The organism is Pseudothauera nasutitermitis, from assembly GCF_004801295.1.
GTDB classification, from domain to species: domain Bacteria; phylum Pseudomonadota; class Gammaproteobacteria; order Burkholderiales; family Rhodocyclaceae; genus Pseudothauera; species Pseudothauera nasutitermitis.
Genome location: NZ_SSOC01000005.1, coordinates 115,344 through 173,014 on the forward strand (window position 1 = coordinate 115,344; position 57,671 = coordinate 173,014).

General features: G+C 70.8%; 47 protein-coding genes (2 of these 47 cut by a window edge). 18 read left to right on the plus strand and 29 right to left on the minus strand.

What is annotated here, in order from left to right; translation table 11 throughout:
* From E6C76_RS13705 to E6C76_RS13745, 9 genes are all read left to right on the plus strand, one after another.
* Positions 1-224, plus strand: the 3' end of a protein-coding gene (locus E6C76_RS13705; RefSeq protein WP_211090229.1) for a GNAT family N-acetyltransferase. The gene continues 517 nt to the left of window position 1, outside the view; 224 of the gene's 741 nt are visible here — the last part of the coding sequence; the start codon falls outside the window, past its left edge; its stop codon occupies positions 222-224.
* Entirely contained in the window at positions 185-1,348 is a 1,164-nt protein-coding gene (locus E6C76_RS13710; RefSeq protein ID WP_136348804.1) for a hypothetical protein, read from the plus strand. Before E6C76_RS13705 ends, E6C76_RS13710 begins: the two co-directional genes overlap by 40 nt.
* A gap of 98 nt (positions 1,349-1,446) precedes the next feature.
* On the plus strand, positions 1,447-3,036 hold the full coding sequence (locus E6C76_RS13715) for an acyl-CoA ligase (AMP-forming), exosortase A system-associated (protein ID WP_136349232.1): 1,590 nt from the start codon (positions 1,447-1,449) through the stop codon (positions 3,034-3,036).
* Between the two features lie 18 nt (positions 3,037-3,054).
* Positions 3,055-4,293, plus strand: coding sequence for a pyridoxal-dependent decarboxylase, exosortase A system-associated (locus tag E6C76_RS13720; RefSeq protein WP_136348805.1), 1,239 nt, complete (start codon positions 3,055-3,057; stop codon positions 4,291-4,293).
* Between the two features lie 192 nt (positions 4,294-4,485).
* Positions 4,486-6,279 (plus strand): asparagine synthetase B family protein, encoded by a 1,794-nt coding sequence (locus E6C76_RS13725; RefSeq protein ID WP_136348806.1) that lies wholly within the window; start codon positions 4,486-4,488, stop codon positions 6,277-6,279.
* Positions 6,276-7,724: a lipopolysaccharide biosynthesis protein gene (locus E6C76_RS13730; RefSeq protein ID WP_136348807.1), complete on the plus strand. Its 1,449-nt coding sequence runs from the start codon at positions 6,276-6,278 to the stop codon at positions 7,722-7,724. The genes E6C76_RS13725 and E6C76_RS13730 overlap by 4 nt, the downstream gene beginning before the upstream one ends.
* A 21-nt stretch (positions 7,725-7,745) precedes the next feature.
* Positions 7,746-8,513 carry a class I SAM-dependent methyltransferase gene (locus tag E6C76_RS13735; protein ID WP_136348808.1) on the plus strand — a complete coding sequence of 256 codons (768 nt, stop codon included), beginning with the start codon at positions 7,746-7,748 and terminating at the stop codon, positions 8,511-8,513.
* Entirely contained in the window at positions 8,510-9,442 is a 933-nt protein-coding gene (locus E6C76_RS13740; protein ID WP_136348809.1) for a glycosyltransferase family 2 protein, read from the plus strand. Before E6C76_RS13735 ends, E6C76_RS13740 begins: the two co-directional genes overlap by 4 nt.
* Entirely contained in the window at positions 9,439-10,626 is a 1,188-nt protein-coding gene (locus E6C76_RS13745) for a glycosyltransferase family 4 protein (protein ID WP_136348810.1), read from the plus strand. The genes E6C76_RS13740 and E6C76_RS13745 overlap by 4 nt, the downstream gene beginning before the upstream one ends.
* A 64-nt stretch (positions 10,627-10,690) precedes the next feature.
* Here the strand turns inward: E6C76_RS13745 and E6C76_RS13750 are convergent, their stop codons facing one another.
* The 20 genes from E6C76_RS13750 to E6C76_RS13845 form a co-directional block, all read right to left on the minus strand.
* On the minus strand, positions 10,691-11,053 hold the full coding sequence (locus tag E6C76_RS13750) for a DUF1016 N-terminal domain-containing protein (RefSeq protein WP_136348811.1): 363 nt from the start codon (positions 11,051-11,053) through the stop codon (positions 10,691-10,693).
* 305 nt (positions 11,054-11,358) lie between these two features.
* Positions 11,359-12,345, minus strand: coding sequence for a glycosyltransferase family 2 protein (locus E6C76_RS13755; RefSeq protein ID WP_136348812.1), 987 nt, complete (start codon positions 12,343-12,345; stop codon positions 11,359-11,361).
* Positions 12,342-13,313 (minus strand): glycosyltransferase family 2 protein, encoded by a 972-nt coding sequence (locus E6C76_RS13760; RefSeq protein ID WP_136348813.1) that lies wholly within the window; start codon positions 13,311-13,313, stop codon positions 12,342-12,344. The genes E6C76_RS13755 and E6C76_RS13760 overlap by 4 nt, the downstream gene beginning before the upstream one ends.
* Positions 13,310-14,278 (minus strand): polysaccharide deacetylase family protein, encoded by a 969-nt coding sequence (locus tag E6C76_RS13765; RefSeq protein WP_136348814.1) that lies wholly within the window; start codon positions 14,276-14,278, stop codon positions 13,310-13,312. The genes E6C76_RS13760 and E6C76_RS13765 overlap by 4 nt, the downstream gene beginning before the upstream one ends.
* The gene (locus E6C76_RS13770) at positions 14,275-15,615 is read right to left on the minus strand and encodes a putative O-glycosylation ligase, exosortase A system-associated (protein WP_136348815.1); all 1,341 of its coding nucleotides are present in this window, start codon (positions 15,613-15,615) and stop codon (positions 14,275-14,277) included. The genes E6C76_RS13765 and E6C76_RS13770 overlap by 4 nt, the downstream gene beginning before the upstream one ends.
* A 15-nt stretch (positions 15,616-15,630) precedes the next feature.
* Positions 15,631-17,010: a phenylacetate--CoA ligase family protein gene (locus E6C76_RS13775; protein ID WP_136348816.1), complete on the minus strand. Its 1,380-nt coding sequence runs from the start codon at positions 17,008-17,010 to the stop codon at positions 15,631-15,633.
* A 2-nt stretch (positions 17,011-17,012) separates the two neighbouring features.
* Positions 17,013-18,122 carry a glycosyltransferase family 4 protein gene (locus tag E6C76_RS13780; RefSeq protein ID WP_136348817.1) on the minus strand — a complete coding sequence of 370 codons (1,110 nt, stop codon included), beginning with the start codon at positions 18,120-18,122 and terminating at the stop codon, positions 17,013-17,015.
* Positions 18,119-19,324 (minus strand): TIGR04063 family PEP-CTERM/XrtA system glycosyltransferase, encoded by a 1,206-nt coding sequence (locus E6C76_RS13785; protein WP_136348818.1) that lies wholly within the window; start codon positions 19,322-19,324, stop codon positions 18,119-18,121. The genes E6C76_RS13780 and E6C76_RS13785 overlap by 4 nt, the downstream gene beginning before the upstream one ends.
* Before the next feature lie 2 nt (positions 19,325-19,326).
* Positions 19,327-21,267, minus strand: a complete 1,941-nt coding sequence (locus E6C76_RS13790; protein ID WP_136348819.1) for an XrtA/PEP-CTERM system amidotransferase — start codon at positions 21,265-21,267, stop codon at positions 19,327-19,329.
* Positions 21,268-21,287: 20 nt separating this feature from the next.
* Positions 21,288-22,439: a TIGR03088 family PEP-CTERM/XrtA system glycosyltransferase gene (locus E6C76_RS13795; RefSeq protein ID WP_136348820.1), complete on the minus strand. Its 1,152-nt coding sequence runs from the start codon at positions 22,437-22,439 to the stop codon at positions 21,288-21,290.
* A complete protein-coding gene (gene xrtA, locus E6C76_RS13800) occupies positions 22,436-24,013 on the minus strand; it encodes an exosortase A (RefSeq protein ID WP_136348821.1) in 1,578 nt (525 codons plus the stop codon). Before xrtA ends, E6C76_RS13795 begins: the two co-directional genes overlap by 4 nt.
* Positions 24,010-25,296 carry a TIGR03087 family PEP-CTERM/XrtA system glycosyltransferase gene (locus tag E6C76_RS13805; RefSeq protein ID WP_230976282.1) on the minus strand — a complete coding sequence of 429 codons (1,287 nt, stop codon included), beginning with the start codon at positions 25,294-25,296 and terminating at the stop codon, positions 24,010-24,012. The genes xrtA and E6C76_RS13805 overlap by 4 nt, the downstream gene beginning before the upstream one ends.
* 259 nt (positions 25,297-25,555) lie before the next feature.
* A complete protein-coding gene (locus tag E6C76_RS13810) occupies positions 25,556-26,596 on the minus strand; it encodes a FemAB family XrtA/PEP-CTERM system-associated protein (protein ID WP_136348822.1) in 1,041 nt (346 codons plus the stop codon).
* A gap of 7 nt (positions 26,597-26,603) precedes the next feature.
* On the minus strand, positions 26,604-27,443 hold the full coding sequence (locus tag E6C76_RS13815; RefSeq protein ID WP_408003486.1) for an XrtA system polysaccharide deacetylase: 840 nt from the start codon (positions 27,441-27,443) through the stop codon (positions 26,604-26,606).
* Positions 27,444-28,589, minus strand: a complete 1,146-nt coding sequence (gene wecB, locus E6C76_RS13820; protein ID WP_136348823.1) for a non-hydrolyzing UDP-N-acetylglucosamine 2-epimerase — start codon at positions 28,587-28,589, stop codon at positions 27,444-27,446.
* The gene (locus tag E6C76_RS13825) at positions 28,579-29,682 is read right to left on the minus strand and encodes an XrtA/PEP-CTERM system-associated ATPase (protein ID WP_136348824.1); all 1,104 of its coding nucleotides are present in this window, start codon (positions 29,680-29,682) and stop codon (positions 28,579-28,581) included. The genes wecB and E6C76_RS13825 overlap by 11 nt, the downstream gene beginning before the upstream one ends.
* 38 nt (positions 29,683-29,720) lie before the next feature.
* Complete coding sequence (locus E6C76_RS13830; RefSeq protein ID WP_168734342.1) at positions 29,721-31,253, minus strand: TIGR03016 family PEP-CTERM system-associated outer membrane protein; 1,533 nt, start codon at positions 31,251-31,253, stop codon at positions 29,721-29,723.
* Positions 31,222-32,154 (minus strand): XrtA-associated tyrosine autokinase, encoded by a 933-nt coding sequence (locus E6C76_RS13835; RefSeq protein ID WP_136348826.1) that lies wholly within the window; start codon positions 32,152-32,154, stop codon positions 31,222-31,224. The genes E6C76_RS13830 and E6C76_RS13835 overlap by 32 nt, the downstream gene beginning before the upstream one ends.
* Positions 32,155-32,167: 13 nt before the next feature.
* Positions 32,168-33,712 carry an XrtA system polysaccharide chain length determinant gene (locus tag E6C76_RS13840; protein WP_136348827.1) on the minus strand — a complete coding sequence of 515 codons (1,545 nt, stop codon included), beginning with the start codon at positions 33,710-33,712 and terminating at the stop codon, positions 32,168-32,170.
* Positions 33,713-33,777: 65 nt separating this feature from the next.
* Positions 33,778-34,398, minus strand: coding sequence for an XrtA/PEP-CTERM system exopolysaccharide export protein (locus tag E6C76_RS13845; protein WP_136349235.1), 621 nt, complete (start codon positions 34,396-34,398; stop codon positions 33,778-33,780).
* A gap of 218 nt (positions 34,399-34,616) precedes the next feature.
* On the opposite strand from E6C76_RS13845, the gene E6C76_RS13850 reads away from it, so the two are divergent.
* Positions 34,617-35,381: an N-acyl amino acid synthase FeeM domain-containing protein gene (locus tag E6C76_RS13850; RefSeq protein WP_136348828.1), complete on the plus strand. Its 765-nt coding sequence runs from the start codon at positions 34,617-34,619 to the stop codon at positions 35,379-35,381.
* A gap of 16 nt (positions 35,382-35,397) precedes the next feature.
* On the opposite strand, the gene E6C76_RS13855 is transcribed toward E6C76_RS13850, so the two are convergent.
* Entirely contained in the window at positions 35,398-36,693 is a 1,296-nt protein-coding gene (locus tag E6C76_RS13855; RefSeq protein WP_136348829.1) for a DUF1302 family protein, read from the minus strand.
* A 14-nt stretch (positions 36,694-36,707) separates the two neighbouring features.
* Positions 36,708-37,454, minus strand: a complete 747-nt coding sequence (locus E6C76_RS13860; protein ID WP_136348830.1) for an ABC transporter ATP-binding protein — start codon at positions 37,452-37,454, stop codon at positions 36,708-36,710.
* A gap of 46 nt (positions 37,455-37,500) precedes the next feature.
* Here E6C76_RS13860 and E6C76_RS13865 point away from each other — a divergent pair, with 46 nt between their 5' ends.
* Positions 37,501-38,271, plus strand: a complete 771-nt coding sequence (locus E6C76_RS13865; protein WP_136348831.1) for an outer membrane lipoprotein-sorting protein — start codon at positions 37,501-37,503, stop codon at positions 38,269-38,271.
* Positions 38,272-38,291: 20 nt separating this feature from the next.
* On the opposite strand, the gene E6C76_RS13870 is transcribed toward E6C76_RS13865, so the two are convergent.
* Positions 38,292-38,900 (minus strand): TetR family transcriptional regulator, encoded by a 609-nt coding sequence (locus E6C76_RS13870; RefSeq protein ID WP_136348832.1) that lies wholly within the window; start codon positions 38,898-38,900, stop codon positions 38,292-38,294.
* A 10-nt stretch (positions 38,901-38,910) separates the two neighbouring features.
* A complete protein-coding gene (locus tag E6C76_RS13875; RefSeq protein ID WP_136348833.1) occupies positions 38,911-39,708 on the minus strand; it encodes an IclR family transcriptional regulator in 798 nt (265 codons plus the stop codon).
* 263 nt (positions 39,709-39,971) lie between these two features.
* Here E6C76_RS13875 and E6C76_RS13880 point away from each other — a divergent pair, with 263 nt between their 5' ends.
* From E6C76_RS13880 to E6C76_RS13895, 4 genes are all read left to right on the plus strand, one after another.
* Positions 39,972-41,111 (plus strand): efflux RND transporter periplasmic adaptor subunit, encoded by a 1,140-nt coding sequence (locus E6C76_RS13880; protein ID WP_136348834.1) that lies wholly within the window; start codon positions 39,972-39,974, stop codon positions 41,109-41,111.
* 10 nt (positions 41,112-41,121) lie between these two features.
* The gene (locus tag E6C76_RS13885; protein ID WP_136348835.1) at positions 41,122-44,274 is read left to right on the plus strand and encodes an efflux RND transporter permease subunit; all 3,153 of its coding nucleotides are present in this window, start codon (positions 41,122-41,124) and stop codon (positions 44,272-44,274) included.
* Complete coding sequence (locus E6C76_RS13890) at positions 44,271-45,683, plus strand: efflux transporter outer membrane subunit (RefSeq protein WP_136348836.1); 1,413 nt, start codon at positions 44,271-44,273, stop codon at positions 45,681-45,683. Before E6C76_RS13885 ends, E6C76_RS13890 begins: the two co-directional genes overlap by 4 nt.
* A 194-nt stretch (positions 45,684-45,877) precedes the next feature.
* Complete coding sequence (locus E6C76_RS13895) at positions 45,878-46,333, plus strand: universal stress protein (RefSeq protein WP_136348837.1); 456 nt, start codon at positions 45,878-45,880, stop codon at positions 46,331-46,333.
* Positions 46,334-46,367: 34 nt separating this feature from the next.
* On the opposite strand, the gene E6C76_RS13900 is transcribed toward E6C76_RS13895, so the two are convergent.
* Positions 46,368-47,375: an NAD-dependent epimerase gene (locus E6C76_RS13900; RefSeq protein WP_136348838.1), complete on the minus strand. Its 1,008-nt coding sequence runs from the start codon at positions 47,373-47,375 to the stop codon at positions 46,368-46,370.
* Between the two features lie 82 nt (positions 47,376-47,457).
* On the opposite strand from E6C76_RS13900, the gene E6C76_RS13905 reads away from it, so the two are divergent.
* Together E6C76_RS13905 and rfaE2 are read left to right on the plus strand one after the other, a co-directional pair.
* On the plus strand, positions 47,458-49,176 hold the full coding sequence (locus E6C76_RS13905; protein WP_269140169.1) for a Na/Pi cotransporter family protein: 1,719 nt from the start codon (positions 47,458-47,460) through the stop codon (positions 49,174-49,176).
* A 75-nt stretch (positions 49,177-49,251) separates the two neighbouring features.
* Positions 49,252-49,740, plus strand: a complete 489-nt coding sequence (rfaE2, locus tag E6C76_RS13910; protein WP_136348839.1) for a D-glycero-beta-D-manno-heptose 1-phosphate adenylyltransferase — start codon at positions 49,252-49,254, stop codon at positions 49,738-49,740.
* Positions 49,741-49,750: 10 nt separating this feature from the next.
* Here the strand turns inward: rfaE2 and E6C76_RS13915 are convergent, their stop codons facing one another.
* The 4 genes from E6C76_RS13915 to E6C76_RS13930 are packed head-to-tail and all read right to left on the minus strand — an operon-like array spanning position 49,751 to position 56,126.
* Complete coding sequence (locus tag E6C76_RS13915) at positions 49,751-52,489, minus strand: PAS domain S-box protein (protein ID WP_136348840.1); 2,739 nt, start codon at positions 52,487-52,489, stop codon at positions 49,751-49,753.
* Complete coding sequence (locus tag E6C76_RS13920; protein WP_168734344.1) at positions 52,486-53,610, minus strand: ABC transporter substrate-binding protein; 1,125 nt, start codon at positions 53,608-53,610, stop codon at positions 52,486-52,488. Before E6C76_RS13920 ends, E6C76_RS13915 begins: the two co-directional genes overlap by 4 nt.
* A 7-nt stretch (positions 53,611-53,617) precedes the next feature.
* Entirely contained in the window at positions 53,618-55,834 is a 2,217-nt protein-coding gene (locus E6C76_RS13925) for an EAL domain-containing response regulator (protein ID WP_136348842.1), read from the minus strand.
* Positions 55,835-55,862: 28 nt separating this feature from the next.
* Positions 55,863-56,126 (minus strand): hypothetical protein, encoded by a 264-nt coding sequence (locus E6C76_RS13930; RefSeq protein ID WP_136348843.1) that lies wholly within the window; start codon positions 56,124-56,126, stop codon positions 55,863-55,865.
* A gap of 116 nt (positions 56,127-56,242) precedes the next feature.
* Here E6C76_RS13930 and recQ point away from each other — a divergent pair, with 116 nt between their 5' ends.
* Positions 56,243-57,671 carry the 5' portion of a DNA helicase RecQ gene (gene recQ / locus E6C76_RS13935; RefSeq protein ID WP_136348844.1) on the plus strand. The gene runs 404 nt beyond the window's last position, so only the first 1,429 of its 1,833 coding nucleotides appear in the window; the start codon lies at positions 56,243-56,245; its stop codon lies off the right edge, out of view.

Consider the following 57,671-nt stretch of genomic DNA (forward strand, 5'->3'; position numbering starts at 1 on the left):
CGCTGAAGTCCCACGCCCGCCTCGGTGCCCGGCGGCTCGGCAGCGTCAGCTTCCTCTGTATGGGAAGCGCGCAGCTCACCGTCGCGCGCGCGTTGCCGTTCCCCCACGTGCATCTCTCCCTGTCCGATCGGTCCCGCCCCCGCCTGGACCTGCGCCCCCCCGATCACGAGGAGTACTCCAGCGGATGGTTCCACCCCACCAGACTCCAACACCCGCCGTCGTAATCGGCCTGTGCGCGCACGGCCTGGGTCTGGTCCGCGACCTGGCCAGGGCCGGCGTCCCGGTCATCGGCCTGGAAGCGAACGCCGGCCTGCCGGGCATGCGCAGCCGGTATGGCGACTTCCGGCTGATCCCCGACATCAACGGCCCCGCCCTGCTCGACAGCCTGGACGACCTGGCCGACACCTTGCCCGCCGGCATCCGCCCGGTATTGATCCTGACCAACGACCGCATGGTCCGCACGGTGGGCGAGGCCGCCGCGCGGGTCGCCCGCCGTTACCGCTTGTCCTGGGCGGCGAGCGCCGAACGGCTGCTGCCGCTGCTGAACAAGGACGCCATCGAGGCGCGCTGCCTGGCGACCGGGCTCGCCTACCCGGCATCCCGCCTCGTCACCGGGCTGGACGCTTTGGCGAACGCGGCCGGCGAACTGGGCTTTCCGGTGATCGCCAAGCCCGTCCAGCCGCTCTCCGCGCTCAAGACCCTGGTCGCCGCCTCTGCCGACGAACTCGCCGCAGCCAGCACTCAACTGCGGGAATGCCTGCCGCTCTTGCTGCAGACCTACATCCCCGGCGGCGACGAACGGGTGCGCTTCGGCGCCCTCTACCTCGACCACGGCCGCATCGTCGCCCGCTTCGAAGGCCGCAAGCTGCACTCCCGCCCGCTGGGCCACACCACCATCGCGCTCTCCGAGCCCGACGACGCCATCCACGAACTCACCCGGCGCTTCTTCGACGGACTGGCCCTCTCCGGCCCCGTCTCGCTGGAAGTCAAACACGCGCCGGACGGTTCGCCATGGGTCATCGAGCCCACCGTCGGCCGTACCGACTTCTGGTCCAGCCTGTGCAGCGCCAACGGCGTCAACCTCGCGCTGATCGAATACCGTTGCACACTCGGGCAGCCCATCCCGCCCGCTACGCAGAGCGGTTCCCGCGTATGGATCAACGGCGAACGCTTTCCCGCCGCCCTGCCGTGGCTGGCCCGGCACGCCCCGCAGGCGCTGCGCCAGGGCGCGCGCGGCGTGTATCTCGACCTGCGCGACCCCATGCCCTTCCTGGCCTCCGCCGCCCTTGCCCTGGGCGCCCTGCCGCAACGGGCCGGCCGAAAGCTGCGCAAGCTGCTGGCGAATTGAGCCGGCCCGCGCCCCAGCGGACATTTTCCGCACGAATCCGCCCGTCTGTTCGCTAGACTCGCCCCTCTCACCGCGTCGAACCCGGACACCCCATGCCGATGAACGCCACCCACCTGCTGCACGACCTGATCCTGTCCGCCGCGCGGCGCGCGCCCGACGCCCCCGCGCTCACCCAGCCGGGCGGCACGCTCAACTACGGCGAACTGGCCGGCGCGCTGCGCGCCTTCGCCGACGGGCTGCGCGCCCTCGGCCTGGAGCGCGGCGAGCGCGTCGCGGTCTTCCTCGACAAGCGCTTCGAGACGGTCATCGCCAGCTTCGGCGCCAGCGCCGCCGGCGGCGCCTTCGTGCCGGTGAACCCGGTGCTCAAGGCCGAGCAGGTGGCCTACATCCTGCGCGACTGCAACGTGCGCGTGCTGGTCACCAGCGCGGAGCGCCTGCACGGGCTGCGCGCCGAACTGGCGCACTGCCACGACCTGCGCCACGTCGTGCTGGTCGGCGGCGGCGAACTGCCGCCGCTGCCGCCCGGTATCGCCATGCACCGCTGGGACGCCCTGCTCGACGCGCCCCTGCCGGCCAACGGCCACCGCGTCATCGACGGCGATCTCGCCGCCATCCTGTATACCTCCGGCAGCACCGGGCGCCCCAAGGGCGTGGTGCTCTCCCACCGCAACATGGTGGCCGGCGCCCAGAGCGTCGCGCAGTATCTGGAAAACCGCGCGGACGACACCCTGCTCGCCGCCCTGCCGCTGTCCTTCGACGCCGGCTTCTCGCAGCTCACCACCGCCTTCCATGCCGGCGCGCGCGTGGTGCTGCTCAACTACCTGCTGCCGCGCGACGTGCTCAAGGCCGTCGAACGCGAGCGCGTCACCGGCCTCACCGCCGTGCCGCCGCTGTGGATCCAGCTCGCCCAGTTGGACTGGCCGGCGGGCGCCGGCGAACACCTGCGCTACTTCGCCAACACCGGCGGGCGCATGCCGCTGGACACCCTGACCCGGCTGCGCGAGCGCCTGCCGCGCGCGCGCCCCTACCTGATGTACGGCCTCACCGAAGCCTTCCGCGCCACCTACCTGCCGCCCGGGGAAGTGGACTGCCGCCCCGACTCCATCGGCAGGGCCATCCCCAACGCCGAGGTGCTGGTGCTGCGCGAGGACGGCAGCGAATGCGCGCCCAACGAACCCGGCGAACTGGTGCAGCGCGGCGCGCTGGTGGCGATGGGCTACTGGAACGATGCGGAAAAGACCGCCGAACGCTTCAAGCCGCTCCCCGCCCAGGCCCCGGGGCGCCAGCCCGGCCTGATGCTGCCGGAGATCGCCGTGTTCTCCGGCGACACCGTGCGCCGCGACGAGGACGGCTACCTGTACTTCATCGGCCGGCGCGACGAGATGATCAAGACCTCCGGCTACCGCGTCAGCCCCACCGAGGTGGAGGAAATCCTCTACGCCACCCGCCTGGTGGGCGAATGCGCGGCCTTCGGCGTGGCCCACGACACCCTCGGGCAGAGCATCGTCGTGGTGGCCAGCGCGCCGCCCGGCGGTGTGCTCGACCCCGCCGTGCTGCTCGCCGAATGCCGCGCGCGCATGCCCGCCTACATGGTGCCCGCGCAGGTGCATGTGCGCGCAGGCGCGCTGCCGCGCAACCCCAACGGCAAGATCGACCGCAACGCGCTGCGTGCCGAACTGCCGGCCTGAATCCACGGACCCCGCACGATGAATACCCCCGGCAAACCGGCGCACGCGCCGATGAAGCACTTCCACAGCGCCGACGGCGAACTGCTGATCGGCGGCATCCCGCTGCGCCGGCTGGCCGCGCGCGTGGGCAGCACGCCCTTCTACGCCTACGACCGCGGCCTGCTCGACGACCGCGTGCGCACGCTGCGCGCCGCGCTGCCGCCCGAAGTGCGCCTGCACTACGCCATGAAGGCCAACCCCATGCCGGCGCTGGTCGGCCATATGGCCGGGCGGGTGGACGGCATCGACGTGGCCTCCGGCGGCGAACTCAAGGTGGCCCTGGACGCCGGCACCGATCCGGCCGAGATCAGCTTCGCCGGCCCCGGCAAGCGCGCGGCCGAACTCGAACAGGCGGTGGCCGCCGGGGTGCTGGTCAATGTGGAATCCTTCCGCGAACTGCCCCTGCTCGCCGCTGCCGCCGAGCGCCTGGGCCTGCCAGCGCGCGTGGCGGTGCGCGTCAATCCGGATTTCGAACTGAAATCCTCCGGCATGAAGATGGGCGGCGGCCCCAAGCAGTTCGGCGTGGACGCCGAACAGGTGCCTGCCCTGCTCGCCGAAATCGCCGCCGCCGGGCTGGCCTTCGAGGGCTTCCACCTGTTCGCCGGCTCGCAGAACCTGCGCGCCGAGGCCATCGTCGAGGCCCAGCAGAAAAGCTTCGAACTGGCCCTGCGCCTGGCCGCGCAGGCCCCCGCGCCGGTGCGCGTGCTCAACCTGGGCGGCGGCTTCGGCATCCCCTACTTCCCCGGCGAGGAACGCCTGGATCTCGCCCCCATCGGTGCCAACCTGCAACAACTCGTCGAGCGCGCCGCCGGGGAACTGCCACAGGCCGCGCTGACCATCGAGCTGGGCCGCTACCTGGTGGGCGAGGCCGGGGTGTACGTCTGCCGCGTGCTCGACCGCAAGGTCTCGCGCGGGCGCACCTATCTGGTCACCGACGGCGGCCTGCACCACCATCTGGCGGCCTCCGGCAACTTCGGCCAGGTGATCCGCAAGAACTACCCGGCCGCCGTCGGCACGCGCATGGACGCGGCGCCCGGCGAAGACGCCAGCGTGGTCGGCCCGCTGTGCACGCCCCTCGACCTGCTCGCCGAACAGATGCCGCTGGGCCACGCGCAGGAGGACGATCTGCTGGTGATCTTCCAGTCCGGCGCCTACGGCGCCAGCGCCAGCCCGGAACGCTTCCTGGGCCATCCGGCGGTGGTCGAGGTGCTGGTTTAGCCGCCGGGATCGCCTTCCTCCCGTCCGTGGAGGCGTGCCGAGGTGGGGGCGTGATGCAGGGCCCCGCCCCCACCGGTACAACTTTGCACCGGATGAACAATGTCACGGCCGGCGCCATGTCGGCGCCGGCAGGCGGGGGCCTTTTGCTAACCTTGCCCAGGCATCCGTTTCGCATCGCCTGCCGGGGTTTCCATGTCCGCATCCCTCGTCGGCCTGTTGCAGGCCGACGCCGCTCCACTTCCCACTCTGCCGCCGGCACTGACCCGTACCCTGTTCGGCGGCGGCGCGCTGGGCAGCGCCCCGGGCTACGACCTCCTCACCGACGGCCCGCTGATCTGCGCCGCGCGCGGGCAAGCTGAACTGCCCGGCATCGATGCCGCCGGCGGGCAGGCGGCCGGCTGGCTGGCGGCCTGGCGCCGCCATGCCGAAGGCGCGGCCGACGGTGCGCGCGGGCGCTTCGCCGTGGCGATCATCGACACCCGCGCCGCCTCGGTATGGCTGGCGGTGGACCGCTTCGCCACCTGGCCGCTGTGCCATGCCGCCGACGCGCACCACTTCGCCTTTTCCGACCGCGCCGACGCGGTGCCGGGCGAAGCCCGCGCGCTCGATCCGCAGGCCATCTTCGACTACCTGTTCTTCCACGTCATCCCCGCCCCGCGCACGGTATTCGACGGAGTGGCCCGCCTGCCGGCCGGGCACTGCGCGCACTGGCACGACGGCCGCCTGAACGTGCGGCGCTGGTGGATGCCGCGCTTCGAGGAACCCGCCACCGACGACTTCGCCGCGCGCCGCGCGGAATTCCTCGGCCTGGTCGAACAGTCCGTGGCGCACGCCGCACAGGGCGCCGAATGCGGCGCATTTCTGTCCGGCGGCACCGACAGTTCGACGGTCTCCGGCATGCTGTGCAAGGTGCTCGGCAAGCCGGCGCGCACCTGGTCCATGGGCTTCGACGCCGAGGGCTACGACGAGATGGCCTACGCACGCATCGCCGCGCGCCATTTCGGCACCGAGCACCACGAGTACTACGTGACGCCCGACGACCTGCTCGACGGCATCCCGCGCGTGGCCACGCACTACGACCAGCCCTTCGGCAACTCCTCGGCGGTGCCGGCGTGGATCTGCGCGCGGCGCGCGCGCGAAGCCGGCGTGCAACGCCTGCTGGCCGGCGACGGCGGCGACGAACTGTTCGGCGGCAACACGCGCTATGCCCGCCAACGCATCTTCGGCCTCTACGAGCACCTGCCCGCCGCGCTGCGCGGCGGCGTGCTGGAACCGCTGCTGGGCGGCCCGCTCGGCCGCCTGCCGCTGGCGCGCAAGGGCGCCAGCTACGTCGAGCAGGCGCGCGTGCCGCTGCCGGACCGCCTGCAGAGGTACAACCTGCTGCTGCGCCTGGGCACGCGGGAGGTGTTCGAGGCCGATTTCCTGGCCCGCGTGGACACCGACGCCCCCTTCGCCCGCCAGCGCGAGGTGTGGGCGCACAGCGCCGGGGCCGCGCAGATCAACCGCCTGCTGGCCTACGACTGGGTGTTCACGCTGGCCGACAACGACTTGCCCAAGGTAGTCGGCACCACCGCGCTGGCCGGCCTGGAGGTGGCCTTTCCGCTGCTCTCCGACGATCTGGTGGATTTCTCCCTGCGCCTGCCGCCGTCCTGGAAACTCAAGGGGCTGAACCTGCGCTGGTTCTTCAAGGAAGCCCTGCGCGGCTTCCTGCCCGACGAGATCCTCGCCAAGAAGAAGCACGGCTTCGGCCTGCCCTTCGGCGTGTGGGCCTGCCGGCACGACGGCCTGCGCCGCCTGGCCGCCGACGCGCTGGGCACGCTGGCCGGGCGCGGCATCGTGCGCCCGGCGTTCATCGACGAACTGCTCGCCCGCCACCTGCCCGCCCACCCCGGCTACTACGGCGAGATGGTGTGGATTCTCACCATGCTCGAACTGTGGCTGCGTGCCCACCCCGGCGCGGCCCTGCCCGGGCACCCCGCGCCATGACCTCGGTGCGCCGCGCGCTGGCCTTCTCGATGGCCGAGCGCTATGCGCTGATCGCGCTCTCGCTGGCCGGCAACATCCTCGTCGCCCGCCTGCTCACCCCGGAAGAGATCGGCCTGTTCTCGGTCGCCCTGGCGCTGATCGGCATCGCCCAGGTGCTGCGCGACTTCGGCGTGGGCAACTTCCTGATCCAGGAGCGCGAACTCAACGACGAACACATCCGCACCGCCTTCGGCTTCTCGCTGGTCATCGGCGCCGCGCTGTTCGTGCTGGTGTTCGCCGCTGCGCCGCTGGCCGGCGGGTTCTACCGCGACGCGCGCATCGTGGACACCATCCGCATCGGTGCGCTCAACTTCCTGGTGCTGCCGTTCTGCTCCATCTCCGTCGCCCTGCTGCGCCGCGAGCTGCAGTTCAAGCGCCTCGCGGCGGTCAACCTGGTGGCCGCGCTGGTCGGCTTCGCCGTCACCATCACCCTGGCGCTGCGCGGCTTCGGCGCCAACGGCCTGGCCATCGGCGCGCTGGCCGGCAACCTGGCCACCGGCGCGGGCGCCTGGCTGGCGCGCAGCGAGCGCCGCGTGCTGCTGCCCTCCTTCGGCGAATGGCGCAAGCTGCTGCACTTCGGCGCGCGCAGTTCGGCGGCCAACGTGGTCACCAGCATCTCCATGGACATCAACGACCTGGCCATCGGCCGCATCCTCGGCTTCGGCCCGGTGGCGATGATCAGCCGCGCACAGGGGCTGATGAACCTCTTCCACCGCGACGTGATGAGCGCGGTGCGCAACGTGGCCTATCCGGCGTTCGCCCGCGCCTTCCGCGAAAACGACGACCTGGAGGCCCGCCATGCCCACGCGGTGGCGGCGGTGACCGTGCTGGCCTGGCCGTTCTATGCCTTTGCCGCGCTCCACGCGCTGGAACTGCTGCGCCTGCTGTTCGGCCCCCAGTGGGACGCCGCCGCGCCGCTAGTGCCGTGGTTCTGCCTGGCCGGCGCGGCGGGCGCCACCTGCTCGCTGGTCATTCCGCTGCTCACCGCGCGCGGGCGCATCGATCTGGCCACGCGCATCGATCTGGTCATCCAGCCCATCCGCGCGGTGGTGCTGGTCGGCGGGGTGATCGCCTTCCAGAACATGCTGAGCTTCGCGATCCTGTTCGCCGCCTTCTTCGTGCTCTCGGTGCCCTACATCTACCGCGTCAAGGCGCGCGGCCAGGCCAACGACCTGCCGGCCCTGTTCGGCGGCCTGAAGAAGAGCCTGCTGGTCACCGCCGCCTGCATGCTGCCGCCGCTGCTGGTGCTGCTCGCCCCCCAGGGCGGCGGCATCGCCCGCCTGCTGCTGTCCGCCACCCTGTGCGCGCTGGCCTGGGTGGCGGCGGTGGCCCTTTTCCGCCATCCGCTCGCCGACGAGCCCCTGTTCCGCCGCGCGCTGCGCATGCTGCGCCCCGGATGGAACTGATCCCGCTTCGAGTCCCTGCAAATGAACAGCGCCCTGCTCATTCCCGCCTTCCTCGTCCTCAACCTCGCCCTGGCGCTGTACCTGCTGCACAAGCTGCGCAAGGTGCATCTGGCCAGCTACCGCATCGAAAGTACACTGAACGCGCTGAAGGACGAATCGGACGCCTTGTTCCACCAGTTCCAGGCCTATCAGGCCCTCGTACAGCTGATCCGCCCCGAAAAACCCCTGCCGCCGCTGCGCGGCTGGGCCGCCTCGCCGGACTTCCTGCAGCACGTCGCCAGCCACGTGCTGGCCGCGGCGCCGCGCACCATCGTCGAATGCGGCGCCGGGTCGAGCACCGTGGTGCTGGCCTATTGCTGCCGCGCCAACGGACAGGGGCGCGTGTTCAGCCTGGAGCACGACCCGCGCCATGCGCGCCGCGTGCGCCGCCTGCTCGCCGCGCACGGCCTGGACCGCTGGGCCTGGGTGGTGGATGCCCCGCTGCAGGCCGACACGGAAGGCGGCGCGCCCTGGTACGCGCTGGACGCCCTCGAACTCGCCGAGCCCATCGACCTGCTGGTGATCGACGGCCCACCCGCCGCCATCGGCGCGCTGGCGCGCTACCCGGCGCTGCCCCGCCTGCACGGGCAGCTGTCCGCGCGCTGCCACGTCTTCCTCGACGATGCCGCGCGCCCCGACGAGCGTGCCGTGGTACGCCGCTGGCTGGCGGAATATCCCGGTTTCACCGCCCACGACCTGCCCGCCGAAAAAGGCTGCGTCCTGCTCTCGCCCACAGGGGCCGGAACATGACCGGCGCGACCGTCCTGCTCGCCACCTACAACGGCGCCGCCACGCTGCTGCGCGTGCTCGAAGCGCACACGCTGCTCGAAGCGCCGCGCGGCGGATGGCGGCTGGTGGTCATCGACAACGCCTCCACCGACGACACCCCGGCCATCCTCTCGCGCTACGCCGGGCGCCTGCCGCTCACCGTGCTGCGCACCGGGCGGCGCGGCAAGAACCTCGCCCTGAACCTGGGCCTGCAGCACGCCAGCGGCGATCTGGTCGTGTTCACCGACGACGACGCCCCGCCCGCGCCGGACTGGCTGGCCGCGCTGTGCCGCTGCGCCGCAGAGCAGCCGGACTACGACATCTTCGGCGGGCGCATCGAGGCGCTGTGGCCCCACGAGCCGCCGGAATGGATCGGCCGCCTGGTCAACCTGGGCGCCACCTTCGCCATCACCCCGGCCGGACTGGCCAGCGGACCGATCCCCGCCGCACAGGCCTGGGGCGCCAACATGGCCATCCGCCGGCGCGTGTTCGACCAGGGCCAGCGCTTCGACGAGGGCGTCGGCCCGGCCGCCGGCAACTACGTGATGGGCAGCGAGGTGGAATTCACCGGCCGCCTGGAGCGCCTGGGCCACCGCGCGTGGTTCTGCGCGCAGGCGCGCGTAGGCCATTTCATCCGCCCGCACCAGCTGTCGCGCGAATGGATCGTCGGGCGCGCCTACCGCCTCGGCCGCCACATGTTCCACCAGGAGCGCCCGGCCTTGCGCGCCGATGAGCGTCTGCTGCTCGGCGCGCCGCGCTGGAAGTACCGCCGCCTCCTCGACGAACAGCTGCGCCGCCTGCTTGCCCGCCTGCGCCGCGACCACGACGCCGCGTTCACCGCCGACTGGGAAGCTGCCCTGCTGCGCGGCTATCTCCACGAAGCCCGCCAAGCCACGCGGAGCGCGCCATGAAGATCGCCCTGCTGTGTTCCGGCCTGGGCCACGTGGCGCGCGGCCACGAAGTCTTCGCGCGCGGCCTGTTCGATCTGCTGCGCGGCGAGGTGGACATCACCTTGTTCAAGGGCGGCGGCGAGCCCGCCGAACGCGAGGTGGTGGTCGCCAACCTGCCGCGCCGCGCGGCCTGCCTAGAGCGCATCCACTTTACCGGCTCGCCGCACTGGGCCGAGGCCATCCGCGAACAGGAACGCTGCCGCATCGAGGCGCTCACCTTCGCCTACGCCGCGCTGCGCCCGCTGCTCGAAGGCGGCTACGACATCCTGCACTGCCTGGAGCGCGAGGTCTGCGAGGTGCTGTACGCCCACCGCCACCTGTTCGCCCGCGTGCCGCGCATCGTGTTCTCCAACGGCGGGGCCATCCCCGCCCGCAGCCTGCCGCCCTGCGACCACGTGCAGGAGCACAGCGCCTGGAACCTGCGCCAGAGCGCGCGCGGCAAGGCCTTCCTGATCCCCCACGGCGTAGACCCGCAGCGTTTCCACCCCGGCGTGCCGGCGGGCGATTTCCGCACGCGCCACGGCATTCCCGCCGACGCGCCGGTGGCGATCAGCGTGGGCACCCTCTGCTACTGGCACAAGCGCACCGACCACGTGATCCGCGAAGTCGCCGCGCTGCCCGGCTGGCACCTGATCGCCGCCGGCCAGGAAAACGAGGACAGCCCGGCGATCAAGGCCCTGGCGGAAAGGCTGATGCCGGGGCGCGCGCACTTCGTCACCCTGGCCCACGAGGACCTGCCGCAGGCCTACGCCGCCGCCGACGTATTCGTGCTCGGCTCGCTGTTCGAGACCTTCGGCATCGCCTACATCGAGGCGCTGGCGATGGGCCTGCCGGTGTTCTGCACCCGGCACCCCAACCAGCAGGCGATCGTGCAGGAAGGCGTGTTCCTCGACATGAAGCAGCCCGGCGCGCTCACCGCCGCGCTGCGCGACACCCCCGCCGCGCGCCTGGACGAACTGCGCGCGCGCGGGCCGCAGATCGTCCAGCGCGACTACGACCTGCGCGTGCTGCGCGCGCAGTACCTGCAACACTACCGGCGCATTGCCGCCACGCCCGCGCAACTGCCGGCCTGGACGCTGCGCCGGCGCATCGCCGCCAACCTGCGCAATCTGCTGGGGCGCGCGGGACGGGTGTTCGGGGTCTGAAGCGGGACGGGTTTTCCGGCGCCGTGTATTCCACGGGGGACTGCGATCCAGCCGGTTCCGGCGTTCATGGCACCGCCCGTCGGCTCATACGCGCCCGCCCCTCGGGTTCCCGCGCCGGAAACCGCTCCGCCGGCCGGGCCGGAACTCGGGCGCTGCGCGCCCTCAGACAGCCGGCCCGGACTTCCCCGGCAAAGCGGCTCCCGGCACGGCGGTCGCAAAATCGCCGACGAGCAGTGCCATGAACGCCTTGCATCGTCGCCCGCGCACGTTGGCGGACCAGGGCAACGGAAAGGCCGGGGCCTGCGTGCGCAGACAGTGTCTGCGCAATCGGCCACGCCAGGTAGAACTGGCGCATCTGCTCGATGTTGCGTCGAGAAAAGCCACGCCCGAATCGCTGCGTCAGATCTTTTGCCAGACGCTCGATCAACGATTCCCAATCGCCGGAATGGCACTACTGCACGTGGAGTTCATGGGTATGGACATCGGCGATTTCGCTCCCGCCGCGCCGGGGCGCTCTGCCGGAGAAGTCCGGGCCAGCTGTCCGAGGGCGCGCAGCGCCCGAGTTCCGGCCCGGCCGGCAGAGCGCCCCCCGGCGCGGGAACCCGAAGGGCGGGAGCGCATGAGCCGAGGGCCATGCCCATGAACGCCCCCTCGGACGACCTCCCACACAGGGCCGCCGTACCGGCGCACACCGGTCCAACCTGGCCGGCGAACGCCTCCGCAGCACGGGGTTCAGCGCCCGCCACCTCCACCCAGCGCCTTCAGACTCGCCGCCAGCCAATACACAGCGGCCCGCCAGCGCAGCGGATCGTGGCGCAAAGCGGTGCGATAGGCCTGTGCCGCCAGCCGGGGCGAGCCGCCGTGGTAATGGCCGTAGCCGAAATCCATCGCCAGCTTGGTCAGGCGCCGCGCCAGCGCGCGCGGCGCGACGCGGGTGCCGTCCGGCGCGGCCGCGCCCCATTCGCGCAGCGCGCGCTCGACCACCAAATACTCGTAATTGACCGGCTTGGGCCGGTTGGTCAGGCTGCCGGGCACGGCGCGGTAGAAGGAATACACCCCGGCCAGCTGGTCGATGCGGCACAGGCGCGAGGCGCACAGCCAGTAATGGTAGTCCTCGCCGTTCTTCAGTTCCGGGTCGAAGCCGCCCACGGCCTCGGCGATCTCGCGGCGGATCATCACCGTGGAGGTATGCACGATGCAGTCGAGCAGCAGTTGTGGATAGATCCAGCCGGAACGCGCCGCGTTGATCCCGCCGTCCACCACCTGCGGACGCGGCGGCGGACGATAGCCGCCGTCGGCGTCCGGCCGCCACACCAGCCAGCGGTGATACACCAGCCCGACTTCCGGGTGCGCGCGCAGGTACGCCACCTGCGCCGCCAGCTTGCCGGGGAACCAGCCGTCGTCGGCGTCCAGAAAGCAGATCAGTTCGCCGCGCGCCGCGCGCAGCCCGGTGTTGCGCGCGGCCGCCACGCCGGCGTTGTCCTGGCGGACGATGCGCACCTCGGGCGCGGCCGCGCGCACCAGTTCGGCCGTGCCGTCCTGCGAGCCGTCGTCGACCAGCACGATCTCCAGCGCCGCGTAGTCCTGCGCGCGCACGCTGGCGATGGCCTCCAGCACGTAATCGGCGGCGTTGTAGGCGGGGATCACCACCGACACCAACGGCAGGCCGGCGGCGGCCGTGCCGCGCGGTGCATCGGCGGGCAGATCGGCGGCGTTCACCGTTCCGGCTCCATGCCGCCGGACGGGCGCAGCGCCGCCAGCGGCAGCTTGGCGAGCGCCAGCAGGTTGCGCGCGCGCCGGCCGAAACGCAGCGCCTGCGCGTGGCGGCGCGCGGCCTCGCCCAGGCGGCGGTGCTGGCGGCAGCGCCAGCCCCAGTCGAACAGCACGCCGGCCATGTGGTCGCGGATGCACGCGCGCTCCGCGTCCGCCAGGCCGGGATAGTCCAGCATCAGGCGGTAGGCGGCCAGTTGCATGGGCGCATGCTCGGCGGCACTGGCCGAGGATTCGAAAGAGATGTTGGCGTCGTGCAGGCGGTAGCGGATGTGCTCGCCCGGCAGGCAGGCCGCCGGCCAGCGCCGCGCCAGGCGCACCCAGAACTCGTAGTCCTCGGCGATGCGCAGTTGCTCGTCCATCCGTTCGCGCGCGGCCTCGCGGCGCAGCACCACCGAGGACAGGTTGAAGTAGCAGCCGTGCTCCAGCAGATGGGCGAACCAGCCGGGGCCGTAGCCGCGCACGCCGCCGGCCTCGAAGGCCAGTGGGGCCTGCGCCAGCTTGCGCTCGAAGTTGGGGCCCATGTAGTCCACCGCCACGCCGTCCTGCTCATAGCGCGCGCGGCCGAACACCAGCCCGAGTTGCGCATGCGCGGCGAACGCGGCGGCGGCGGCGGCCAGGTGGCCGGGCAGGTAAGCGTCGTCGGAATCCAGCAGGGCCACCAGTTCGCCATCGGCGGCCAGCATGCCGGTGTTGCGCGCGCCGGCCGGGCCCTTGGCGCGCGCGTTGGCGAGCACGCGCACGGGTTTGCCGGCATACGCCTCGGCCAGCCATTCGAGCGTGCCGTCGGTGGACCCGTCATCGACCACGATCACTTCGACCTCCAGCCCCGGCTCGCCCTGCGCGAGCGCCGAGTCGATGGCCTCGCCGAGCAGGTGGCGGCGGTTGAAGGTGGGGATGACGACGGAGATCTTCATGCGTCCACCGTGACGGGCGCGCGCTGGCGCAGGTTGTCCAGCATGCGCAGGCCGAAGCGCCAGCGCGGGCGGTCCCAGGCGGTGAAGCGGGCGAGCTGGAAGAAATCCGCGCCGGCGGCATTCACCCCCGGCCGGGTGGACAGTGCGGCGTCGAAGCCCAGTTCGCGCACCATGTCCACGTGCGCGCGGCGGTAGTCCGCGCCGGGTTTGCCGTTGGGGTAGGCGAACAGCGCCACGCGCTCGCCCAGGATGTTCTCCAGCAACGCGCGGCCCTCGGCGATTTCGCGGCGCGCTTCGTCCGCATCGGTGCGTGCGAGGATGGGATGGGTGAGCGTATGCGCGCCGACGTCCATGCCGGCGGCACGCAGCGTGCGCAACTGGGTGCTGGTGAGCATCAGGTCGGTGGGCAGGTCGGCACCGCAACGCCCGGCCACGCGCTGCACCACGGCCGCGCGCTCGGGCGGCGGCAGGTGCTTCACCGCCGGGATCAGCCGGGCGAGCGCGGCGCGGCGGGCTTCCACGCCGTCCAGCGGCAATTCGGGCAGGTCGGCGATGCCGGCATCCAGCGCGGTCAGCCGGGTGGCGCGCACGGCCTCGATCAGCGTGTCGTTCCACATGCGCCCGCCGTCCAGGAAGCCGCTGGCGATGAAGAAGGTGGCGTGCAGGCCGTGGCGGCGCAGCAGCGGCACGGCCTGCAGCAGGTTGTCGGCGTAGCCGTCGTCGAAGGTGATCGCCGCGGCGCGCGCCGGCAGGCGGCCTGCGCGCAGGCGGACGAGCGCGTCGGCGAGCGGCAGCACGTTGAACCACTGGCGCAGCCAGCCGAGCAGCGCGTCGAAGCGGCGCACGTCGGGTTCGTCGGGGAACAGCGGGTCCGGCGCGGCCAGCACGCGGTGGAAGATCAGGATGCTGAGCGCGCCGCCCGGTCCCGGCGGCGCGGCCAGGCGCATCGCCAGGCGCAGGCTCATGAGGTACGGCTCCGCGCTGCCGTGCCGGCCGGAGAAGCGGGGGCCGGGGGCACGCGCCGGCGCAGGCCGGCGTATTCGAGCAGCGTGCCCGGCGGGTCGCGCTCCCAGCCGCGCGTTTCCACCCAGCGGCGCGCCAGCACCACCATCACCAGCATGTTGTAGGGCAGGTCGAAGTACGACAGGCTGAGGAAGGCGCCGCCCGCGGCGAAGCCGATCAGCGCCACCTGCACCATCGCGCCCAGGTCGGCGGCCCAGCGCGCCTGCGGCAGGTCGCGCGCGTTGCGGCGCAGCCAGCTCGCGCTGCGGTAGGTGGACAGCCACATCGCCAGATACAGGAACAGCCCGCCGAAGCCGTGATTGCCGAGGATCTGGAAGTAGATGCTGTGCGCGGCGATGACGAAGTTGTTGTAGGTGCCGTACAGATCGAAGAAGTGCTGGTGCTGATAGCTCATGCCGCCGCCGAAGAAATGCGCGCGCGCCACCTCGAAGGCGACGATCCAGCCGTTGATGCGGCCCATCGCCGATTCGTCCTCCTGGTACTCGGAGATGGTCGCCATGCGGTCCCACCACTCCTGCGGCATCATCGGCAGCATGATGAGCGCGACGAAGGCGATCAGCACGCCCATCAGCCCCTTCTTCTCACTGCGCCACCAGAACACCGCGCCCATGGCGATCATCGCCAGCAAGGCGCCGCGCGAATGCGAGCCGGCCGCCGCCGCCGCGCACAGCAGCATGGTCAGTGTGAGGCCGTGGCGCAGCCAGCGCGACTGCGCCTGCATCTGCAGGAAGTGCAGCAGCGGAATGGTGACGATGAGCGCCAGCGCGAAGGCGTTGTTGTCGTAGATGAAGGAGTCGATCGGCCCCCACACGCGATGGCTGCCGCCGGTGAGCACGGTGAACAGCCCGCCCTTGAGGCCCAGCAAAGCCAGCGAGCCGACGGTGACCCAGGCGAAGGCCATGATGTGGTGGCGGTTGTCGAGCAGCATCAGGGCGACGAAGGTCATCAGGTAGATCTTCATCACCTTGTCCCACTGCGGGTAGTCGCCCACCGGGTCCACGCCGAACAGCCAGGACAGCGTGACCCACACCGCGAAGGCGAGGAACCACCACACCGGCGCGCCCTTGAAGGGATGGCTGCGCTCGCGGGTGAACAGCAGGCCGATCAGCGTGACCAGCGCGGCCACCATGGCCACCGGCGCGGTGTAGGCGATGCCCCAGGCGTAGCGGTGCGGATTCATGATGCTCAGCCAGGTCCACAGCATCACGCCGATCCACGGCCGGCGCAGCGCCAGCAGCGCGGCGACGGCGACGATGGCGAGGATCAGCAGATCGCGCATGTCCGCTCCGGCTGCTCAGGCGGCCGCTGCGCCGCCGGCGGACGGCGCCACCTTGCTGACGATGTAGCGGAACTTGCCGGAGCGTTCGGCGGGAATCTCGCCGACCTCTTCCACCTGCACCGTGACGCCCTGGCCCAGGCGGCGGCGGAAGCCCTCGTCGATGGCGCGCCGCCCGCTCTCGCCGAAGCCTTCGCCCGGCACCACCAGCACGCGCACCCGATCCAGCGCTTCCTGCACCACCTTGAAGGCGCGCACGCCGGGCAGATCGCGCAGGATGTAGATCAGCGACAGGCCGTGCATCACCGTGCCGTCGGCGGCCACCACGAAGTCCGTGCTGCGCCCCTGGATCTCGCGCAGCAGCGGCAGGCCGCGCCCGCAGGCGCAGGGCGCGTCGTCGAGCACGCCGACGTCGCCGGTGCGATAGCGGATGAACGGGAAGTCGCGCGTGGCCAGATGGGTGACGACGATCTCGCCGGCCTCGCCGTGGGGCAGCACGCGGCCTTCGCCGTCGAGGATTTCCACCACCACGTCCTCGGCGCTCAGATGCATGCCGCCGGCCGGGCACTGATGGGCAATGAAGCCCGCGTCGCGCCCGCCGTAGCCGTTGGCCACCGGGCAGCCGAACAGGCGTTGCAGGGTTTCGCGCTGGTGATCGTAGAGGCGTTCCGAGGTGACGAACACCACGCGCACCCCCAGGTCGTCCAGGCGCTGGCCGCGCTGCTCGGCGTGCCGGGCGATCAGGCACAGCGCCGAAGGATAGCCGAACAGCATGGCCGGGCGGCGCGCGCGGATGCGCGCGACGAATTCGTCCAGGCGCGCGGCGGACATATCGAAGGCCGGCAGCAGCTCGGTGCGCAGCACGCGGTCGCGCAGCGCGCGCAGGCGATCCTGCGCACCCAGTTCGATGGGCGACCCCCACACGACGATTTCCGGGTCGCCGATGTCCACGCCCCACCAGCGCGTCGCCCGCCACTTGGCCGCCACGTCGCGTTCGACGCGTTCGCGGCCGATGTAGAACACCAGCGGCTCGCCGCTGGAACCGCCGGTGTTAAAGCGCGCCAGCGCGCGCGCGTCGTCGGCACGCAGGGCATCCACGTGCTCGCGCACCAACGCCTTGGTGAGCAAGGGCAAGGCACGCAGGTCGGCCAGCGTATGCAGTTCGCGCGGATCGAAGCCGATGCGCGCGAACACTTCGCGGTAGTAGGGCACGTGCGTGCCGGCCTGCACCAGCAGGGCGCGCAGACGCGCGACGCGCAGCGCCTCGATACGCTCGCGCGGCCACCACTGGGAGTCCTCCAGCGCGCGCCGGGCGCGCACGCTGCCGTGCCCCTTGAGGCGCTCGTGCAGCGGAAACAGCAGGCCGGAAACCAACCGGGTATACAACGACGCCGACATCCTCACTCCTCACCGACCGCCAGCGCATACTGGCGCAGCGCGGCGCGGTACACCGCGGCCCATTGCCCGCGCACGGCTTCCCAGCGGTAGCGCTGCGCCTCGGCCAGCCCGGCCTCGGCCAGGCGCCGGTGCAGGGCCGCATCGTCGAGCACGCGCAGCACGGCCTGCGCCATGGCCTGCGCGTCGTCCGCCGGCACCAGCAGCGCGGTGCGTTCGTGCGCCACCATCCAGGGCACGCCACCCACCGCGGTACTCACCACCGGCACGCCGCTGGCCAGCGCTTCGAGCACCGCGTTGGGCATGTTATCCACGTTGCTGGGGTTCACCATGAGGTCTGCGTCACGGTACAGCGCGGCCACCTGTTCGCGTTCCAGGCGCCCCGTGAAGCAGGTCGCATCCGCCACGCCGAGTTCGGCGGCCAGCGCGCGCAGTTCGGCGCCCTGCGGCCCCTCGCCGGCCACCGACAGGCGCGCGCGCGGGTAGCGCCGGCGCACTTCGGCGAAGGCGCGCAGCGCGGTATCGATGCCGTAGATCGCCTCCAGGTTGCGGGTGACGACCAGATGCGGCGCCTGCTCATCGCGGCGCCGCGCGGCGTCGGGGTGGAAGCGCTGCGGATCGACGATGTTGGGCACCACCCGGCCGGGCATACCGTGGCGGCCGAAGACCTCCAGCAGGAAACCGGAGGGCAGCACCAGCTGGGCGGCACGGCGCAGGGTGAAGCGCACGGCGGGCGCGGCCCCGGCGAGAAAGCCGGCGGCCTCGCCGCCACGGTAATTGACTACCACCGGCACACCGCGCAGCACGCCCAGCCACACCGCCGGCACGGCGAACAGATGCCAGGACCAGCCGGAATTGGCCATCACATGCGCCACGTCGGCGCGCCCGTAGGCACGCCACAGCGCGGCCAGATAGGGCAGCAGGCGGGCCAGCGCGCGCACTCCGCGCAGGCCGCCCAGCCACGCCGGGCGATACGGCGCATTGACCGCCACCACCTCCACCTCGGCGCCTTCGCCGCGCAGCAGTTCGGCAAGCTGGCGGGTCTGGTTGGCCATGCCGCCGGCCGGTGGCGGCAGCGGCCCGACCAGCGCCACGCGCAGCCCGTGCCAGTTCATGCGGCCGGCCCGCCGAGCACCCCGGCATAGGCCGGGCGGTAGGCCGCCACGCTGCGCGACCAGGTGCGCGCCTGTTCGACGAAACTGCGCCCGGCGCGCCCGAAGGCCGGCCATTCCGCGCGCCGCGCGAGCATCTCGCCGACCGCGTCGGCAAGCGCCTGCGGGCTGCCGGCGGCGAACAGGCGGCCGGTCTCGCCGTCGCGCACCAGCTCGCGGTGGCCGCCCACGTCGGAGGCGACGAACACGCGCTCCTGCGCCATGGCTTCGAGCGGCTTCAGCGGGGTGACCAGTTCGGTGAGGCGCATCGAATGGCGCGGGTACACCAGCAGGTCGATCAGATCGTAGTAGCGCCCCACCTCGGCATGCGGCACGCGCCCGGTGAACACCACGCGCCCGGCCACGCCGAGTTCGGCGGCCAGCGCGCGCAGCCTGCCTTCCGCCGGCCCGCCGCCGACCAGCAGCACGCGCAGCGTGGGATGCGCGGCGATCAGCGCCGGCAGCGCGCGCATCAGCAGGTCCAGGCCCTCGTAGGCGTAGAAGGAGCCGACGAAGCCCAGCACGATGGCGCCGTCCAGCCCCAGGCGTGCGCGCAGCGCCGGGTCCGCCACGCCGGCCGGCTGGAAGTCCTCCACATCCACCGCGTTGGGGATCACCGTGACCCGCTCGGCCGGAATGCCGCGCGCGAGGATGTCGCCGCGCAGGCCCTCGCAGATGGTGAATACGTGGTCCACGCGGCGCAGCGCCCAGCTTTCCAGCGCGCGCGTGGCGCGGTAGCGCGGGCCGTTGGCGCGCGCGGTGCCGTGGTCCACGGCGGCGTCCTCCCAGAACGCGCGGATCTCATACACCACCGGAATGCCCAGGCGGCGCCCCACGCGCAACGCGGGGATGGCGTTGAGCACCGGCGAATGGGCGTGCAGGATGTCCGGCCGCAGTTCTGCCGCCAGCGCCTCCAGGCGGCGCTCCAGCGCGCGCATCAGGCGCACTTCGTGGAAGCCCGGCGGCGCGGGCGGCGGCACCGGCGTGCGATGGAACAACAGGCCATCGACCTCGTCCACCTCCGCCGCGCAGGCGCCCTGCTTGGGCGAGGTGAGGTGGAAGGTCTGCCAGCCCAGCGCGCGCTGCTCGCGCAGGAGGGCCGCGCTGCGGAAGGTGTAGCCGCTGTGCAGCGGAATGGAATGATCGAGTACGTGCAGGATGCGCATGTTCAGGCCACCTCACCCAGGGCCGCGCGCGCCGGCAGCGCGCCGCTGGCGGCGCCGGCATTGCGCAGGAAGGCTTCGAACATCAACAGCGACCACAACGGCGCGCTGTAGTCGCGCGCGCCGCTCTGGTGCGCCTCGACCAGATGGCGCAGCTGGCGGGCGTCGAACCAGCCGGTGGCGGCCAGCGTCTCGCCCAGCACCGCATCGCGCACGCGCTGGCGCAGCGGGCCGCGGAACCAGCGCGCCAGCGGCACCGCGAAGCCCATCTTGGGGCGGTACAGCACCTCGTGCGGCAGCATGGGCTCGAAGGCGCGCTTGAGCAGGACCTTGCCCTCGCCGCCGCGCACCTTCAGCTCGCGCGGCAGCCCGGCCAGCCATTCGACCAGCGGGTGATCCATCAGCGGTTCGCGCACTTCCAGCGAGTGCGCCATGCTGGCGCGGTCCACCTTGGTGTTGATGTCGCCGACCAGATAGGTCTTCAGGTCCAGGTACTGCACCAGCGCAAGCGCGTCGTCGGTGTCGGCGCGCGCGGCGTGGCGGCGGAACACTTCCAGCGCGCGGTAGCCGCCCAGGCTGGCGCGCAAGGCCGGCGAGAACAGCGCGCGGCGCTGCTCCTCGCGCAGCAGCGAGACGGAATGGCAGTAGGCCTGCACCGAATCGCGCGCCAGGGCCTGGAAGGTGGTCTTGCCGCGCAGCACGCGCGGCGCCCAGTCGGCCTTGGGATACACCCGGCCGAGCAGGCCGAACAGCGGGCGGCGCAGGCCCAGCGGCAGGGCGCCGCGCAGGCGCTCTTCCATCAGGTGCAGGCGGTAGCGCCGGTAGCCGCCGAAGCTCTCGTCGCCGCCGTCGCCGGAAAGCGCCACGGTGACGTGCTTGCGGGCAAGCTGGCAGACCCGCCAGGTGGGGATGGCCGAGCTGTCGGCATAGGGTTCGTCGTACAGCGCGGCAAGGTGGTCGATGAGGTCGAAGTCGTCGGATTTCACCGTTTCCACGTGGTGGCGGGTGCGGTAGCGCCCGGCGACCTGGCGGGCGAACGCGGCTTCGTCGAACTGCGGGTCGTCGAAGGCGATGGAGCAGGTGTTCACCGGTTCATCGCTCAGCCCGGCCATGGTCGCCACCACCGCGCTGGAATCCACCCCGCCGGACAGGAAGGCGCCCAGCGGCACCTCGGAAATCATGCGCAGGCGCACCGATTCGCGCAGGCGCTCCAGCAGTTCGGCGCTGGCGTCCTCCAGCGAGGGCGCCGGGCCGTCCACGGCGAAGCGCACGTCCCAGTAGGCGCGCGGCTCGGGCAGCGCCTGGCCGCGCCGCGCGCACAGGGTTTCGCCGGGGCCCAGCTTGCGCGCACCGAGGAAGATGGTGCGCGGCTCGGCCACGTAGCCGAGGGCGAAGTATTCCTCCACCGCGCACGGGTCGATGCGCCGGTCCAGCCCGGGGTGGCACATCAGCGCCTTCAGTTCGGAGCCGAAGGCCAGCGTGCCGTCAGCCAGCTCGGCGTAGTACAGCGGCTTCACGCCCAGGCGGTCGCGCGCGAGGAACAGCGTGGCGCGCGCGCGATCATGCAGGGCGAAGGCGAACATGCCACGGAAGCGTTTCACGCACGCCTCGCCCCAGGCCGCCCAGGCGTGCACGATGACCTCGGTGTCGCTGCGCGTGCGGAACACATGGCCGAGGGCTTCCAGCTCCGCCGCCAGTTCGCGATAGTTGTAGATCTCGCCGTTGAACACCACGCCCACCGAACCGTCGGCGTTGAACAGCGGCTGCTGGCCGGTGGCCAGGTCGATGATGGACAGGCGGCGGTGGGCGAGCGCCACGCCGGGTTCGAAATGCAGTCCGCCCTCGTCCGGGCCGCGATGGAACTGCGCGTCGTTCATGCGCCCGACCAGCTCGCGCGGCAGCTCGCGCGTGCCGCGCAGGTCGAAGATGCCGGCGATGCCGCACATGGGGTGGGTCCTTCTCGTTGTCAGCCGGCCGCGGCCAGCAATTCGTCGTACAGCGCGGCGTAGCGCGCCACCATGCCATCCAGGCTGAAGCCTTCTTCCACCCGCACCCGCCCGGCCAGCCCCTGTGCGCGGGCGCGCTGCGGGGCGTGCAGCCAGCCGGCCAGCGCGGCGGCCAGCGCTTCTTCGTCGCCGGCCGGCACCAGCGTGCCGGTGCGTCCGGCGTCCACCAGTTCCGGGTTGCCGCCCACCGCGCTGGCGATCACCGGCAGGCCGCTGGCCATGGCCTCCAGCACGGTGTTGGAGATGCCTTCGGCGCGCGAGGGCAGCACGAAGCCGTCCAGCGCGCGCATGACCTCCGGCGTGTCGTCGCGCTCGCCGGCCAGCCACACCCGCCCGCCCAGCCCGGCCTCCGCCACCGTGCGTTCGAGGTCGGCGCGCAAGGGGCCGTCGCCGACGATGCACAGGCGCAGCGGCGCGGCCAGTTGCGGCTCGCTGCGCAGCAGGCGGGCGAAGGCGCGCACCAGCAGGGTCTGGTCCTTGACCGCCTGCAGACGGCCCACGGTACCGATCACGCGCAGCGCGGATGCGTTGAACGGCGAACCGGCGAGCGGTTCGCGCCCGCGTTCGGCGGGATGGAAGCGGCGCGCATCCACGCCGTTGCAGATGCGCGCAATGCGCGCCGCCGGCACGCCCACGCGGGCGTTCAGATAGCCCTCCAGCTGGGCGGAGAGCGCCACGTAGCGGGTGACGAAGGGCCGGTAGGCGCGCCGCACCCACTGGTAGCGCCGGCGCGTGCCCTGCGGGTCGCCGACGTCCCAGCCGTGCTCGCCGTGGATGCGCACCGGCACGCCGGCCATGCGCGCCGGCACCTGCACTTCCAGCGCGGCCAGGTTGCGCGTGTGCACCACCGCCGGGCGCAGTTCGCGGAACAGCGCGGCGAGCCGGCCGTACAGGCGGAAGCCGTGCCCCGGCGGCTTGCTCAGGTCGATGAATTCCACGTCCGCGCGCGCCACCCGCGCGCGAAAGCGCGGGCAGCTGTCGGTGAGCGAGAGCACGGCGTGGCGGTAGCGCGACTCGGGCAGGCCGTTGATCAGGTTGACCACGCCGTTCTCCAGCCCGCCGACGCGGAAGCCGTACAGCACGTGGGCGATCAGCGGACGCGGGTCGCTCATCGTTGCGCTCCCGCCTGCACGGCCGCGTCGTCGAGCACGCGCAGCAGGGCCGGGCCGGCGGCCTCGGCGAACGCCCGCGCGCTGCGCCGGGCGGCCTCGGGGTCGTCGCCCTGCGGCACCAGCAGGGCGATGTAGGCAGCATCGTCGGCGCGCCCGGTGAGGCGGTCGAGCGCCTTCAGCACCTTGGCGCGCACTTCGCTGGTGACCACCCGGCCGTCCATCCAGTACCACTCCCACACCGCCACGCGCAGGCGCTCGTCGGCGCGCGTGACGGTGGCGCGGCGCACTTCAACCGTGCCGCCGTCCGTACCCACCGGCAGGGTGTCGGCCTCGCGCGCATGGACCAGCCAGGCATTGCTCTCCGGCGCCACCAGCCGGTTGGACCAGGTGACCAGTTCATGGCCGGGACGCTGGTCGGCGAAATAGGCCAGATGCACGCTGACCACCTCGTCGCCGCGCCGCCAGCTGCGCCGCAGTTCGCCGCGCGCGCCGAGGTAGTGCGGGCGGAATTCGCTCTCGGCGGCCGGGTCTTCCACCCAGCCGGGCACTTCCGCCGGCCAGGCCAGCGCCACGCGGTAATCCGCCTGCGGCGCGTCCAGGTGCGCCTGCAACAGCGGGAAGAACGCGCTGGCCGCCGCCAGCACAGCGACCGCCGCCAACGCGCGGCCGGCAGGCACGGCGGCCTGTACGCGCGGCGCGGTGGGCACCGGCCCGGGCTGCAAATCTTCGCGCCAGCGCGCGCCGATGGCGAACATCAGCAGGATCACCACGCCGAAGAACACCCAGCCGTAGATCAGGTGGTCCACGCCGGCGGCGACGCGGTTGTCGGACAGATAGCCGAGCAGCACGATCAGGTAGGCGCGCATCCAGTTGGCGACGATGGGCACCACCGCCGCCAGGGCGACGAAGGCCAGCCGGCGGCGCAGGCTGCGGTAGTGCAGATGGGCGTACAGCGTGCCGATCATCAGCGAGGCGATCAGGTAGCGGATGCCGCTGCACGCTTCCACCACCGACCAGCGCCCGTTGGGCACGATGAAGTGCAGGCCTTCCTGGAACACCGGCACGCCGGACAGGCGCAGCGCGCCGACGGTGAAGGTGGCGGTATGCGCCATCAGCCAGGGCATCAGGAATTCGCCCAGCGGCACGCCGAAGAACAGGAAGCCGAGCGGGAAGGCCAGCACCCGCGCGGCCTGCCCGCCGAGCACGCCGGCCAGCACGGCGACCAGCATGGTGGCGAAGGCCAGGTGGGAGAGCGCGGCCACCGCGGCCAGTTGGCCGAGCATCCAGGCCACGCCCGCGCCCGCCACCACGGCCAGCGCCGGCCAGGCGCGCGGCGCGGGCCGCAGGCCGGCCAGCCGGGCGCGCTGGCGCCACACCAGCCAGGCGCACAGCGGCAGCACCGCCAGGCCGTGCGCAAAGGTTTCCGAACGCCACCAGATGCCGGCGATCTCGCGCGCGGTGGGCCAGTACCACCCGACCATCCAGGCGAAGGTGACGGCCAGCGCGACGCCGACCGCCACGGCCCCGCCCGCCGCGCGCACCGGCACGGCGGCGGACAGCGCGTCGCGTCTCATGCGGGCGCTCCGGCCGGGCACGGCGCGCCCGCCGCCCCCGCTGCCGGCAGGGCACCATCCCCATCGGCATCGAGCAGGCGGTCGAGCATGCCCAGGTGGGCGGACCAGCTGTAGTGGCCCTCCACCGTGCGGCGCGCGGCAGCGCCGATGGCCGCCCCGGTGGCCGGCGCGGCGAGCAGCGCAGTCAGGCACTCGCCGAAGGCGCGCGCATCGCCGGCGGCCAGCCAGTCGCGCCCGTGTTCGCCGGCCAGCCCGCTGGCGGCGGCGGCGGAAACCACCACCGCGCGGCCCATCGCCATGGCTTCCAGCACCTTGTTCTGGATGCCGCGCGCCACGCGCAGCGGCGCCACCACGGCGGACGCGTGGGCCAGATAAGGGCGCACGTCGGGCACCGCGCCGGTCACCACGACATCCGGCGCGGCCAGCGCGCGCACCGCCGGCGCCGGGTTCATGCCGACCACGTAGAAACGCACGCCGGGCACCAGCACGCGCAGGCGGGGCAGGACCTCGGTGGCGAACCAGCACACCGCGTCGATGTTCGGCCAGTAGTCCATCGCCCCGGTGAACACCACCGTGGGCCCGCCCTGTTCCCAGGGTTCGGGGAAGACGTGCGCGGGGGAGAAATACCCGGCATCCACGCCGTTCTGCATGACGCCGACGCATGCCGAGGTGTCGGGCGCGAGTTTGCGGAACAGTTCGGTCTCGGCGGCGGTAACGAACAGCGCCGCGCGCGCGCGCAACGCTACCGCGCGCTCGAAGGCCAGCAGGCGCTCGCCCTCGCGGCGGTACAGCCAGGCCATGGGGCCGCGCCGGTGCTCGGCGTACTGCGTCCATTTGGCCGAATCGACGTCGCAGAAGTCGATCACCGCGTTGCCCAGCCCGACGCGCGCCTCCAGGTACTGCGCCATCGGCCCGGAAAACACCATCGCGCGGCGGATGTCCGCGCGCTCGACCACCTCGCCCACCCAGCGGCGCATGGCGGCGCTGCGGTAGTACGGCAGGCTGAGCGCCTCGCCGGTCAACAGCCCGCGCAGGCTGGCCAGGCGCGCGGGCAGCGGGCGCAAACGCTCGACGTGGACCTCGGCGCACCATTCGCCCAGGTGCTCGGCGCCGGCCATATCTTCCGCGCGGTCGGCGAAGCAGCCCAGATAGACGCGGTGGCGCTCGGCCAGTTGGCGCAGGATGTTGAACGAGCGCAGCTTGTCGCCCTTGTTGGGCGGCCAGGGAATGCGGTGGACGAGGTAGAGCAGCGGCGGGCCAGGGTCTGTTGGCATAGGTTTCATGGGTCGCGCTCGGCCGAGTGGGTTTCCAGTGCAAGGCGCGGCGACGTGGATTGGGTGGTTCCCAATCGAGGAGCCGCAACGCGGCAATGGGAACCCACTCGGCCGAGCCCTTCGGGTTGTGTCCAAACGCCCCCGCTACGGCGTTGCGCTCCTTGTCGAGGGAACCACCCTCGACTGCGTCGCGCGCCTTGTAGCGAGAGCGTTTGGACACAACGCGGCCCATGAAACCTATGCCAACAGACCCTATCCATGGCGCGGCTCATCCCAGGTTGCGCACGATGTGCGGGCCCAGCGCGTTGGCCACCGGCAGCGGCAGGCGGCGCCACAGTGCGATGAAGGCACGGTAGCGCGGGTTGGCCGGGTTGTTCTGCGGCACCTCGGCGCGCTTGTACAGGCGGTATTCGTAGGCCAGCGGCCGGGGCTCGAACCCCCAGTTCTTCTTGAACGCATAGGGGCCCGTGCCCAGCTTGCTGCGCCCGTAGTCGAACAGCCGGTCGCCGCGCTCGCAGGCGTGGCGCATCAGTTCCCAGTACTTGAAGTCGTTGGCGGCCAGTTCGCGCGCGGCCACGTGGTCGCCGGCGTAATAGGGCAGCACCTCGCCGCGGAAGCGGAAGCCCAGCACCGAGGACAGCGCGCGGCCCGCCGGGTCGCTCACCGTGAGCACTTCGCAGGCCGGCCCGAAGGTTTCGCGCAGGCGGGCGAAATAGCGTCTGGGCAGGGCCGGCGTGCCGTGGCGCAGCACGTTGCCGGCGTACAGCGGGAAGAAGCGCGCCACGTCGTCGTCGAACTGCGCGCGCAGGCCGTTGGCGATGCCCTTGCGCACCATGGCGCGCTGCTTGCGCGGAATGGCCAGCAGGTTGGCCTCCACCTCTGGCAGGATGGCCTTGCGGAAGGTGGCGTAGAGCGGCTGGCACGGCCAGTCGGCATGGCGGGCCTGCAGATTGCGGTATTCCAGGTGCTGCACGCCCAGTCGCAGGGCGAGGGCCTCGGCCTCGGCTTCCAGCAGCGCGACGGCCTCGTCGTCCTCGCCGGCGATGCCGGCATACACGCAGAACGGCAGCGACACCAGGGCATGGCCGAACAGCCGGCTGTTCACCTCGGCGAGCGGCAGCACGGCGGCGATGGCGCCGGCGCGCTCGGCATAGAGGTAGTGCGTGCGGTGGCGGAAGACTTCTTCGATGAGGCCTTGCCAGGCCGACAGGTGGAAGAAGGTGGCCTGCGGGCAGGCGTGCACGAAGGCATCCCAGCGCGCGTGGTCGGCGCTGGTCAGGGCATGGACGCTGAGCACGGCGGCGCGCATGGGCGGTTCAGGCGGCGTCGCGGAACACGACGTCGGCGCGTTCCCAGCGAAAATCCGCGAGCAGGCGGGCAAGCCGGCCCTCGGTGCGGCGCAGATTGACGTAGTGGCGGAAACGCGCGCGGGCCTCGGCGCGCACGCGCGGCTGTTCGGGGTCCACCTCCCAGGGGTGGAAGTAGAAGATCGCCGGGCGCCGGTCGGCGCGGTTGACGCGGGCGATCTGCCAGCGCGACAAGGCGTAGGGCAGCAGGCGGAACCAGCCGCCGCCGCCGGCCGGCCAGTTGCGCCCCAGCCAGCGTACCGTGCTCACCGGGATTTCCACCAGGCCGTTGTCCAGCCGCCACGGGAAACGCGGCGCGTCCGGCATGCCGTAGTGGTCGTGGCGCACCGGATACACGCTGGAGCTGTAGCGGTAGCCGGCCTCGGCGATGCAGTCGTGCGCCCACGGGTTGCCCGCGCCGATGGAGAAGCTGGGGGCGCGGTAGCCGCTCACCGGCTGGCCGGAGATGTCCTCCAGCACCGCCTTGGCGAGGCGGATGTCGGCCAGGAAGACCTCCGGGGTCTGCGCGCTGGCGCGCTCGTGAGCGTAGCCGTGGCTGGCCACCTCGTGCCCGCCGGCGGCGATGCGGCGCACCAGCTGCGGGTAGCGCTCGGCCACCCAGCCCAGGGTGAAGAAGGTGGCGCGCGCGTCGTGGCGGGCCAGCAGGTCGAGGATGCGGTCCACGTTGCGCTCCACCCGGCAGGGTTGCGCGTCCCACTGCTCGCGCGGGAAGTGCGCGGCCAGCGCGGAGACCTGGAAGTAGTCTTCCACGTCGATGGTGAGGGCGTTGGCGATGGGTGCGGGGATCATTCAGCAAGCCTGTCCGTTGCGTTCCAGCCAGCCGGCCAGGTGGGCGGCGATGCGTTCGGCCGCCCGGCCGTCCCACAGTTCGGGCACGCGCCCGCGCTTGCCGCCGTTGGCGAGCACCTCTTCGGCGCCGGCGAGCAGCGCCCGCGGGTCGGTGCCCACCAGGGTGTTGGTGCCCTGCTCCACGGTAATCGGCCGTTCGGTGTTATGACGGATGGTGAGGCAGGGCACGCCCAGGGCCGTAGTTTCTTCCTGCATGCCGCCGGAGTCGGTGAGAACCATCACGGCGCGCGACATCAGCCCGAGCATTTCCAGATAGCCCTGCGGCGGCAGCAGGAAGATGCCCGGCGCGTCGAGCCTGCCGAGCAGGCCGAAGCGCTCCAGTTGCGCGCGCGTGCGCGGGTGCAGGGCGAACACCAGCGGCAGGCGGCGTGCCAGCGTGCGCAGCGCGTCGATCAACGGGCCAAGCACCTCGGCGTGGTCCACGTTGGACGGCCGGTGCAGGGTGACCACGGCATGGCCGGCGGCCAGCGGCGCCGGGTCCAGCCCGGCGGCGCGCAGCAATTGTTCGGGCGGCATGGCGCGCGGCAGGCTGGCGAGCAGGCTGTCGATCATCACGTTGCCGACGAATTCGACACGTCCGGCGGCCACGCCTTCGCGCAGCAGATTGTCCAGCGCGCCGCGTTCGGTGGTGTACAGCAGATCGGCGAGCTGGTCGGTGAGCACGCGATTGATCTCTTCGGGCATCGTCCGGTCGCCGCTGCGCAGCCCGGCTTCCACATGCACCACCGGCACACCGCGCTTGGCGGCCACCAGGGCGCAGGCCAGCGTGGAGTTCACGTCGCCGACCACCAGCACGGCACGCGGGTTCAGGCGTTCGACCAGCGGGTCGAAGCGCTTCATCACCTCGGCGGTCTGCTCGGCGTGGCTGCCGGAACCCACACCCAGGTTCACCGCCGGCGCGGGCAGGCCGAGATCGGCGAACAGGCGGTCGTTCATCGCCGGGTCGTAGTGCTGGCCGGTGTGCACCAGCAGGTGGTCGAGCGCCGGCCCGGCGGCGGCGAAGGCGCGCACGATGGGCGCCATCTTCATGTAGTTGGGCCGGGCACCCACCACGCACAGGATGGGGCCGCGCGCTTCAGCGTTCATGCCGTTCTCCGCGTTCGGCGTCCTGCGGGCGCGCGGCATCGGCGCGCGCAGCGCGCAGCAGCTGGTTGAGCACGTTCAGCGTGGCGGACACCGACTGCTCCAGCCGGGTCAGGCGGGCCTCGATGCGCTGCAGGTCGGTACCGGCGGCAAGCGCCTCGACCTGGCGGGCGAGTTCGGGGGCGACGCGCAGGCGGGCCGGATCCAGCGTGCGCGGGTCGAAGCCGGCGAGCGCGCCCTGCATCTGGCCGTTGCCACCCTCGCCGCGCGCGGCGTCCGGCGCGGCCATCTCGCGCTGCATTTCCTCGACCACTTCGCGCACGTCATCCTCGCCAACCCGGTGGCGCTCGGCCAGGAAGGCGGCGAGCAGCAGGCGGTCGCACAAAGTGTTGATGCGCCGGGGGATGCCGCCGGTGGCAGCGTAGATGGCGCGCAGCGCCTCGGGGGAAAACAGCGGATCGTCCCGCCAGCCGACATGGTGCAGGCGGTGCTCGATGTAGGCCTGGGTTTCGCCGGCGTCGAGCGGGCCGAGGTGGTAGGAGGCGATCACACGCTGGCGCAGCTGGCGCATGCGCGGGCTCTGCATGATGTCGCGGAACTCCGGCTGGCCGACCAGGAAGCTCTGCAGCAGGGCGTGGTCTTCCAGTTGGAAGTTGGACAGCATGCGCAGTTCCTCGACCGCCGCCGGGGTGAGGTTCTGCGCCTCGTCGACGATCAGCAGCGCGCGCTTGCCGGCGGCCGTGGTGGATACCAGGAAGGTTTCCAGGGCGAGCAGCAGGCCGGCCTTGTCCAGGCTGCGGAAGGGCAGGCCGAAGGCCGCCGCCACCATGCGCAGCATGTCGTCGGCGTCGATGTGGGTGCTGACCAGATGCGCGGCGACCACCTTGGCGGGATCCAGGCGTTCGAGCAGGCTGCGGGTCAGCGTGGTCTTGCCGGCGCCGACCTCGCCGGTGATGACGATGAAGCCTTCGCTCTGGTGCAGGCCGTAGTCCAGATAGGCCATGGCGCGGCGATGGCCGCGGCTGCCGTAGTAGAAGGCGGGGTCGGGATTGAGCTGGAACGGCTTGCCGCTCAGGCGGAAATAGGATTCGTACATCGGGGGTCCGGAGCCGGCCGGTGGGGCCGTGTGGCGGTTCAGAAGCGCATCAGCAGGGTCGCCACGATGGCGTTCTCGGTGAAGCGGCCAGTGCCGGAGACCTGTTGCCGGCGCAGCGTGAGATTGGAGGAGACGCTGGGCCCCAGGCGGGTGCCCAGCCCCAGGCTGTACAGGGTGCGGCGCACGTTCTCGGCGGCGACGCCGCTGCCGCGCGCGTGGCTGCGGGTGAGTCCGGCGGTGAGCGAGGTATCGGGCGTCAGGCGGTGGGAGAAGCTCAGCGAGGCGGTGTTCTCGCGCACCCGGTCGAAACGCGAGAAGTCGTCCAGCGGGTTGTTCATCACCAAATCGCCGATGCGTTCGCGGTCGGAGCGCAGCAGCGACAGGCTGAGCGAGTTGCGCGCGCCGATCAGCGTGACGCCGGCACTCAGGCGCTTGTCCAGATAGTGGTTGCTGGCCACCACGGTGTCGCGCAGGCCGGCGATGTTGTAGCCCAGGGCGCTCAGGATCTGCAGCACGGCGCGCTCGCGTTCGAGCGGATCGGGCACGGTGGCCGCCAGCGCGTCGTAGATCTGCCGGTACAGCGGGTCGTTGCCCAGCCCGGCGAAGCTCTCCAGCGAGGAGGTGATGTCACGCGACCAGCCCAGTTCCCACACCGAACGCGCGCGGCGGTGATGCACGCGCAAGTCGTGGCCGCGCCCGAACACGCGCTTCTCGGAGGTGGCCGAGACGTCGGTGCGCGCGCTCGGCCGCCAGTCGAAGCCGACGCCGGTGATGCTGCCGCTTTCGCCGCGCCGCGTGGCGTAGTCGTTGGATTCGTGCCCGCCGATCAGGCGTGCGCGGAACTGCGGGGTGACGTTGATGAACAGCGTGGCGCGGGAGACTTCCTGCGATACGTCGCGGCGCCCGGAACCGCCGTAGGCGGTGTCCGTGCGGCTGTAGTCCACGCCCCAGCCGAACAGTCCGAAAGCGGTGGCGTTGCCGGCACGCGCGTTCCAGCGTTCCATCTGCTGGCGGTCGAGCACGCCCTGCCCATCCATCCAGCGCGTCTGGTAGCGCAGCATGGCTTCGGTATCGCCGAAGCGCAGTTCGAGGCGCGGCGCGATGCCCAGCGCGCGCACTTCGTTGGCGCGCGCCGAGGACAGCGAATCGCCGCGCCCGCGCCCGGAGAACAGCGAGGGATTGTCGCGCGAGGCCATGGCGTCGAGTTCGACGAACAGCAGATCTTCGACCGCCTCGATCTCGCCGCGCCCGTTGAGCGCCAGGAAGGTGGTGCCGCGCCCGCTGTCGGAGGTGTCGATGCGGTTGCGCAGGCTCATGTCGAGCTGGCCGGAGATGCGCCCGCCACGCCGGCTGAGGGACAGCCCCGGCGAGGCTTCCAGCACGAAGCCGCTGCGCCGGTTGGACGAGGAGGCGTCGATGTTGTCCGACCAGGTCACGCCCAGTTGCAGCGTGGGCTCCACGCGCGCTTCCTGGGCGAGTACCGGCCCGCCCAGCGCCAGCGCCAGCAGCGCGGTGAGCGGACGGGCGCGCGGGCGCCGTTCAGGCCGCATCCGGGTGGGCTTCGTTGCCATGGCCGTGGCCGTATCCGTAGCTGTAGCCATAGTAGCCCGCCGGCCCGCGCTCGGCGGCCTTGTTGAGCACCATGAGCTTCACCGGGCAGTTCTCGATGGTCGCCAGCGCCTGCTTCACGGTGGCGTGGGTGGTGCGGTTGGCTTCCACCACCAGCACCACCTGGCCCATGTGGGTGGCCAGTTCGCGCGCCTCGGTGGTCACCAGCAGCGGCGGCGAATCGAACACGATGACGCGCTCGGCGTAGCGCGTGGCCATCTCTTCCAGCAGCGCGATCATGGCGTCGGAGGCCAGCAGTTCGGTGGCGCGCTGATGGGTGCGTCCGGCCGGCAGGAGGGTGAGCTTGTCGACGTTGGTGCGCAGCAGCACCTCGCCCAGTTCGGCGCCGCCGGTGAGCACGTCCATCAGCCCTTTCTCGGGCGGCAGGCCGAGGCGCTGCAGCACCGAGGGGCGCGACACGTCGGCATCGACCAGCAGCACGGTATGGTCGAGTTCCATGGCGATGCTGATCGCCAGGTTGATCGCGGTGAAGGACTTGCCCTCGCCCGGCAGCGCGCTCGACACCATGATCAGGTTGCCGTTGTCCACCGCCGCCGCGCCCTTGCCCTGCAGGTTGCGCAGCAGCGGGCGCTTGATCACCCGGTATTCCTCGGCGATCGGCGTGCGCGGCAGATCGGGCGTGACCATGCCGTCGCGCGCCAGTCCGGCCAGGTCGATGCGCACGGTCCGCGCGGAAGCTTGCGGGGCCGCTCCCGCCGCCGGCGCGGGCGCGGCCGGCGGTACCGCCGGCGATCGCACGGCGGGCGCGGGCACGGCGGCCGGCGTATCCGTGTTGCCGGCCGGCAAGGCGCCGGCTTCGCGGAGTTTCTCCAGCCGTTCGGCCGCTTTCTCGATCAGGCTCATCGTTCGTTTCCGTCTAGCCCTGCAGCATGTTCAACATCGCGGCGACCACCGCCACCGCGCCGGCATAGCCGGCCACCCCGCCGGCGAAGGCGATGCGCCCGCGGCGCGCGCGTGCATCGCGGCGCGGATCGCCGAGCAGCGACACCGTGCCGAGCACCGGGATGCCGGTGAACTCGCGCAGCGCACGGCTGTCGGCGAAGGTCGGGCGCAACTGGCTGATCAGGAAGGTGAGCGCCACCCCGGCGCCCAGCGCGCCGAACGCGGCGGCGATCATCAGCAGCACGCGGTTGGGCGCGGCCGGCTTGATCGGCAGGCTGGGCGGATCGATCACGCGGAATTCGGCGACGCCCGACTGCGCGTCCATCTGCACCGAGATGTTGGCCGACTCGCGGCGCTGCACCAGACTCTCGTAGTTGCGCTTGTGCACTTCGTAGTCGCGGTTGAGCTGGGCCAGTTCGGCCTCCAGCTTGGGCTGCTGCTCGGCGGTGGCGCGCAGCTGGGCCAGGCGCGCCTCGTACTCGCCCACGCGGGCCTGCAGCGAGGCCACGCGCGCCTCGGTTTCCGAGAGCACCAGCTTGAGCTGCTGATACACCGGGTTGGAGTGGATGGAGCCGAACTGCCCGCCGCCGGTCTGGCGGCGCGCCTCGATCTCGCTCACCTTCTGGGCCTCCAGATCCTCGATGACGCGGCGCGTGCCGATCACGTCCGGGTGGGATTCGGTGTAGCGCTGCAGCAGGCCGTCGAGGTTCTTGCGCAGCGCGTCGATGCGTCCGTCGATCTCCGGGATCGACACGCCGGAGCCGTTCGGCGTCTGCGGCAGCAGCACCGGGTCTTCGCCCTGCATCTGGCGCTGCAGCGCGTCGCGCGAGTTGATCGCCTCGCGCAGTTCCAGGCGCGCCTGTTCGAGCTGGGCGCGCACGCCGCCGAGCTGGCCGACGTAGTCCAGCCCGCCGGCATCCATCAGCGCCATGTTGCGCAGGCGGAATTCCTTGAGGCGGTTTTCCGCCTCGGTGAGCTTGATCTCGTAGTTGCGGATCTGCTCCTCGATGAAGCGCCGCGCGGCATCGGTATCCTGCCGCTTGCTGACCAGCCCGGATTCGACGAACAGCGACAGCAGGGCCTGCACCACGCGCTGCGCGCGCTGCGGGTCGCCGTCCTGGAAAGCCAGGGTGAACAGGTTGTCGCGTCCGGCCGCGCGCACTTCCAGGCGGCGGGTGAGCTCGGCGATCAGGCGCTCGCGCTCGGCGGCGCTGCGCACTTCGAGGTCCAGGTCGGCCATGCCGATGAGCTTCTCGACGTTGGGCCGGGTGATCAGCGTGCGGCTGAGGATGGCGATCTGCTGGTCCAGATTGGGCTGGATGGCCAGCCCGGACATCAGCGGCATCAGCACCGACTGGGTATCCACATACACCCGCGCGGTGGATTCGTAGCGGTCGGGCATGGTGTAGATGGCCGCCGCGGCGAGCGCGCCGACCACCCAGGTCAGCGCCAGCCCCCACCAGCGGAAACGCCACATGCCGCGCAGCAGGCCCAGTGCCTGCCGGATCAGATCTTCCATCGTTCAGTCCGCCTGCCGGTTTCGCTCTCCGCCCGGCGCACCGGGCCCCTCATCGCGCACGGCGCTCAGAACCAGCTCTGCGGGATGATCAGCACGTCGCCCGGACGCATCTCCACGTTGGCTGACACGTCGCCGCGCTTGATCAGGTCGCGGATGCGCACGCCGTACTGCTTGTTGCCCTCGCTGGTGCGCAGGATGGAGGCGCGGTTGCCGTCGGCGAACTCGGTCATGCCGCCCACCGCGATCATCACGTCGAGCAGCGTCATGCGCTGCACGTAGGGCAGGATCTGCGGCTCGGCGGCCTCGCCGACCACGCGGATCTGCTCGCTGTACGGCCCGACGAAGCTGGTCACCACCACGGTGACCACCGGCTCGCGGATGTACTTGGCCAGTTCCTTCTCGATGTCGCGCGCCAGCGTGGTGGCGTCCTTGCCGAGCGCGGGCAGATCCTCGACCAGCGGCGTGGTGATGCGCCCGTCCGGGCGCACCGGCACCGACATGGACAATTCGGGGTTGCGCCACACGACGATGTTCACCGTGTCGCCCGGGCCGATCACGTAGTTGTACTCGGCATCCGCGGCACTCACCGGCGCGGGCGGATAGCTCGTCGCGCAGCCGGCCAGCACCAGCCCGGCGACGGCCGCCAGCGCGATGCCGCGCAGACGGGCCGCGAACGTGGATATCATCATGGTCGTTCCTCCGTGGGCGGGCGGGGTCTTGCCAATGCCCCGCATACCGATTCATGCTACGAGGCTGAAAAGACCGAACCGAGGAACAAATACACAACAGGTAACAGCCCCCGAGCAGAGCGCTACGTAGAGTGAGGAATATTTCTGCAATTGCTTCCAATGGGGTCTGCCGGCAGACCCTGGTGTCCCGAGTCAAAAGTTCGTTGGAGACCTCGTTGAAGTCCATCCATGCCCGCAACCGGTACGCCCCCGCCTCCTTGAGCACGTTCTCCCGCCCATCGCACCCACCCCCTTCCACCAGCCCTCCCGGCGCCTTCGGCGAATATTTCGCGGTGGATTGCGCCGATTACCAGATCCTCCTCGCCGACCATTCCGAGCTGCTGCGCGCGCGCGTCGCCCAGCTCATCGAAAAGCTCTACGCCACGCGCGGCCTCACCGCCAGCCATGCGGACCTGCCCGCCCGCAACGGGCAGACCACGCTGGCGGCCTGCCGGGACGGCACCGACCACGTGTTCGGCACCGTCACGCTGGGCCTCGATTCGCCCGACGGGCTGTTCGCCGACGAGCTGTACCACGAGCAGATCGACGACGTGCGCAGGACGGGCGGGCGGGTCTGCGAGGTCACCCGCCTGGCGCTCGACCCCGAATTCGGCTCCAGCCGGGTGCTGGCGGAACTCTTCCACCTGGTGTTCATCCTCGCCCGCCTGGTGCACGGCATGACCGATCTGTTCGCCGAGGTGCACCCGCGCCACAGCAGCTACTACCAGCGCATGCTGGGCTATCGCGTGGCCGGGCCGGAACGCGTCTGCCCGCGCGTGGGCGCACCGGCGGTGCTGCTGCAGATCAGCCTGCGCGAAGTCGAGCAGCGCATCCGCCTGCGCGACGAGGAACGCTCGCTGTACCGCCAGTTCTTCCCGCTGGAAACGCAGTGGCGCCTGTTCGAGCAACTGCGCGAGTACCCCTGCGGCCTGCCCAGTTGAGCGTCCCGCGCGGGGCTCAGAACCAGCGGCGCAATTCGACGTAAACACGGTCGCGCTGGCCGTAGCGCCCGAAGATGCCGTCCGTGCGGCCGCCGAACACGTCGGCGCCGAACTGCGCGCGCCAGTCCGCGTCGATGCGCCAGACCAGCTTGGGGCGCAGCATGTAGTCGCTGCGCTCCAGGCTGCTGACATAGAGCACCTCGAACTCCAGATCGTCGCGCAGCTTGCGGTTGACCAGGAAGGTCATGCCGCGCTCGTGGCGCTCGTTGGGCATCCAGCGGTCGTGATCGTCGAACACGCGGGCGTAGTACTGCACGTTGAAGCGCCACACGTCCTGCACCGGCACGTCCAGGCCGAGCACGTAATCCACCGTGTCCGAGCGCTTCAGGCCGAAGCGCGCCGCCGGATCGCCGGTGAGGAAGCCACGCCCGTGGGTATGCACGGCCTCGCCCTTGAGCACCGCCACGCCGAGATCCTTGGAGAAGGTCAGGCCGGTCTGGCGGATGCGGTCATGGCGCGTTTCCAGCCGGGCACCGAGGCGGTACAGCGTGGGCGAGATGTCGCGGCTCTGGTAATGGAAGGCGGACAGGTCCCAGCCGTCGATCAGGCGCGACACACGCGCCCCCCAGTTGGTGTTGGACAGTTCCGCCGAGGGCTTGCGCTCCTTCACCCGCGTGCCAGCCGGCAGCGCAAAGGGGTAGAAATCCGCACCCGGCTTGCCGATCTCGTCGTAGGACGGGGCGGGAATCCACAGCAGTTCGAAATGCGTCTCGCCGGCGAAGTATTCCGCACGCGCGGCCCACTGCGGCGTGCGCAGGGCCTCGAACTCGGGCAGGTAGAACTCGCGCAGGTCGCGCGCCGAGACCACGTCGGCGAAGAACAGCCCGACCATCTCGCCCCACACCACGTGCTGGCGGCCCAGGCGGAATTCCCACTCGCCCGCGCCGAAATCCACGTAGGCCTCGCGGATCATCCAATCCGCGCGCTGGTTGCGCCGCACCGCGCCCGGGTAGTAATGGTTTTCCAGATCGAAGGCGCCATCCACGTCGGCGCGCGCCGACAGCTTGTAGCGCATGCGCTCGCCCAGTTGCCCGCTGCTGCCCAGTTCCACCCGCGCGCGCAGCTTGGACCAGTGCCCGTCGCGCGGCCAGGTGTAGGCCCCGCCGAACTCCGCATAGCCGGAAATGCGCGAGCGCTCCGGCGCCGCGTCGCCGCCCAGGTTGAACAGATCATCCGCGGCATCGGCGGCCAGCGCCGGGGCACCGCAGGCAGCGGCGAACAGCATGGGCAGCAATCGCTGGATGGGTGGCATGGCATGCGCCTCCGTCAGATTTCCGGGTCTTCGCCGGCTTCGCGGCGATCCTGCACGAACACCCAGCTCTTGCCCGCACGCATGCCGAGCGCGGAAATCTGCCCGTCCTCGATGCGCACCAGGCGGTCGGCCATGTTCATCACGCGGCGGTCGTGGGTGGAAAAGATGAAGGTGGTGCCGGACTTGCGGTTGATGTCCTTCATCAGCCGCAGGATGTCCTCGCCGGTCCTGCGGTCGAGGTTGGCGGTGGGCTCGTCGGCCAGCACCAGCTTGGAGTGGGTGGCCAGCGCGCGCGCGATGGCCACGCGCTGGCGCTGCCCGCCGGACAGCTGGTTGGGCCGGTGCGCGGCATACTTGCTCAGCCCCACCATGCCCAGGTAGTGGCGCACGCGCTCGCGGCGCTCGGCGCGCGACAGTTCGCGCAGCTGCAGCAGCGGGTATTCGACGTTTTCCTCGGCGGACAGCACCGGCAGCAGGTTGAAGGACTGGAAGATGAAGCCGATGGTGCGCGCGCGCAGGTCGGCGAGCTGGTCCGGGGTCTGCCCGGAGACCTCGCGCCCGGCTATGCTCACCCGCCCGGAGGACGGCGTGTCGATGCAGCCGATGATGTTCAGCAGGGTGGATTTTCCGCTGCCCGACGGCCCGGCGATGGCCAGGAACACGCCCGGCTCGATCGACAGATTGATGCCGGTGAGCGCATGAACCTCCTGTTCGCCAAGCAGATAACGCTTGCCGACATTTTCCACCTGTACGATCGCCATCCCACGGTCCACACTGGTGAAGAGACTGACATCAGGATAGCAATCCATGACGCCTCCCTCTTCTTCCCGCCGCCGTTTTCTGTCGCTCGCCGTGCTGGGTTTCACTGCCCCCGCGCTGTTGCGCGCCGCCGGCGCTGCCGAGGGCGACCTGGCGCGCGAACTGGTGGCGCGCGCGGACGAGATTCGCTTCCCGCGCGAGAGCTTCCAGACCGACATCACCGTGCGCAACTTCAGCGACGGCCAGCCCGGCGACCAGCGCGTGTACCGCGTGCTGTCGCGCGGCAACGAGAACACCATCGTACTGACCATGGAGCCGGCCTCGGAGCGCGGCCAGGCGCTGCTGATGCGCGGGCGCGACCTGTGGATCTTCATGCCCAGCGTGTCGCAGCCGGTGCGCCTGTCGCTCGCCCAGCGCCTCACCGGGCAGGTGGCCAACGGCGACCTGGCGCGCGCCAACTTCGCCGGCGACTACAACCCGGTGCTCAGCGGCACGGAAGAGATCGACGGCCAGCCCTGCCACGTGCTGGAACTCACCGCCACCGAGCGCTCGGTGACCTATGCGCGGGTGCGCTACTGGGTGCGCCAGGACGACGCCCGGCCGGTGAAGGCGGAGTTCTACGCGCTCTCCGGCCGTCTGCTGAAGACCTGTGCCTATCTGGACTTCCAGGAGATGGCCGGGCGTGTGCGCCCCACCCGGCTGGTGATGACCGACGCACTGAAGGCCGGCGAAAGCTCCGAACTCACCTACGCGGACATGAACCTGCGCGACCTGCCGGAACGCATGTTCACCCGGGAGTACCTGCGCCGGCTGAACTGAGCCCGGCGCCGCCGCCCCCGTCAGTCCGGCCTGCCGGCATGGCCGGCAAGCGCGCTCAGCACATTCGCCAGGCGCAGGACACAGTCATCCACCTGCGCGCCCACCACAAGGCCGCGCACCCTGAGGCCGTCCCAGAGGGCGAGCGCCAATTCGGCGGCGGCCGGCCCGCCTCGTTCCGCGGCATCCGGCAGGCATGGCGGATTCAGCAGCGTCCGTAGACGACGCAGGCAGGCAGCGTCGGCGTCCGCGAGCAGACGGGCGGCCAGCGGATTGCGGACGGCTTCGACGAAAATCTCCGCACGCAGCCTGGGGCCCAGCGGCAGCGTAGTGTCGCCGGCCGAGGCCGTCCGCGCGGGGGACAGCATCGCGGAGGCCAGTTCCGCGGGCCGCCGCAGGGCGGCAAGGATCCGCAGGCGGGCCTCCAGGTCGATGCGTATGATGTCCGCGACGATGGCGTCCTTGCCGTCGAAGTAGTGATACACATGGCCGATGCTCATCCCCGCCGCCGCGGCGATGGCGGCCATGCTGGCGCCGTGGAAGCCATCGCGCTCGAAACAGCCGCGGGCCGCCGCCAGAATCTGCGCGCGGCGAGCCTGCCGGCGCCGGGTCGCGGCGTCCGCACGGCTCATGGCGTGCTCCTCAGGCTTGCACGGTGCCCAGCAGACGTTCCAGCAGGGCGCGGGTCGCGGCCAACTCCTGCCTGAAGGTATCGACGCCGGCACGCATGCGCGCGGTGGGCGCCAGCACGCTCACCGCATAGGCGCCCCGGTAGGTGCCGATCGACACCGCCACGGCGCAGACACCCTCGGCGAGTTCCTCGTAGTCGTAGGCAAAACCGCTGCGGCGGATTTCCTCCAGCTCGGCCAGCAGTTCCGGCAGCCTCTTGCCCCGGCCGCTGTGCCGCGGCGGGTCGTCGCCCAGCCATTCCACGATCTTCTGCGGGTCCATGCGCGCGAGCAATGCCTTGCCGTCCGCGGCCAGCTGCATCGGCGCGGTCAGGCCGACCTGCGGCACGATGCGCAGAATCTGTTCGCCGACGGAAACCTCGACGATCTGCACCTGCCGGCCGCTGAGCCGCGACAGGCAGACGGTTTCCTGCAACGCCAGCGACAACTGCTCCAGGTGGGGGCGGGCGACCGGCACGATGTCTGCCTCGGTCTGGTAGAGCAACTGCCCCAGTGCCGGGCCAAGCCGGAAGCCGCCGGCCGCGCCGGCGGGTTCGACGAGATTCTCCGCCACCAGCGCGGTGATGATGCGCTGCACCGTCGAACGTGGCAGGCCGACCTCGGCGGCGATCTCCGCCAGGCTGAGGCCGTGCGGGCGCGCGCTCAGGGCGCGCATGATCCGGCTGGTGCGGGCAATCACCTGGATGCCGCCCTGCTGCCGGTCGTCGGCGTCGTCGGCCGGTTCGGCCGCGGCGCGTTTGTGTTCGTTCATGGTACTGATCGGTCCGTGTCATGGCTTTTCACAGGCAGGCACTTTAACCCGTCCGCGACCGGCGAATCATCCATGGGCGTCGGCGCGGGGAGGGGGGCAGGGGGTTTACAAATTTCGGTACACTGTACCATGATGCGGTACAGAGATTCACGTACGGCATCGCGCAGGAAACCTCCCCCAGCGGGCATCCCCTCCCCCACGGACGGCGCAAGCGCTTTGCGCCCGCTTCCGCGGGCGGCGGGCATTCAGGAGAACACGGCCAAATGAAGCTTCCCCAATCCCTATCCCGGCGGATCGTGCCGCTCGCGCTTGCGGCGGCGCTGGCCGCCTGCGGCCAGCCACAGCAATCGGCGCCGCCGCCCGGTCCGGTCCAGGTCGGCGTCTATACCGTGGCGGCGCAGGAGGTCTCGCTGACCACCGAGCTGCCCGGACGCACCGCCGCCTACCGCATCGCGGAGGTCCGCCCGCAGGTGAGCGGCATCCTGCAGAAACGGCTGTTCGCGGAAGGCAGTACGGTCAAGGAAGGGCAGCAGCTCTACCAGATCGACCCGGCGACCTACGCCGCCAGGCTGCAGCGGGCGGAAGCCAACCTGCATGCCACGGAAAGCCTGGCGCGGCGCTACGAGGGGCTGCGCGCGACCAACGCGATCAGCCAGCAGCAGTACGACGACGCCCTGGCCGCCTGGCGCCAGGCCCAGGCCGACGTGGACGTGGCCCGCATCGACATGGTCTACACCAAGGTGCTCGCGCCGATTTCGGGGCGCATCGGCCGTTCGCTGGTCACCGAGGGCGCGCTGGTCACCAGCGGGCAGGCCGGCGCGCTCGCCACGGTGCAGCAGATCGATCCGATCCACGTCGACCTGACGCAGTCCACCGGCGAGATCCTGCGCATGCAGCGCGCCCTGGCCGATGGCGTGCTGGAACGCGCGGGCGAGGATGCGGCGAAGGTCCGGCTCAAGCTGGAGGACGGCAGCCTCTATGCGCTGCCCGGCACACTGAAGTTCTCCGAGATCAGCGTCGACCCGGGCACCGGCTCGGTGGTGCTGCGCGCCGTCTTCCCCAACCCGGACGGCAAGCTGCTGCCGGGCATGTTCGTGCATGCGACGCTGCAGACCGGCGTGCGCCAGGAGGCGATCCTGGTGCCCCAGCAGGCGGTGACGCGCGATACGCGCGGGCAGGCGATGGTCTGGGTGGTCGGGGACGACGGCGTCGCCAATCCGCGCGAGATCGAAACCGCGCGCACCGTCGGCAACACCTGGCTGGTGGACAAGGGCCTGCAGGCCGGCGAGCGGGTGGTCACCGAAGGCATGCAGCGCCTGCGCCCCGGCCTGCAGGTGCAGGCCGAGCCGGCGGGCAACGTGAGCATCGTGACGCAGTTCGCCGCGTCCGGCCGCGCAGGCTGAGGAGACCGCCATGTCGAGATTCTTCATCGACCGCCCGATCTTCGCCTGGGTGGTCGCCATCGTCATCATGCTGGCCGGCACGCTGGCCATCCTCGCCCTGCCGGTGAACCAGTATCCCAACGTGGCGCCGCCGGCGGTGTCGGTCAGCGTGACCTACCCCGGCGCCTCGGCGCAGACCGTGCAGGACACCGTGGTGCAGGTCATCGAACAGCAGCTCAACGGCCTGGACGGCCTGCGCTACATCTCGTCGGCGAGCAACGCCGACGGCAGCATGGAGATCATCGTCACCTTCGAGCAGGGCACCGATCCGGACATCGCCCAGGTGCAGGTGCAGAACAAGCTGCAGCTGGCCACCCCGATGCTGCCGCAGGAAGTCCAGCAGCAGGGCATCCGGGTGGCCAAGTACCAGCAGAACTTCATGCTGGTGGTCGGCCTGGTGTCGGAAGACGGCTCGCTGAGCAACTTCGACCTGTCCGACTACATCGTCTCCAACCTCCAGGACCCGGTGTCGCGCACCAAGGGGGTCGGCGACTTCATGGTGTTCGGCTCCGCCTACGCCATGCGCATCTGGCTGGACCCCGCCAAGCTCAACAGCTACCAGCTCACCCCGCCGGACGTGCTCGCCGCCATCCGCGCGCAGAACGTGCAGGTGTCGGCCGGCCAGCTCGGCGGCCTGCCCACCCGCGACAAGGTGCAGTTGAACGCCACGGTGCTCGGCAAGACGCGCATGAAGAGCGCCGCCGAGTTCGAGAACATCCTGCTGAAGGTGGACGCCAGCGGCGCACAGGTGCGCCTCAAGGACGTCGCCGAGGTCGGCCTGGGCGCGCAGAACTTCTCGATTGCCGGCAACTACAACGGCCACCCCTCGTCGGGGATCGCGCTGCGCCTGGCGACCGGCGCCAACGTGCTGGACACCATCGAGAACGTGCGCGAGACGCTCGCCGGGCTCGAACCGTATTTTCCGGCCGGGGTGAAGGTGGTCTATCCCTACGACACCTCGCCGGTGGTCACCGCCTCGATCCAGTCGGTGGTGGTGACCCTGTTCGAGGCCATCGTGCTGGTATTCCTGGTGATGTACCTGTTCCTGCAGAACTTCCGCGCCACGCTGGTGCCCACGCTGGCCGTACCGGTGGTGCTGCTGGGCACCTTCGGGGTGCTGTTCGCGGCCGGCTTCACCATCAACATCCTCACCATGTTCGCCATGGTGCTGGCCATCGGCCTGCTGGTGGATGACGCCATCGTGGTGGTCGAGAACGTCGAGCGCATCATGCACGAGGAGGGCCTGCCGGCGAAGGAGGCGACCAAGAAGTCGATGGGCCAGATCACCGGTGCGCTGGTCGGCATCGGCCTGGTGATCTCGGCGGTGTTCGTGCCGATGGCCTTCCTGGGCGGCTCCACCGGCGTGATCTACCGCCAGTTCTCAATCACCATCGCCGCGGCGATGACGCTGTCGGTGCTGGTGGCGATCGTGTTCACGCCAGCCCTGTGCGCCACCATCCTGCGCCAGAAGGACGTCGAGGCCGGCGAGCAGAACCGCTTCTTCCGCTGGTTCAACCATGTCTTCAACGCCAGCGCGGACGGTTACGAGCGCGGCGTCTCCGGCATTCTGGGGCGCAAGAAACGCTTCCTGGTGCTCTACGGCATCATGGTGGTGGTGCTCGGCGTCCTGTTCATGCGCCTGCCCACCGCCTTCCTGCCCGAGGAGGACCAGGGCATGATGCTCGTCCAGGTCCAGATGCCGCCCAACACGAGCGCGGAGCGCACCGAGGCGGTGCTCGCGGAAGTGCGCGACTATCTGCTGCAGGACGAGGCCGCCGCCGTGGAATCGGTGATGACGGTGCGGGGCTTCAACTTTGCCGGACGCGGGCAGAATTCGGGCATCGCCTTCGTCTCGCTGAAGCCTTTCGACGCGCGCAACGCCCCGGCGCTGCGCGTCCAGGCGCTGGCCGGACGGGCGTTCGCCCGCTTCAGCGCGATCAAGGACGGCACGGTGATCCCCATCGTGCCGCCTTCGATCATGGAACTGGGCAACGCCACCGGCTTCGACCTCTACCTGCAGGACAACGGCGGCGTCGGCCATGAAACGCTGATGGCCGCGCGCAACCAGCTGCTCGGCATGGCGGCGCAGGAGCCCGGCCTGCAACTGGTGCGCCCCAACGGCCTGTCGGACGAGCCGCAGTACCAGATCGTCATCGACGACGAGAAGGCGCGCGCGCACCAGGTCAGCATCGCCGACATCAACGACACCCTGTCGGTGGCCTGGGGCTCGGCCTATGTGAACGACTTCATCGACCGTGGCCGCGTCAAGCGGGTGTACGTCCAGGGCCAGACCGACGCGCGGCTGGCGCCGGAGGATTTCGACCAGTGGTACGTGCGCAACGCCGAGGGCAGGATGGTGCCGTTCTCGGCCTTCGCCAGCGGCCACTGGACCTTCGGCTCGCCCAAGCTGGAGCGCTACAACGGCGTGTCGGCGGTGCAGATCCTCGGCCAGGCCGCGCCGGGCTACAGCAGCGGGGAGGCGATGGCGACCATGGAACGCCTGGCCCGGCAACTGCCGCCGGGGGTCGGCCTGGCCTTCTCCGGCCTGTCCTATGAAGAGCGCCTGGCCGGGGAGCAGAGCACGTTCACGCTGGTGTTCTCGCTGGTGGTGGTGTTCCTCTGCCTGGCCGCGCTGTACGAAAGCTGGTCGATCCCGTTCTCGGTGATCCTGGTGGTGCCGGTCGGCATCCTCGGCGCGGTGATGGCCACGCTGGGGCGCGGGCTGTCCAACGACGTGTTCTTCCAGATCGGCATGATCACCACCATGGGCCTGGCGGCCAAGAACGCCATCCTGATCGTCGAGTTCGCCCGCGAACTGCACGAAAAGGAAGGGCTCTCGCTGTTCGACGCGGCGGTGCAGGCGGCGCGCATGCGGCTGCGGCCCATCATCATGACCTCGCTGGCCTTCGTCATGGGCGTGCTGCCGCTGGCCATCGCCAGCGGCGCCAGCAGCGGCAGCCAGCATGCCATCGGCACCAGCGTGGTCGGCGGCACGCTGGCCGGCACCTTCCTGGCGATCTTCTTCGTGCCGCTGTTCTTCTTCGTCGTCGCCAGCCTGTTCAAGAAGGACGCGGCGCCGGCCACGGCGCCGGACGCGCCTGCGGCGCTGGAGGTGAAGCCATGAGTACCGCAACCCTGCGAACCCTGAGTGCGGCGCTGGCCCTGAGCGGGCTGCTCGGCGCCTGCTCGCTGATGCCTGCCCATGAGCGTCCGGCGCTCCCGACCCCCGCCGCCTGGCCGACCGGGGAGGCCTATCCGGCCGACGGCGCCGCTGCCGCCCCGGACATCGGCTGGGAAACCTTTTTCCGCGCACCGGAACTGCAGCAACTGATCCGCACCGCGCTCGACAACAACCGCGACCTGAAGGCCGCCGCGCTCAACGTCGAGGCCTACCGCGCGCAATACCGCATCCAGCGCGCCGACCGCTTCCCCGCGCTCGACGTCGAGGCCAGCGGCACGCGCCAGCGCCTGCCCGCCGACCTGTCGGCGAGCGGCGAGGCCGCCACCACCGGCCAGTACAGCGTCGGCCTCGGCGTGGCCGCGTATGAACTCGACTTTTTCGGGCGCGTCCGCAGCCTGGAACAGCAGGCGCTGGAGAACTACCTGGCGCAGGAAGCGAGCCAGCGCGCCATTCGCCTGAGCCTGACCGCCGAAGTCGCCACCGCCTGGTTCACCTGGCGCAGCGACCAGGCGCAGCTGGCGTTGACGCGCGATACGCTGAACGCCTACGAGGCTTCGCTGGCCTTGATCCGCCAGCGTTTCGAGGCCGGTGCCGCGTCGGAGCTGGAGCTGCGCCAGGCACAGGCGGAAGTGGATGCGGCGCGCGCCCAGGAAGCGCGTTACGTACGGCAGGTGGCGCAGGACGCAAACGGCCTGCAACTGCTGCTGGGCGCCCCGCTGCCGCCACAGGCCGGCATGCCGGAGATGCCCGACGGCGAACTGCTCGCCGAACTGCCGGTCGGGTTGCCGGCGGACGTACTGTGGCGCCGTCCCGACATCGTCGCCGCCGAACACCGGCTGCGCGCCGCCAACGCAAACATCGGCGCCGCGCGTGCGGCCTTCTTCCCCGGCATCACGCTGACCGCCAGCGCGGGCACGGCGAGCAGCGAGCTCTCCGGCCTGTTCGACGGCGGTTCGGGCTTCTGGTCCTTCGTGCCGCAACTGCGCCTGCCCGTTTTCAACGCAGGACGGCTGGCCGCCAGCCTGGACCATGCCGAACTGCGCAAGGAAATCGCGGTGGCCGAGTACGAGAAAGCGATCCAGACCGCTTTCCGCGAGGTGTCCGACGGCCTGGCCGCGCGCCAGACCTTCCTCGCCCAGCTGCGCGCCGAACTGGATCTGGTGGACACCAACCGGCATTACCTCGACCTGGCCGGGCAGCGTTACCGCGCCGGGGTGGAAAGCTACCTCACCGTGCTCGACGCCCAGCGTGCCCTGTTCAATGCCCGGCAGCAGCTGATCGGCAGCTGGCTGGCACAGCTGTCCAGTGAAGTGGCCCTTTACAAGGCATTGGGAGGGGGGAGCCCAAGTTAGGAAAGCGTTGAACAAACCGCTGACCGGGGTCTGTGAATGTCCGTGGGAAAGCCCGGGGTTCCGGCAAAAACGGACTGAAACGGCCCCGGATAAAAAACGGCGCTCTCTTAACGGCTGGGGGAGGAGGCACGGGTACCTCCTCCCCCGATCCGTGACCACTCACAAGCTTCCGTGTCCAATCGGAGACGCTTCCCATGTTCAGACACATCCTCGTGCCGACCGACGGCTCCATGCTGTCCAACATCGCCGTCCGGCAGGCCGCGCAGCTCGCCGCCGAGACCGCCGCAAAGCTGACCGTGGTGTACGTCAAGCCCCCGTACCCGGATGTCCGTTATGGCGAAAGCGGCGTGATCGCGCCCATTACGCCGGCCAGGTTCCGGGAGTTCGAGGAAAAGGAGGCCCAGCGCATCCTCGGCCTTGCGCGCAACCTTTGCATGGAGGCCGGCGTGGCCTGCACCGCGTTGAGCGCGGAAGGCGATGAACCGTCGAGAACGCTCCTGCAGACGGCCAGAAATCACGATGTCGACCTGATCTGCATGGCCTCTCACGGCCGCAGGGGACTACGCAGGCTGCTGATGGGCAGCGAGACGCACAAGGTGCTCACCCACTCCGCCATTCCGGTCCTGGTCCTGCGCTCGAACGTGTGCTGAACAGGGCATGAGCACGCCCTCGGCCGCAAGGCACTCAGACCCCGTAATACCCGCGGTACCAGGCCACGAAGCGCGCCACCCCGTCGGCCACCGGCGTGGCCGGCGAAAAGCCGGTCCAGGCATTCAGTTCGGCCGTGTCGGCATGGGTGGCCGGCACGTCGCCGTCCTGCAGCGGCAGGAAGTTCTTTTCCGCCTTGCGGCCCAGCGCGGCCTCGATGGCCTCGACGAAGGCCATCAGCGCCACCGGATCGTGGTTGCCGATGTTGAACACACGGTAGGGCACGTTGCTGCGCGCCGGGTCCGGGCTGGCCGCGTCGAAGGCCGGGTCGGCCTCGGCGGTACGGTCGAGCACGCGCAGCACGCCTTCGACGATGTCGTCGATGTAGGTGAAGTCGCGCCGCATGCGGCCGTGGTTGAACACGTCGATCGGCCGCCCTGCCAGGATCGCCTTGGTGAACAGGAACAGCGCCATGTCCGGCCGGCCCCACGGGCCATACACGGTGAAGAAGCGCAGGCCGGTGGTGGGCAGGCCGTACAGATGGCTGTAGGTGTGCGCCATCAGTTCATTGGCCTTCTTGGTGGCGGCGTACAGGCTCACCGGGTGGTCCACGCTGTCGTGCTCGGAGAACGGCATGCGGGTGTTGCCGCCGTACACGCTGGAGCTGCTGGCATACACCAGATGCGCCACCCGGTTGTGCCGGCAGCCTTCCAGGATGTTGGTGAAGCCGACCAGGTTGCTGTCGATGTAGGCGTGCGGGTTCTGCAAGGAGTAGCGCACGCCGGCCTGCGCGGCCAGATGGACCACGCGGTCGAAGCCTTCCTCGGCGAACAGGCGCTCCATGCCGGCGCGGTCGGCCACGTCCAGCCTGACGAAGCGGAAACCCGCGTGCGGCGCCAGACGCGCCAGGCGTGCTTCCTTCAGGCGCGGGTCGTAGTAATCGTTGAGGTTGTCGAGGCCGACCACCTCGTCGCCGCGGGCCAGCAGACGCTCGGAAGCGTGCATGCCGATGAAGCCGGCGGCGCCGGTGACGAGGACTTTCATGCGCGTCGGTCTCGCGTGCGGAAACAGGCGCCGATTATCGCATGCCGCACTTTGCGCAACGCGGCGCGCGTATTACGCTTCCGTGAAAAACCGCGCGCAGGCGCCCCATGAGGAGACTCCCCTGGAAGCCACCGAACCGTCGCTGTACACCGTGATCGCCGGCACCTTCGGCGGCATCGGCCTGTTCCTGCTCGGCATGCACCTGCTCACCGACGGGCTCAAGCTGGCCGCCGGGCGCGCGCTGGAAGAACTGCTGGAGCGCTTCACCTCCACCCGCCTGCGCGGGCTGGGCGCGGGCATCCTGATCACCGCGCTGGTGCAATCCTCCACGGCGGTCACGCTGGCCTGCATCGGCTTCGTCAATACCGGCCTGCTGTCCCTGCGCAATGGCCTGTGGGTGATCTTCGGCTCCAACCTGGGCACCACCACCAACGCCTGGCTGGTGGCCTGGCTGGGCTTCGGCTTCAAGATCAGCGCCTTCGCGCTGCCCTTCGTCGGCATCGGCGCCACGCTGATGCTGGCCGCGCCGGGCATGCGCACGCGCGCGCTGGGCCGCGCGCTGGCCGGCTTCGGCGTGCTGTTCCTCGGCATCGACGTGCTCAAGGACACCTTCTCCGCCTTCGGCGAGGAGATGAACGTCGAGGACTACCTCGCCGGCGGCCTGCTCGGCCAGTTGCTGCTGGTGCTCATCGGCACGCTGATGACCGTGCTGATGCAGGCTTCCGGCGCGGTCATCGCCATCGTCATCACCGCCGCCTCGGGCGGCCTGCTGTCCATCGAGGCGGCCTGCGCGCTGGTCATCGGCACCAACATCGGCACCACCTTCACCGCCATCCTGGCGGCCATCGGCGCCACCTCCAACGCCCGCCGGCTGGCCGCCTCGCACGTGTTCTTCAATCTGATCACCGGCGTGGTGGCGCTGCTCATGCTGCCCGTGCTGATCGCCCTGCTCGGCCTGATCCGCGACTGGTTCGGCAACGCGGGCGACCCGGCCACCACCATCGCGCTGTTCCACACCGCCTTCAGCGTGCTCGGCGTGCTGCTGATGGTCCCGCTGAGCAACTGGCTGCTGCGCACGCTGGAAGGCCACTTCAAGAGCCGCGAGGAAGAAGTGGCCCGCCCGCAGTATCTCGACGCCAACTCCGCGGCGATTCCCGACCTCGCCCTGCGCGCGCTGCGCATGGAACTGAACCGCAGCCAGGCGATGGCCACCGCCTGCCTGCGCGGCGCGGCCGCCGAGCAGGCGGGCGAAGCCGCCATCCGCCGGCAGCGCGACACCTTGCAGACCCTGTCGGCGGCCATTGCCGGCTACACCGGCAAGCTCAACACCGAGCATCTGCCGCCGGTGCTGGTGGACCATCTGGCGCGCAGCCTGCGCGTGCTGCAGTACCAGGAGAACGCGGCGGAAAGCAGCCTGCAGGCCGCCGCCCAGGCCGTCAGCCTGACGCCGCTGACCCCCACGCTGCACGGCGCGCTGACCGCCTTCGCCACCGCGGCGGATGCCCTGGCCGATGCGGTGGACACCAGCCGGGAGGAATTCGGCAACGAACAGGTCAACCAGCGCCTGCGCGAAACCGAGGAGGATTACGCCCGCCTGAAGGAAGCCCTGCTGGTGGCCGGCGCGCACGCCCAAATGAGCATCCGTGACATGCAGGAGCACCTGCGCCACGCCAGCCTGCTGCGCCGCGCCGCCGAGCAGGCCGCCAAGGCCGCGCACCACCTGGCGGCCCTGGACGAAGGCGCGGCGGCGCCGCAGGACGCACCCGCCGGCGTCGATCAGGCGGAAGCCGGCGCGCTCTGAGCCTGGAAACCGCGGCTTCCGGGCTGAACGGACTGCTACAATCCGCGCCACCTTCCGCCCACACCGGCCGCCGCCATGGACTATCCCCGCCCCGCCTTCGAAGACAAACTGTGCCCGCCGCAGGCGCTTGCCGAGCGCGCTGCCGCGCTGCCGCGCCCGCTGGTGTTCACCAACGGCTGCTTCGACATCCTGCACCGCGGCCACGTCACCTATCTGGCGCAGGCCCGCGCGCTCGGCGCGGCGCTGGTGGTGGCGCTGAACACCGATGCCTCGGTGAAGCGCCTGGGCAAGGGCGACGACCGCCCGGTGAATCCGCTGGAAGACCGCCTGGCGGTGATGGCCGCGCTGGGCTGCGTGGATCTGGTGACCTGGTTCGACGAGGACACACCGCTCGCGCGCATCCTCGAATGTCGTCCCGAGGTGCTGGTGAAGGGCGGCGACTGGGCGCCCGAGCGCATCGTCGGCGCCGCCGAGGTACGCGGCTGGGGCGGCAGCGTGCATGCCATCCCGTTCCGCCACGAACGCTCCACCACGGCGCTGCTCGGCCGCATCCGCGCGCTTTGAGCGCGCGGCGCTAGACCATCGCCTGCGGCGGGCTTTCCGCTTCGTCCCGCTTGGGGTGCGGCGCCTCGCGCGGGATGCGCACGCGCATGCAGGTACCGCCGCCCGGGCGGCTGTCCACCACCACCGTGCCGCCGAGCAGGTTGCTCACCAGGTTCTGCACGATGTGCAGCCCCAGTCCGCTGCCGCCCTGCCCCATGCGGGTGGTGAAGAAGGGGTCGAAGATGCGCCGCTGCATTTCGGCGGGAATGCCCCGCCCGTCGTCGCGCACCTCGATGATCACCGCGCCGTCGCCATCGGCCCGTCCGCTCACCTTCACCGTGCCGTCCGCGCGCCCTTCGAAGGCGTGCACCGTGGCATTGGTGACCAGGTTGGCGATCACCTGACCGAGCGGACCGGGGTAGCTGTCCAGCCGCAGGCCCGACTCCACCTCGGTCTCGAAGGTCCACGGCTGATGCTTGAACGACGGCCGCAGGGTCAGGGCGATTTCTTCCACCACTTCGTCGAGCAGGAACGCCCGGCGCTGCGAGCTGGACTGGTCCACCGCCACCTGGCGGAAACTGGTGACCAGTTCGGAGGCACGCTCCAGATTGCGCTCGATGATGTGCGTGCCGGATTCGGTGTCCGCCAGGTATTGATCCAGCGTGGAACGGCGCAGGCCGCCCTCCAGTTCGCGACGCAGCGCGCGCGTATGGTCGGCCACCGTGTTGGCCGCCATCAGGCTGTTGCCCAGCGGCGTGCCCAGTTCGTGCGCCACGCCGGCCACCAGCGCACCGAGCGCGGCCATCTTCTCGGCGCGCAGCAGTTCTTCCTGCGCGCGTTGCAGTTCGGCGAGCGCGGCGCCCAGTTCCTCGTTGGAGCGGTGGAGGTCGGCGGTGCGCTCGGCCACCCGCGCTTCCAGCGTCTCGTTGAGTTCGCGCAGGCGCTCGGCGGCCTCGCGGCGGTCGGTGATGTCGATGTCCATCGACACGAAGTAGCGCCCACCCTCGCGCGCCGGAATGGAGAACGAGGTCATCAGCGTGTGGCGCTGCTCGCCGCCACGGGTACGCACCGCCAGTTCCATCGGCCCCTCGGTGGCGCCATCGGCGTCGAGGCGCTCGAGCATGGCGTGGAAGGCACACAGGACCTCGGCGTCGAACAGGCCGAGGGACTCCACCGTGCGGCCCAGCGCCTCGTCGGGGCGATAGCCGTAGAGCAGCGCAGAACCCGGATTCCAGTACAGCACGCGGCCCTGCGCGTCGTACCACTGGATGGCCACCGTGGTGGCGGCGTCCAGCGTGGCACGCAGGCGCTCCTCGCTGCGCCGCAGGGCTTCGCCGGCCTCCCAGCGGTCGGAAATGTCCCGGCCGATGGCACCGTAGCGCCGCGCGCCGCTGTCGTCGCGCCCGGTGTGCAGGGTCCACGCCACCCGGTGGGTCTTGCCGGTGTTGTCCTGCATCGGGCATTCGAACTGCACGCTGTCGGCGCCGGCGGACAGTTCGGCGAACAGGTCGCGCTGCCAGGATTCGTCGTCGAAGCACAGCCAGCGGCCCAGCGGCCGGCCGGTCAGGTCGGCCTCTTCGGCCCCCAGCAACCGGCACACCGCCGGATTGGCGTAGGTGAGCCGCCAGTCGGCATCCAGGCGCACGACCAGTTCGGTGGTGCTTTCCACCAGTTCGCGGTACGCCACCTGGCTGGCGGCGAGTTCCTGCTCGCGCGCACGGATGGACTGGCTCATGCGCTCGAACGAGGCCGCCAGTTCGTTCAGCTCGGTGACCCGCGACGGGTTCCAGGCCATTTCGTAGCGCCCCTCGCCGACCGCCCCGGCGAACGCGGAGAGGCGGCGGAACTGGCGGCCGAAGTAGCGCGCCTGCACCGCCGCGCCGAGCAGCGCGATGAGGATGGCGGCAACCAGCCCGCCCACCAGGATGACGTTGGCGATATGCACGGGCCGGTAGGCCTCGGCCTCCGGCCGCATGACCAGCACGCGCCAGTTCAGGTCCGGCACCGTGGCCACCGTACCGAGCATGGCCTCGCCCTCGAAATCGAAGTACACCACCTGCCCGGTGAAACGCGCGGGATGGCGGATGAACTCGTGCTGGCCGAAGTCCTGCTGGCGGGCACGCAGTTCGCCGCGCGAATCGGACAGGGTCCGCCCGCGCCGGTCGAGCAGCAGGATGCGCAGGCCGTTTTCACTGGGTTCCGCCCCGCTCAGGCGGCCGAACAGCGGGTCGAAGGCCAGTTCGCCGATCAGCGTGTGCCCACCGCTGCGCCGCGCGGCGGCCACGGTGAAGCCGCCTTCCACGGTGGACAGGAAGGCATCGGTCCAGATCAGCCCGGCCGACTCGTGCGCCGCCCGCCACAACGGATGGGCCGAGAGGTCCAGGCCGACCAGATCGGCGCGCATGCCGCGGCGCGCGGGCGGCAGGCCGGCGGCAATGACCCGTCCGCCGTCGTCGATCAGGTACAGCGAGGAAAAGCTGCCGGGATGCTCCAGAAAGCTGTCCAGCATGGCGTACACGAACGCCGGATCGCTCCGCCGGCCGGTGTCCAGCGCGCGCGCCATGCCTTCCAGCGTGAATGCCGGCCCGGCCAGATGAGCCTGCACCTGCTCGACGATGGCACGCCCGAGCAGGAGCTGGCGGTGTTCGATCTCGCGGTCGGCCTGCGGCATCAGCCACAGGATGACCAGCGGATACACGGTGACGAAGGTGGCCACCGCGGCCAGCAGGGAACGCACGAACAGCAGGCGGGACAGGCGCAGCGGCCTCATCGCATGCCCTCGCCGGCTTCCGGGTCGATCGGCACGAAGCGCCGGCTGCGCACCACGGTGAGGCGGACCGGCCGCGCCGCGTCGCCGTATTCGTCGAACTCGATGCGCTGCTGCACGCCGTCGAACACACGCTGCGCCTTCAGGCGCTCGCGCAGCGTGCCGCCGGGCAGGGCGAGCGCGTCGAGCGCCACCCGCGCGGCGTCATAGCCCGCCACGCTGGCGAAACCGGGCGCGACCCCGAAACGTTCCTCGTACTCCCGGCGGAAGGCGCGGTAGCGCGGCGAGACATCGTCGCGGCTGAAGTACTGCGGGGCGTACAGGCCCTCCACGGCCAGCCCGCCGAGCTCGACGAAGCGCTCGGTGGCCGCCCAGTCGCCGATCAGCAGGGAGATCAGCGGCGCACGCCGACGCACCATCTGCGCCAGGCGCGCGGCATCGACGGAGCCCGCGACGATGACCACCAGATCCGGTTTCGCATCCAACATGCGGGTGACCTGCGGCATCAGGCTGACTTCGCGCGCGGAGCTGAAACGCTCCACCGGCAGCGATTCCCCGCCGCTGGCCTCGAAGGCCTGGATGAACTGTCTGGCCCAGTCCTCGGTGTAGGCCGCGTTGTCCTGGTCGAGGATCAGCGCGGCACGCTCGGCGCCGCGGGTCCGGCGCAGGAACAGGGCCGCCGCGCTGGCGTACTCGCGCGTGGTCGACACCACCCGGAAGAAATGGTCGTCCTGCCCGGAAAAGCGCGTGCTGGTCACCGTGGGCGAGACCAGCACCACGCCGGCCTGGTTCGCCAACGGAATGATGGCCTCGGCCACGGCGCTGGTCATCGGGCCGACGATGATCTGCACGCCGGCCTGGATCAGTTCGCCGGTGACCTGTCTGGCCACCTCGGGATCCTGCGCGTCGTCGCGCACCAGCAGTTCGACCGGGCGGCCGTTCACCCCGCCGGCGGCGTTGGCCTGCTCCACGGCGAGCAGCGCGCCGTCCTTGCCCTCGCTGGCGAGATCGGACACCCGCCCGGAAAGGCCGCCGATGAAGCCGATACGCACCGGCTCGGGCGGCGCGCAACCCGCCAGGGAGACCCCCAGCAGCACGCCGGCGGCAAGGCTGCGGACATCCACGGCCGCCTCAGGTGCCGCCCGCGCCGGCGGCATGCGCGTCCAGCCAGGCGTGCAGGTCGTCCGCCGGCATGGGCCGGGCGAACAGATAGCCCTGGCCGAGCTGGCAGCCCAGGGCGAGCAGTTGCTCGGCCTGGACCTGCTCCTCGATGCCTTCGGCGATCAGTTCCATGCCCAGGCGCCGCCCCAGGCCGCAGACCAGCGAGGCGATCTCGCCGCCCCGGCCGCCCTGGCCGAGTTCCTGGACGAAGGAACGGTCGATCTTCAGGCGGTCCACCCGCAGGCGCTGCAGCTTGCTGAGCGAGGAATAGCCGGTGCCGAAATCGTCGATGGCCAGTTCCAGCCCCATCTCGCGGATGCGTCCGAACACCTCGGCAAGACGGGCCGATTCATCCATGGCCACCGATTCGGTGATCTCCAGTTCGATCTGTCCGGGCGACGCGCCGGATTCGTCGAGCGCCGCGCGCACCCGGTCGACAAAGCGTGGATCGCGGAACTGGGTGAGCGAAACGTTGATCGCCATGCGCACGCCGCCGTGGCCGCGCGCCGCCATCCTGGCGGCCTTGCGGCAGGCGCGCCGCAGCACCCATTCGCCCAGCGCGACGATCAGCCCGGAACGTTCGGCCAGCGGAATGAAGCGATCCGGCGGCACCATGCCGCCGTCGTCGGTGCGCCAGCGCAGCAGCGCCTCGACCCCGACGCAGCGCCCGGTGGCCAGTTCGACCTGCGGCTGGAAGACGAGGAACAGACGCTCGGCGGCGAAGGCATCGCGCAACTCGCGCAGCAGGTGCACACGATCACGGATTTCGTCTCCCATGCGCTTGGAGTAAGCGACGATGCTGCCGCGTTCCTCCTGCTTGGCCTGCTTGAGCGCCAGCAGGGCATCCTCGAGCGCCTCGCTGCCGGCGCCGCCAACCTCGGTGAGCGCCACCACCCCGCCGGTGACCGATACCGTGACGGCCTGCCCGTCGATATTCAGTGGTTCGGCGAACAGCCGATGCAGGCACTCGCCGCCGGACAGCCCCTGCGGCCAGAACACCGCAAAGATGTCGCTGCCCACGCGCGCCACCAGCCCTTCCCCGCAGCCGTCGGCCAGACGCTCGGCGGCGGCCTGCAGCAGATGGTCGCCATAGCGGTGGCCGAAGGCACCATTGATTTCGCCGAAGTGGTCGATATCGACCACCGCCAGCAGGCCGGGACCGTCCGGCGTGTGCGCCAGGTACTCGTCCAGGCGTTCGAGCAGATGGCGGCGGTTGGGCAGGCGCAGCAACTGGTCGTAATAGGAATAGCCGTTGAGGCGCTCCACCATCCCGGCGTTGTCCAGGCACATCGCCACATTGGTGCAGAACACTTCGAGCAGCCCGGGGTCCAGCGTATCGTCGGTGCATTCGGCATCGACCCAGGCCGCCAGGTTGCGCCCGTCCTGCCCGCCGAAGTACAGCGCCATGCCGCTGCCGCTGCGCGCCACATTCTCGCGCGAGGCCAGCGCACGCTCCAGCAGCTCGCGCACGCCTTCCTCGCGCAGGGCGTCGAGCGGCTGGCCGATGGCCGTCTGAAAGCGTCCGGCGGCGGCCACCACCAGCGGGCCGTCCGCACCGTCGCTGCGCGCACACACCAGCCCCTCCGGCCGCAGGCCGAGCAGGCCGGCGATCTGGGTGATCACCCCGGCGGCGAACTCGGCCAGGCCTTCCGTGCGCAGCAGGGCCGCGCTGCCGCGCACGATCTTCGCCAGGCCGTTGCGCCCGGCCTCGATGATGCGCAATTGCTGGTAGGTGCGCACCGCCGCAGTGAGCGCGGCGAACAGCCGGCTGCGCGACAGTTCGGACTTGTTGCGGTAATCGTTGATGTCGTAATCGCGGATCGCCTCGAGTTCCGGCGCGTAGCCCGGCTGCCCGGTGCGCAGGATGATGCGGCTGTCGCGCAGGCCGAAGCGGTTGCGGATTTCGTCGACCAGCACCAGCCCGGCATCCTGCGTTTCCATCACCACATCGAGCAGGATCACCGCGAGATCGGCTTCGGACCGGAAGTACGCGCGCGCCTCGGCGGCCGAGTAGGCGTGCAGGAAGCGCAGCGGGCGCCCGACCACTTCCACCGAGGCCAGGCCCAGCTCGGTGCTGCGGTGCACGTCCTCGTCGTCGTCGACGATGAGCACCTTCCAGACCGGACGTGGGCGCGCCAGCGCGTGCGCGGGAAGCTCGTCGGAGAATTCGAGCAGGTCGTCGTTCATCGTGTCTCCCCAACCGTTCGCGCGCCGCTCATGCGACGAGGCCTCGGCGGGAAGACTCCCACCACAACCACCTCGCGCTGTCGTCGAAGGCGGGGAAATCCCGATCATGCTCGACCAGCAGGGAAACGAGGGCGGAAGCGTGCTCGGGCGGAAATCCGCCGCGCGCTCCCCCCCGCGTATCGGTCATCAGCCGGTTGATGCGCTGGCGACACTCGCGCGTTCCCCAGGCACCGGAAATGTTGGCCAGGTGGGGAAAGGCGGCGATCAGCCTGCTGGTGTCCGTCTTCGGCATCACGTGTCTCCTCGCGTGCGTAGTGGATCGTCCTTGCCGCAAATATCGGCGTCATTTCCGCAACGGTCAAGGGGAACCCTCTCCTTCATCCCGGCACGCCCCGCCAGAACGGTACAATGGCGGCGATGAATGCCGTCCACCCCGCCCCGTCCGCCCGCCACGTCCTCGAACACGTCTTCGGCTACACCGCCTTCCGCGGTGAGCAGGAAGCCATCGTCGAGCAGGTCGCCGGCGGCGGTGACGCCCTGGTGCTGATGCCCACCGGCGGCGGCAAATCGCTGTGCTACCAGATTCCAGCACTCTTGCGTGAAGGCACGACCATCGTGGTCTCGCCGCTGATCGCGCTGATGCAGGACCAGGTCAGCGCGCTGGTGGAAGCCGGCGTGGCCGCCGCCTTCCTCAACTCCAGCCTGTCGCTGGACGAGGCGCGCGCGGTGGAGCGCGAACTGTTCGCCGGGCGCCTGGACCTGCTCTACGTGGCGCCGGAACGCCTGCTCACCCCGCGCTTCCTCGACACCCTGGACGAGTTGCGCGACACCCGCCGGCTGGCGCTGTTCGCCATCGACGAGGCGCATTGCGTGTCGCAGTGGGGCCACGACTTCCGCCCGGAATACCTGCAGCTCTCCATCCTGCCGGAACGCTACCCCGGCATCCCGCGCATCGCGCTCACCGCTACCGCCGACCAGCTCACCCGCGAGGAAATCGCCCGCAACCTGCGGCTGGAAAACGCCCGGCGCTTCGTCTCCAGCTTCGACCGCCCCAACATCCGCTACCGCATCGTGGACAAGGCGGACCCGCGCCGCCAGTTGCTCGCCTTCATCCGCGAGGACCACCAGGATGAAGCCGGCATCGTGTACTGCCTGTCGCGCCGCAAGGTGGAGGAAACCGCCGCCTGGCTGGCCGAACACGGCGTCGAGGCCCTGCCCTACCACGCCGGCCTGCCGGTGGAGGAGCGCGCCGCCAACCAGACCCGCTTCCTGCGCGAGGACGGCATCGTCATGGTGGCCACCATCGCCTTCGGCATGGGCATCGACAAGCCGGACGTGCGCTTCGTCGCCCACCTGGATCTGCCGCGCTCGGTGGAAGGCTACTACCAGGAAACCGGCCGCGCCGGGCGCGACGGCCTGCCCGCCGAGGCCTGGATGGCCTGGGGCGCGGCCGACGTGGTGCAGCAGCGCCGCATGATCGACGAATCCGAAGGCGGCGAGGACTTCAAGCGCCTGGGACGCGCGCGCCTGGACGCCCTGGTGGGCCTGGTGGAAAGCACCGGCTGCCGCCGCCAGCATCTGCTCGACTACTTCGGCGAGGCCAGCGGCCCCTGCGGCAACTGCGACAACTGCCTGGAGCCGCCGCGCACCTGGGACGCCACCGATGCGGCGCGCAAGGCCCTGTCCTGCGTGTTCCGCACCGGCCAGCGCTACGGCGCGGGCCATCTCATCGACGTGCTGCGCGGCGAACGCAGCGAAAAAGTGCTGGAACGCAGGCACGATGCGGTGAGCACCTTCGGCATCGGCGCGGACGTGGACGACAAGACCTGGCGCACCC

Coding starts and splice junctions, on each gene's coding strand:
- E6C76_RS13710 (WP_136348804.1), top strand. CDS start 185: ATGGTTCCACCCCACCAGACTCCAACACCCGCCGTCGTAATCGGCCTG.
- E6C76_RS13715 (WP_136349232.1), top strand. CDS start 1,447: ATGAACGCCACCCACCTGCTGCACGACCTGATCCTGTCCGCCGCGCGG.
- E6C76_RS13720 (WP_136348805.1), top strand. CDS start 3,055: ATGAATACCCCCGGCAAACCGGCGCACGCGCCGATGAAGCACTTCCAC.
- E6C76_RS13725 (WP_136348806.1), top strand. CDS start 4,486: ATGTCCGCATCCCTCGTCGGCCTGTTGCAGGCCGACGCCGCTCCACTT.
- E6C76_RS13730 (WP_136348807.1), top strand. CDS start 6,276: ATGACCTCGGTGCGCCGCGCGCTGGCCTTCTCGATGGCCGAGCGCTAT.
- E6C76_RS13735 (WP_136348808.1), top strand. CDS start 7,746: ATGAACAGCGCCCTGCTCATTCCCGCCTTCCTCGTCCTCAACCTCGCC.
- E6C76_RS13740 (WP_136348809.1), top strand. CDS start 8,510: ATGACCGGCGCGACCGTCCTGCTCGCCACCTACAACGGCGCCGCCACG.
- E6C76_RS13745 (WP_136348810.1), top strand. CDS start 9,439: ATGAAGATCGCCCTGCTGTGTTCCGGCCTGGGCCACGTGGCGCGCGGC.
- E6C76_RS13760 (WP_136348813.1), bottom strand. CDS start 13,313: ATGAAGATCTCCGTCGTCATCCCCACCTTCAACCGCCGCCACCTGCTC.
- E6C76_RS13765 (WP_136348814.1), bottom strand. CDS start 14,278: ATGAGCCTGCGCCTGGCGATGCGCCTGGCCGCGCCGCCGGGACCGGGC.
- E6C76_RS13770 (WP_136348815.1), bottom strand. CDS start 15,615: ATGCGCGATCTGCTGATCCTCGCCATCGTCGCCGTCGCCGCGCTGCTG.
- E6C76_RS13775 (WP_136348816.1), bottom strand. CDS start 17,010: ATGTCGGCGTCGTTGTATACCCGGTTGGTTTCCGGCCTGCTGTTTCCG.
- E6C76_RS13780 (WP_136348817.1), bottom strand. CDS start 18,122: ATGAACTGGCACGGGCTGCGCGTGGCGCTGGTCGGGCCGCTGCCGCCA.
- E6C76_RS13785 (WP_136348818.1), bottom strand. CDS start 19,324: ATGCGCATCCTGCACGTACTCGATCATTCCATTCCGCTGCACAGCGGC.
- E6C76_RS13790 (WP_136348819.1), bottom strand. CDS start 21,267: ATGTGCGGCATCGCCGGCATCTTCGACCTGCGCGGCACGCGCGAGCTG.
- E6C76_RS13795 (WP_136348820.1), bottom strand. CDS start 22,439: ATGAGCGACCCGCGTCCGCTGATCGCCCACGTGCTGTACGGCTTCCGC.
- xrtA (WP_136348821.1), bottom strand. CDS start 24,013: ATGAGACGCGACGCGCTGTCCGCCGCCGTGCCGGTGCGCGCGGCGGGC.
- E6C76_RS13805 (WP_230976282.1), bottom strand. CDS start 25,296: ATGAAACCTATGCCAACAGACCCTGGCCCGCCGCTGCTCTACCTCGTC.
- E6C76_RS13810 (WP_136348822.1), bottom strand. CDS start 26,596: ATGCGCGCCGCCGTGCTCAGCGTCCATGCCCTGACCAGCGCCGACCAC.
- E6C76_RS13815 (WP_408003486.1), bottom strand. CDS start 27,443: ATGATCCCCGCACCCATCGCCAACGCCCTCACCATCGACGTGGAAGAC.
- wecB (WP_136348823.1), bottom strand. CDS start 28,589: ATGAACGCTGAAGCGCGCGGCCCCATCCTGTGCGTGGTGGGTGCCCGG.
- E6C76_RS13825 (WP_136348824.1), bottom strand. CDS start 29,682: ATGTACGAATCCTATTTCCGCCTGAGCGGCAAGCCGTTCCAGCTCAAT.
- E6C76_RS13830 (WP_168734342.1), bottom strand. CDS start 31,253: ATGGCAACGAAGCCCACCCGGATGCGGCCTGAACGGCGCCCGCGCGCC.
- E6C76_RS13835 (WP_136348826.1), bottom strand. CDS start 32,154: ATGAGCCTGATCGAGAAAGCGGCCGAACGGCTGGAGAAACTCCGCGAA.
- E6C76_RS13840 (WP_136348827.1), bottom strand. CDS start 33,712: ATGGAAGATCTGATCCGGCAGGCACTGGGCCTGCTGCGCGGCATGTGG.
- E6C76_RS13845 (WP_136349235.1), bottom strand. CDS start 34,398: ATGATATCCACGTTCGCGGCCCGTCTGCGCGGCATCGCGCTGGCGGCC.
- E6C76_RS13855 (WP_136348829.1), bottom strand. CDS start 36,693: ATGCCACCCATCCAGCGATTGCTGCCCATGCTGTTCGCCGCTGCCTGC.
- E6C76_RS13860 (WP_136348830.1), bottom strand. CDS start 37,454: ATGGCGATCGTACAGGTGGAAAATGTCGGCAAGCGTTATCTGCTTGGC.
- E6C76_RS13865 (WP_136348831.1), top strand. CDS start 37,501: ATGACGCCTCCCTCTTCTTCCCGCCGCCGTTTTCTGTCGCTCGCCGTG.
- E6C76_RS13870 (WP_136348832.1), bottom strand. CDS start 38,900: ATGAGCCGTGCGGACGCCGCGACCCGGCGCCGGCAGGCTCGCCGCGCG.
- E6C76_RS13875 (WP_136348833.1), bottom strand. CDS start 39,708: ATGAACGAACACAAACGCGCCGCGGCCGAACCGGCCGACGACGCCGAC.
- E6C76_RS13880 (WP_136348834.1), top strand. CDS start 39,972: ATGAAGCTTCCCCAATCCCTATCCCGGCGGATCGTGCCGCTCGCGCTT.
- E6C76_RS13885 (WP_136348835.1), top strand. CDS start 41,122: ATGTCGAGATTCTTCATCGACCGCCCGATCTTCGCCTGGGTGGTCGCC.
- E6C76_RS13890 (WP_136348836.1), top strand. CDS start 44,271: ATGAGTACCGCAACCCTGCGAACCCTGAGTGCGGCGCTGGCCCTGAGC.
- E6C76_RS13895 (WP_136348837.1), top strand. CDS start 45,878: ATGTTCAGACACATCCTCGTGCCGACCGACGGCTCCATGCTGTCCAAC.
- E6C76_RS13900 (WP_136348838.1), bottom strand. CDS start 47,375: ATGAAAGTCCTCGTCACCGGCGCCGCCGGCTTCATCGGCATGCACGCT.
- rfaE2 (WP_136348839.1), top strand. CDS start 49,252: ATGGACTATCCCCGCCCCGCCTTCGAAGACAAACTGTGCCCGCCGCAG.
- E6C76_RS13915 (WP_136348840.1), bottom strand. CDS start 52,489: ATGAGGCCGCTGCGCCTGTCCCGCCTGCTGTTCGTGCGTTCCCTGCTG.
- E6C76_RS13925 (WP_136348842.1), bottom strand. CDS start 55,834: ATGAACGACGACCTGCTCGAATTCTCCGACGAGCTTCCCGCGCACGCG.
- E6C76_RS13930 (WP_136348843.1), bottom strand. CDS start 56,126: ATGCCGAAGACGGACACCAGCAGGCTGATCGCCGCCTTTCCCCACCTG.